Source organism: Lentibacillus kimchii (assembly GCF_042666895.1).
Lineage (GTDB): Bacteria > Bacillota > Bacilli > Bacillales > Amphibacillaceae > Lentibacillus > Lentibacillus kimchii.
Window position 1 is genome coordinate 1 of the sequence record NZ_JBHTGR010000004.1, and the last position, 57,060, is coordinate 57,060.

At 44.2% G+C, this 57,060-nt stretch carries 62 protein-coding genes, 1 riboswitch and 1 other annotated feature; of the genes, 31 read left to right on the forward strand and 31 right to left on the reverse strand.

The window, feature by feature from the left end; all coding sequences use genetic code 11:
• Positions 1-397: 397 nt before the first annotated feature.
• Complete coding sequence (locus ACFQU8_RS02145; protein ID WP_382357519.1) at positions 398-1,141, forward strand: hypothetical protein; 744 nt, start codon at positions 398-400, stop codon at positions 1,139-1,141.
• Between the two features lie 42 nt (positions 1,142-1,183).
• Here the strand turns inward: ACFQU8_RS02145 and leuS are convergent, their stop codons facing one another.
• Positions 1,184-3,598: a leucine--tRNA ligase gene (gene leuS, locus ACFQU8_RS02150; protein ID WP_382357520.1), complete on the reverse strand. Its 2,415-nt coding sequence runs from the start codon at positions 3,596-3,598 to the stop codon at positions 1,184-1,186.
• A 69-nt stretch (positions 3,599-3,667) separates the two neighbouring features.
• Positions 3,668-3,885: a binding site (T-box leader), on the reverse strand.
• A gap of 127 nt (positions 3,886-4,012) precedes the next feature.
• On the opposite strand from leuS, the gene ACFQU8_RS02155 reads away from it, so the two are divergent.
• Positions 4,013-4,582 carry a class I SAM-dependent methyltransferase gene (locus tag ACFQU8_RS02155; protein ID WP_382357521.1) on the forward strand — a complete coding sequence of 190 codons (570 nt, stop codon included), beginning with the start codon at positions 4,013-4,015 and terminating at the stop codon, positions 4,580-4,582.
• Between the two features lie 47 nt (positions 4,583-4,629).
• Here the strand turns inward: ACFQU8_RS02155 and ACFQU8_RS02160 are convergent, their stop codons facing one another.
• A complete protein-coding gene (locus tag ACFQU8_RS02160) occupies positions 4,630-5,718 on the reverse strand; it encodes a tetraprenyl-beta-curcumene synthase family protein (protein ID WP_382357522.1) in 1,089 nt (362 codons plus the stop codon).
• 82 nt (positions 5,719-5,800) lie between these two features.
• Between ACFQU8_RS02160 and ACFQU8_RS02165 the strand changes: the two genes are divergently transcribed.
• A complete protein-coding gene (locus tag ACFQU8_RS02165) occupies positions 5,801-6,328 on the forward strand; it encodes a gamma carbonic anhydrase (protein ID WP_382357523.1) in 528 nt (175 codons plus the stop codon).
• A 75-nt stretch (positions 6,329-6,403) separates the two neighbouring features.
• Here ACFQU8_RS02165 and asnB read toward each other — a convergent pair whose 3' ends face one another.
• Positions 6,404-8,320 (reverse strand): asparagine synthase (glutamine-hydrolyzing), encoded by a 1,917-nt coding sequence (gene asnB, locus ACFQU8_RS02170; RefSeq protein ID WP_382357524.1) that lies wholly within the window; start codon positions 8,318-8,320, stop codon positions 6,404-6,406.
• A gap of 137 nt (positions 8,321-8,457) precedes the next feature.
• On the reverse strand, positions 8,458-9,369 hold the full coding sequence (locus ACFQU8_RS02175) for an urea transporter (RefSeq protein ID WP_382357525.1): 912 nt from the start codon (positions 9,367-9,369) through the stop codon (positions 8,458-8,460).
• 134 nt (positions 9,370-9,503) lie between these two features.
• Here ACFQU8_RS02175 and ACFQU8_RS02180 point away from each other — a divergent pair, with 134 nt between their 5' ends.
• From ACFQU8_RS02180 to ACFQU8_RS02210, 7 genes are all read left to right on the forward strand, one after another.
• A complete protein-coding gene (locus ACFQU8_RS02180; protein WP_382357526.1) occupies positions 9,504-9,806 on the forward strand; it encodes an urease subunit gamma in 303 nt (100 codons plus the stop codon).
• A gap of 23 nt (positions 9,807-9,829) precedes the next feature.
• On the forward strand, positions 9,830-10,159 hold the full coding sequence (locus ACFQU8_RS02185) for an urease subunit beta (RefSeq protein ID WP_382357527.1): 330 nt from the start codon (positions 9,830-9,832) through the stop codon (positions 10,157-10,159).
• Positions 10,156-11,871, forward strand: coding sequence for an urease subunit alpha (ureC, locus tag ACFQU8_RS02190; RefSeq protein WP_382357528.1), 1,716 nt, complete (start codon positions 10,156-10,158; stop codon positions 11,869-11,871). The genes ACFQU8_RS02185 and ureC overlap by 4 nt, the downstream gene beginning before the upstream one ends.
• 10 nt (positions 11,872-11,881) lie before the next feature.
• Positions 11,882-12,337: an urease accessory protein UreE gene (gene ureE, locus ACFQU8_RS02195; protein ID WP_382357638.1), complete on the forward strand. Its 456-nt coding sequence runs from the start codon at positions 11,882-11,884 to the stop codon at positions 12,335-12,337.
• Entirely contained in the window at positions 12,330-13,016 is a 687-nt protein-coding gene (locus ACFQU8_RS02200; RefSeq protein ID WP_382357529.1) for an urease accessory protein UreF, read from the forward strand. Before ureE ends, ACFQU8_RS02200 begins: the two co-directional genes overlap by 8 nt.
• 83 nt (positions 13,017-13,099) lie before the next feature.
• Complete coding sequence (ureG, locus tag ACFQU8_RS02205) at positions 13,100-13,711, forward strand: urease accessory protein UreG (RefSeq protein WP_382357530.1); 612 nt, start codon at positions 13,100-13,102, stop codon at positions 13,709-13,711.
• Positions 13,712-14,536 (forward strand): urease accessory protein UreD, encoded by an 825-nt coding sequence (locus ACFQU8_RS02210; protein ID WP_382357531.1) that lies wholly within the window; start codon positions 13,712-13,714, stop codon positions 14,534-14,536. It begins immediately after the preceding gene.
• 141 nt (positions 14,537-14,677) lie between these two features.
• Here the strand turns inward: ACFQU8_RS02210 and metK are convergent, their stop codons facing one another.
• Positions 14,678-15,877, reverse strand: coding sequence for a methionine adenosyltransferase (gene metK / locus ACFQU8_RS02215; RefSeq protein WP_382357532.1), 1,200 nt, complete (start codon positions 15,875-15,877; stop codon positions 14,678-14,680).
• Between the two features lie 119 nt (positions 15,878-15,996).
• Positions 15,997-16,103: riboswitch (SAM riboswitch) on the reverse strand.
• 202 nt (positions 16,104-16,305) lie between these two features.
• Here metK and pckA point away from each other — a divergent pair.
• From pckA to ACFQU8_RS02235, 4 genes are all read left to right on the forward strand, one after another.
• A complete protein-coding gene (gene pckA, locus ACFQU8_RS02220; protein WP_382357533.1) occupies positions 16,306-17,895 on the forward strand; it encodes a phosphoenolpyruvate carboxykinase (ATP) in 1,590 nt (529 codons plus the stop codon).
• A gap of 418 nt (positions 17,896-18,313) precedes the next feature.
• A complete protein-coding gene (locus ACFQU8_RS02225; RefSeq protein WP_382357534.1) occupies positions 18,314-19,303 on the forward strand; it encodes an ABC transporter substrate-binding protein in 990 nt (329 codons plus the stop codon).
• An 18-nt stretch (positions 19,304-19,321) separates the two neighbouring features.
• Entirely contained in the window at positions 19,322-20,125 is an 804-nt protein-coding gene (locus ACFQU8_RS02230) for an ABC transporter ATP-binding protein (RefSeq protein WP_382357535.1), read from the forward strand.
• The gene (locus ACFQU8_RS02235; RefSeq protein ID WP_382357536.1) at positions 20,115-20,921 is read left to right on the forward strand and encodes an ABC transporter permease; all 807 of its coding nucleotides are present in this window, start codon (positions 20,115-20,117) and stop codon (positions 20,919-20,921) included. The genes ACFQU8_RS02230 and ACFQU8_RS02235 overlap by 11 nt, the downstream gene beginning before the upstream one ends.
• Positions 20,922-20,932: 11 nt before the next feature.
• Here ACFQU8_RS02235 and ytkD read toward each other — a convergent pair whose 3' ends face one another.
• The 6 genes from ytkD to ACFQU8_RS02265 form a co-directional block, all read right to left on the reverse strand.
• On the reverse strand, positions 20,933-21,562 hold the full coding sequence (gene ytkD, locus ACFQU8_RS02240; protein ID WP_382357537.1) for an RNA deprotection pyrophosphohydrolase: 630 nt from the start codon (positions 21,560-21,562) through the stop codon (positions 20,933-20,935).
• Positions 21,563-21,639: 77 nt separating this feature from the next.
• Positions 21,640-21,957: a hydrolase gene (locus tag ACFQU8_RS02245; RefSeq protein ID WP_382357538.1), complete on the reverse strand. Its 318-nt coding sequence runs from the start codon at positions 21,955-21,957 to the stop codon at positions 21,640-21,642.
• A gap of 99 nt (positions 21,958-22,056) precedes the next feature.
• Complete coding sequence (locus ACFQU8_RS02250; protein WP_382357539.1) at positions 22,057-23,499, reverse strand: o-succinylbenzoate--CoA ligase; 1,443 nt, start codon at positions 23,497-23,499, stop codon at positions 22,057-22,059.
• A gap of 103 nt (positions 23,500-23,602) precedes the next feature.
• On the reverse strand, positions 23,603-24,415 hold the full coding sequence (gene menH, locus ACFQU8_RS02255) for a 2-succinyl-6-hydroxy-2,4-cyclohexadiene-1-carboxylate synthase (protein ID WP_382357540.1): 813 nt from the start codon (positions 24,413-24,415) through the stop codon (positions 23,603-23,605).
• Complete coding sequence (gene menD, locus ACFQU8_RS02260) at positions 24,408-26,165, reverse strand: 2-succinyl-5-enolpyruvyl-6-hydroxy-3-cyclohexene-1-carboxylic-acid synthase (RefSeq protein WP_382357541.1); 1,758 nt, start codon at positions 26,163-26,165, stop codon at positions 24,408-24,410. Before menD ends, menH begins: the two co-directional genes overlap by 8 nt.
• Before the next feature lie 3 nt (positions 26,166-26,168).
• Positions 26,169-27,554, reverse strand: coding sequence for an isochorismate synthase (locus ACFQU8_RS02265; protein ID WP_382357542.1), 1,386 nt, complete (start codon positions 27,552-27,554; stop codon positions 26,169-26,171).
• Between the two features lie 165 nt (positions 27,555-27,719).
• On the opposite strand from ACFQU8_RS02265, the gene ACFQU8_RS02270 reads away from it, so the two are divergent.
• The 7 genes from ACFQU8_RS02270 to ACFQU8_RS02300 all read left to right on the forward strand — a co-directional run bounded on the left by ACFQU8_RS02270 (position 27,720) and on the right by ACFQU8_RS02300 (position 34,204).
• Positions 27,720-28,649: a 1,4-dihydroxy-2-naphthoate polyprenyltransferase gene (locus tag ACFQU8_RS02270; protein ID WP_382357543.1), complete on the forward strand. Its 930-nt coding sequence runs from the start codon at positions 27,720-27,722 to the stop codon at positions 28,647-28,649.
• A 22-nt stretch (positions 28,650-28,671) separates the two neighbouring features.
• Positions 28,672-29,055, forward strand: a complete 384-nt coding sequence (locus ACFQU8_RS02275) for a hotdog fold thioesterase (RefSeq protein ID WP_382357544.1) — start codon at positions 28,672-28,674, stop codon at positions 29,053-29,055.
• A gap of 90 nt (positions 29,056-29,145) precedes the next feature.
• On the forward strand, positions 29,146-29,709 hold the full coding sequence (locus ACFQU8_RS02280; protein WP_382357545.1) for a thioredoxin family protein: 564 nt from the start codon (positions 29,146-29,148) through the stop codon (positions 29,707-29,709).
• An 82-nt stretch (positions 29,710-29,791) separates the two neighbouring features.
• A complete protein-coding gene (locus tag ACFQU8_RS02285) occupies positions 29,792-30,796 on the forward strand; it encodes a potassium channel family protein (RefSeq protein WP_382357546.1) in 1,005 nt (334 codons plus the stop codon).
• 124 nt (positions 30,797-30,920) lie between these two features.
• On the forward strand, positions 30,921-31,307 hold the full coding sequence (yugI, locus tag ACFQU8_RS02290) for a S1 domain-containing post-transcriptional regulator GSP13 (RefSeq protein ID WP_382357547.1): 387 nt from the start codon (positions 30,921-30,923) through the stop codon (positions 31,305-31,307).
• Positions 31,308-31,440: 133 nt separating this feature from the next.
• On the forward strand, positions 31,441-32,790 hold the full coding sequence (locus ACFQU8_RS02295; protein WP_382357548.1) for a glucose-6-phosphate isomerase: 1,350 nt from the start codon (positions 31,441-31,443) through the stop codon (positions 32,788-32,790).
• Between the two features lie 244 nt (positions 32,791-33,034).
• On the forward strand, positions 33,035-34,204 hold the full coding sequence (locus ACFQU8_RS02300; protein WP_382357549.1) for a MalY/PatB family protein: 1,170 nt from the start codon (positions 33,035-33,037) through the stop codon (positions 34,202-34,204).
• Between the two features lie 80 nt (positions 34,205-34,284).
• Here ACFQU8_RS02300 and ACFQU8_RS02305 read toward each other — a convergent pair whose 3' ends face one another.
• Together ACFQU8_RS02305 and ACFQU8_RS02310 are read right to left on the reverse strand one after the other, a co-directional pair.
• A complete protein-coding gene (locus ACFQU8_RS02305) occupies positions 34,285-34,866 on the reverse strand; it encodes a superoxide dismutase family protein (RefSeq protein ID WP_382357550.1) in 582 nt (193 codons plus the stop codon).
• 87 nt (positions 34,867-34,953) lie between these two features.
• Positions 34,954-35,133 carry a hypothetical protein gene (locus ACFQU8_RS02310; RefSeq protein ID WP_382357551.1) on the reverse strand — a complete coding sequence of 60 codons (180 nt, stop codon included), beginning with the start codon at positions 35,131-35,133 and terminating at the stop codon, positions 34,954-34,956.
• Positions 35,134-35,266: 133 nt separating this feature from the next.
• On the opposite strand from ACFQU8_RS02310, the gene kapB reads away from it, so the two are divergent.
• Entirely contained in the window at positions 35,267-35,659 is a 393-nt protein-coding gene (gene kapB, locus ACFQU8_RS02315) for a sporulation phosphorelay system protein KapB (RefSeq protein WP_382357552.1), read from the forward strand.
• A gap of 125 nt (positions 35,660-35,784) precedes the next feature.
• Here the strand turns inward: kapB and ACFQU8_RS02320 are convergent, their stop codons facing one another.
• Positions 35,785-36,060, reverse strand: a complete 276-nt coding sequence (locus tag ACFQU8_RS02320) for a phosphocarrier protein HPr (RefSeq protein ID WP_382357553.1) — start codon at positions 36,058-36,060, stop codon at positions 35,785-35,787.
• Between the two features lie 203 nt (positions 36,061-36,263).
• On the opposite strand from ACFQU8_RS02320, the gene deoD reads away from it, so the two are divergent.
• Both deoD and ACFQU8_RS02330 read left to right on the forward strand, forming a co-directional pair.
• Complete coding sequence (gene deoD / locus ACFQU8_RS02325) at positions 36,264-36,971, forward strand: purine-nucleoside phosphorylase (protein WP_382357554.1); 708 nt, start codon at positions 36,264-36,266, stop codon at positions 36,969-36,971.
• A 150-nt stretch (positions 36,972-37,121) separates the two neighbouring features.
• Positions 37,122-37,721 (forward strand): biotin transporter BioY, encoded by a 600-nt coding sequence (locus tag ACFQU8_RS02330; protein WP_382357555.1) that lies wholly within the window; start codon positions 37,122-37,124, stop codon positions 37,719-37,721.
• Positions 37,722-37,764: 43 nt separating this feature from the next.
• On the opposite strand, the gene ACFQU8_RS02335 is transcribed toward ACFQU8_RS02330, so the two are convergent.
• From ACFQU8_RS02335 to ACFQU8_RS02345, 3 genes are all read right to left on the reverse strand, one after another.
• Positions 37,765-38,445: a 3D domain-containing protein gene (locus tag ACFQU8_RS02335; protein WP_382357556.1), complete on the reverse strand. Its 681-nt coding sequence runs from the start codon at positions 38,443-38,445 to the stop codon at positions 37,765-37,767.
• 298 nt (positions 38,446-38,743) lie between these two features.
• A complete protein-coding gene (locus tag ACFQU8_RS02340; RefSeq protein WP_382357557.1) occupies positions 38,744-39,055 on the reverse strand; it encodes a YuiB family protein in 312 nt (103 codons plus the stop codon).
• A gap of 98 nt (positions 39,056-39,153) precedes the next feature.
• Positions 39,154-40,374: an NAD(P)/FAD-dependent oxidoreductase gene (locus tag ACFQU8_RS02345; RefSeq protein ID WP_382357558.1), complete on the reverse strand. Its 1,221-nt coding sequence runs from the start codon at positions 40,372-40,374 to the stop codon at positions 39,154-39,156.
• Positions 40,375-40,614: 240 nt separating this feature from the next.
• Between ACFQU8_RS02345 and ACFQU8_RS02350 the strand changes: the two genes are divergently transcribed.
• Positions 40,615-41,601, forward strand: a complete 987-nt coding sequence (locus ACFQU8_RS02350) for an NAD(P)/FAD-dependent oxidoreductase (protein WP_382357559.1) — start codon at positions 40,615-40,617, stop codon at positions 41,599-41,601.
• 52 nt (positions 41,602-41,653) lie between these two features.
• Here the strand turns inward: ACFQU8_RS02350 and ACFQU8_RS02355 are convergent, their stop codons facing one another.
• The gene (locus tag ACFQU8_RS02355) at positions 41,654-42,010 is read right to left on the reverse strand and encodes a HesB/IscA family protein (RefSeq protein WP_382357560.1); all 357 of its coding nucleotides are present in this window, start codon (positions 42,008-42,010) and stop codon (positions 41,654-41,656) included.
• Between the two features lie 145 nt (positions 42,011-42,155).
• The gene (locus tag ACFQU8_RS02360) at positions 42,156-42,482 is read right to left on the reverse strand and encodes a YuzD family protein (protein ID WP_382357561.1); all 327 of its coding nucleotides are present in this window, start codon (positions 42,480-42,482) and stop codon (positions 42,156-42,158) included.
• Positions 42,483-42,656: 174 nt separating this feature from the next.
• Between ACFQU8_RS02360 and ACFQU8_RS02365 the strand changes: the two genes are divergently transcribed.
• Positions 42,657-42,881, forward strand: coding sequence for a NifU family protein (locus tag ACFQU8_RS02365; RefSeq protein ID WP_382357562.1), 225 nt, complete (start codon positions 42,657-42,659; stop codon positions 42,879-42,881).
• 43 nt (positions 42,882-42,924) lie between these two features.
• On the opposite strand, the gene ACFQU8_RS02370 is transcribed toward ACFQU8_RS02365, so the two are convergent.
• Together ACFQU8_RS02370 and ACFQU8_RS02375 are read right to left on the reverse strand one after the other, a co-directional pair.
• Positions 42,925-43,887, reverse strand: a complete 963-nt coding sequence (locus ACFQU8_RS02370; protein WP_382357563.1) for a 2-hydroxyacid dehydrogenase — start codon at positions 43,885-43,887, stop codon at positions 42,925-42,927.
• Positions 43,888-43,951: 64 nt separating this feature from the next.
• Positions 43,952-44,923 (reverse strand): hypothetical protein, encoded by a 972-nt coding sequence (locus ACFQU8_RS02375; RefSeq protein WP_382357564.1) that lies wholly within the window; start codon positions 44,921-44,923, stop codon positions 43,952-43,954.
• An 85-nt stretch (positions 44,924-45,008) separates the two neighbouring features.
• On the opposite strand from ACFQU8_RS02375, the gene ACFQU8_RS02380 reads away from it, so the two are divergent.
• A complete protein-coding gene (locus ACFQU8_RS02380; protein ID WP_382357565.1) occupies positions 45,009-45,521 on the forward strand; it encodes a phosphatidylglycerophosphatase A family protein in 513 nt (170 codons plus the stop codon).
• Positions 45,522-45,538: 17 nt separating this feature from the next.
• Here ACFQU8_RS02380 and ACFQU8_RS02385 read toward each other — a convergent pair whose 3' ends face one another.
• From ACFQU8_RS02385 to ACFQU8_RS02395, 3 genes are all read right to left on the reverse strand, one after another.
• Positions 45,539-46,324 carry a TIGR01457 family HAD-type hydrolase gene (locus tag ACFQU8_RS02385; protein ID WP_382357566.1) on the reverse strand — a complete coding sequence of 262 codons (786 nt, stop codon included), beginning with the start codon at positions 46,322-46,324 and terminating at the stop codon, positions 45,539-45,541.
• A gap of 80 nt (positions 46,325-46,404) precedes the next feature.
• On the reverse strand, positions 46,405-46,842 hold the full coding sequence (locus tag ACFQU8_RS02390) for a DUF86 domain-containing protein (protein ID WP_382357567.1): 438 nt from the start codon (positions 46,840-46,842) through the stop codon (positions 46,405-46,407).
• A gap of 108 nt (positions 46,843-46,950) precedes the next feature.
• On the reverse strand, positions 46,951-48,597 hold the full coding sequence (locus tag ACFQU8_RS02395; protein ID WP_382357568.1) for an alpha-keto acid decarboxylase family protein: 1,647 nt from the start codon (positions 48,595-48,597) through the stop codon (positions 46,951-46,953).
• A 136-nt stretch (positions 48,598-48,733) separates the two neighbouring features.
• Between ACFQU8_RS02395 and ACFQU8_RS02400 the strand changes: the two genes are divergently transcribed.
• Both ACFQU8_RS02400 and ACFQU8_RS02405 read left to right on the forward strand, forming a co-directional pair.
• The gene (locus ACFQU8_RS02400; RefSeq protein WP_382357569.1) at positions 48,734-49,198 is read left to right on the forward strand and encodes a MarR family winged helix-turn-helix transcriptional regulator; all 465 of its coding nucleotides are present in this window, start codon (positions 48,734-48,736) and stop codon (positions 49,196-49,198) included.
• Between the two features lie 128 nt (positions 49,199-49,326).
• Positions 49,327-49,584 carry a hypothetical protein gene (locus tag ACFQU8_RS02405; protein WP_382357570.1) on the forward strand — a complete coding sequence of 86 codons (258 nt, stop codon included), beginning with the start codon at positions 49,327-49,329 and terminating at the stop codon, positions 49,582-49,584.
• A 50-nt stretch (positions 49,585-49,634) separates the two neighbouring features.
• On the opposite strand, the gene ACFQU8_RS02410 is transcribed toward ACFQU8_RS02405, so the two are convergent.
• Complete coding sequence (locus ACFQU8_RS02410; RefSeq protein WP_382357571.1) at positions 49,635-49,910, reverse strand: YutD family protein; 276 nt, start codon at positions 49,908-49,910, stop codon at positions 49,635-49,637.
• A 143-nt stretch (positions 49,911-50,053) separates the two neighbouring features.
• On the opposite strand from ACFQU8_RS02410, the gene ACFQU8_RS02415 reads away from it, so the two are divergent.
• The gene (locus ACFQU8_RS02415; protein WP_382357572.1) at positions 50,054-50,635 is read left to right on the forward strand and encodes a YhcN/YlaJ family sporulation lipoprotein; all 582 of its coding nucleotides are present in this window, start codon (positions 50,054-50,056) and stop codon (positions 50,633-50,635) included.
• Between the two features lie 84 nt (positions 50,636-50,719).
• The gene (locus tag ACFQU8_RS02420) at positions 50,720-51,643 is read left to right on the forward strand and encodes a M23 family metallopeptidase (RefSeq protein WP_382357639.1); all 924 of its coding nucleotides are present in this window, start codon (positions 50,720-50,722) and stop codon (positions 51,641-51,643) included.
• Positions 51,644-51,734: 91 nt separating this feature from the next.
• On the opposite strand, the gene ACFQU8_RS02425 is transcribed toward ACFQU8_RS02420, so the two are convergent.
• The 6 genes from ACFQU8_RS02425 to ACFQU8_RS02450 all read right to left on the reverse strand — a co-directional run bounded on the left by ACFQU8_RS02425 (position 51,735) and on the right by ACFQU8_RS02450 (position 56,922).
• Entirely contained in the window at positions 51,735-51,842 is a 108-nt protein-coding gene (locus ACFQU8_RS02425; protein WP_382357573.1) for a MetS family NSS transporter small subunit, read from the reverse strand.
• Between the two features lies 1 nt (position 51,843).
• Complete coding sequence (locus tag ACFQU8_RS02430; RefSeq protein ID WP_382357574.1) at positions 51,844-53,382, reverse strand: sodium-dependent transporter; 1,539 nt, start codon at positions 53,380-53,382, stop codon at positions 51,844-51,846.
• A gap of 143 nt (positions 53,383-53,525) precedes the next feature.
• On the reverse strand, positions 53,526-54,323 hold the full coding sequence (gene yunB / locus ACFQU8_RS02435; protein WP_382357575.1) for a sporulation protein YunB: 798 nt from the start codon (positions 54,321-54,323) through the stop codon (positions 53,526-53,528).
• A 54-nt stretch (positions 54,324-54,377) separates the two neighbouring features.
• Entirely contained in the window at positions 54,378-54,680 is a 303-nt protein-coding gene (locus ACFQU8_RS02440; protein ID WP_382357576.1) for a YunC family protein, read from the reverse strand.
• 65 nt (positions 54,681-54,745) lie between these two features.
• Positions 54,746-56,146, reverse strand: coding sequence for a bifunctional metallophosphatase/5'-nucleotidase (locus ACFQU8_RS02445; RefSeq protein WP_382357577.1), 1,401 nt, complete (start codon positions 56,144-56,146; stop codon positions 54,746-54,748).
• 11 nt (positions 56,147-56,157) lie between these two features.
• A complete protein-coding gene (locus ACFQU8_RS02450; RefSeq protein WP_382357578.1) occupies positions 56,158-56,922 on the reverse strand; it encodes a sulfite exporter TauE/SafE family protein in 765 nt (254 codons plus the stop codon).
• Positions 56,923-57,060 lie beyond the last annotated feature (138 nt).

A 57,060-nucleotide genomic window follows, 5' to 3' on the forward strand; every position in this document is an offset into this window, starting at 1 on the left:
TAAATAAGAGAGATGCAAACGACTGACACCGATCAATCGTTTTATCTCAGCGTTCATAATGTCTCAAAAAGCTTCATCCAATCATATGAACACATATGACCGGGTGCCTCTTACCTGACATCTGTTTCAGGCTGGTTGTTTTGTTCAGTTTTCAAGGAGCAAATAATGTCGTTTCTTCAACAACAAAATCATTATATCATCACGATTAGTGGCTGTCAATCAGTCATTTATCTATGATTATTCGCTGTTTTTTGCTGTTCTTCGCTGTCTTTCAGCGACAAACACAATAGTACTACAGTTTAAAATGGAAGTCAATAATCGATTAAAATAAATATCTAAAAGTGCATATATAAACGCCAAATTTCACAAACTAAATCATATTAGAGGTGAAAATGGAATGACTTTAATTATCGCAGCATTACTGCTGACAGGTTTCTTAATGCCCTCACCAGCTACAGCAGAGGAAACTGAGCCACATTCCCAAGAGATTCATATATATCAAAAAGATGTTGCCGGCAATAATGCTCAAGAAACGGTCAAACTGCTCGGAACATCATTGGGATCAGACTCAAATTACAATACCATAATAAAGACCCATATCACAAATACTGAGGGCGATGACTGGGAAATTTCCTATGAAGGCGGCTATAAGCCTTACATTCAGTTTTACGATTTGAATCATAACAATGTTAATGATCTGTTTTATCAAAGTGAAACTGGTAACGGCGATTCACATCATTACCACTTGCATACGTTTGAAAATGGTCAGCTAACAGAAATGAAACTTCCTGAACAACAATCTATAAAAGCTGAATTTAGAGATGATTTTCAGATTGCAGTCCAGATTGATTACAAACAGGAGCCATCACTTATTAATGTAGCAGATAAAGCGTCAGCTTATATTCGAAAGGGTATTTATAAAGAGAATGGCGACGTGAAGTCTGATGCATCACCAATCATTGCTCCCATCGCCCGGTTTGAACCTGTTCAAGTGAGTGATTCTCAAGGCTATGGGCTAAAAAGCCGTCAGCAGATAAGCGGAACCGATCGATCCGATAAATTGGGAACGATCGAGACATTGTGGTATTACGAAAATGGCGAGTGGATCATTCTAGACACTGACTGGAAACCATCTGACTAAACAAAAAGGATCCCATTCGCGGAAGAATGAGATCCTTTTTGTTTAATTTGCAACGATATTCACTAATTTGCCCGGAACCACAATCACCTTGCGCACTGTTTTTCCTTCAAGCTGTTCTTGAATACGTTCATTCGCCAAAGCCTGTTTCTCCAGTTCTTCTTGTGATATATCCTTAGCCACGTTCATTTTAGCCCTAACCTTACCCATAATCTGTATGACAATTTCAACCTCGTCCTCGACTAATTTAGCTGGATCATAGGCCGGCCAGTTCTCATACGTGATTGTTTCCGTATGACCAAGCAGTTCCCATAACTCTTCAGATACATGTGGCGCAACAGGCGAAAGCATTTTAACAAATCCTTCAATATAACCCTTTGGAACTTCATCTGCTTTATAGCTTTCATTAATGAACACCATCAACTGAGAAATGCCTGTATTGAAATGAAGCTGCTCAAAGTCTTCTGTTACTTTTTTGACGGTTTCATGGTACACCTTATCCAGTGGCGTGTCATGACTCACCGGCACAATGTTATCCGTTATGCCTCTGTCTTCTGTTACAATCAGGCGCCATACCCGGTCCAGAAAACGCCGTGCTCCGTCGAGACCATTCGTTGACCAGGCAACTGCAGCGTCGAGCGGTCCCATAAACATTTCATAAAGCCGGAGTGTATCGGCACCGTGTGTTGTGACAATATCATCAGGGTTAATAACATTTCCTTTGGATTTACTCATTTTTTCATGGTTTTCCCCATGAATCATACCCTGGTTGAACAATTTTTGAAATGGCTCTTTTGTTGGAACGACACCAATGTCATAAAGAAATTTATGCCAGAACCGAGCATATAATAAGTGAAGAACCGCATGCTCGGCACCACCAATATAAATGTCTACCGGCAACCATTGTTTAAGGGCTTCTGGATCCGCCAGCTGCTCTGGATTATTCGGGTCAATAAAACGCAGAAAATACCAGCAGCTGCCAGCCCATTGCGGCATGGTATTGGTTTCCCGGCGTCCCTTCATACCCGTTTCCGGATCAACAACATGAACCCAGTCACTATTAGCAAGCGGTGATTCACCATTACCAGGCGGTTTAATCTCGTCGAGCGCTGGCAGCTCCAGCGGCAGTTCGTCTTCCGGCACGGCGCTCATAGACCCGTCTTCCCAATGAATAATTGGTATAGGCTCACCCCAGTAACGCTGTCTGGAAAAAAGCCAGTCACGCAATCGATAAGTAACCGTTCCGTTCCCTTTTCCGTGCTCTTCCAGCCAGTTCGTCATTGTCGTGATGGCTTCATCCTGCATCAGACCATTGAGAAAATCGGAATTAATATGCTCCCCCTCACCGGCATACGCTTCTTTGGTCAAATCGCCACCGGACACAACTTCTTTTATAGGCAGGTTAAATGTTTGTGCAAATTCATAGTCACGCTCATCATGACCCGGAACAGCCATTATCGCTCCTTCACCATAGCTCATTAGCACATAATCAGCTATCCAGATCGGCATTTTTTCATGATTAACGGGGTTGATCGCATAAGCGCCAGTGAATGCGCCCGTTTTTTCTTTCGCAAGGTCTGTCCGTTCCAGATCCGATTTCGTTTCGATTTCTTTTAAATAGGCTTCGACTGCCTCCTTTTGAGCAGGCGTAACGATCTTTTCAACAAGCGGATGTTCTGGTGCAAACACAGCATAAGTTGCTCCAAACAAGGTGTCAGGCCTTGTAGTGAATACTGTGAATTGCTCTTCATAGCCGGCAATATCAAATATGACATCAGCACCTTCCGAACGGCCAATCCAATTGCGCTGCATGTCTTTAATGCTTTCCGGCCAGTCGAGTTCATCCAAATCTTCCAGAAGTCTGTCAGCATAATCAGTAATTCTGAGCATCCACTGTTTCATCGGTTTACGGACAACAGGGTGATCGCCCCGTTCGCTTTTACCGTCAATAACTTCCTCATTGGCCAGCACTGTTCCAAGTGCCGGGCACCAGTTAACCGGGACTTCAGCCATATAGGCCAGTCCATGGTCATAAAGCTTTTTAAATATCCATTGCGTCCATTTATAATACTGCGGATCAGTTGTATTAATTTCACGATCCCAGTCGTAGGAAAAACCAAGGTCCTTAATCTGCCGTTTAAAGGTAGCAATATTATGCTCAGTGAATTCAGCCGGGCTATTGCCTGTATCAATGGCATATTGTTCGGCAGGCAAGCCAAATGCATCCCAGCCCATTGGATGCAGGACGTCATATCCCTGCATACGTTTCATCCGGGAAAAAATGTCGGTTGCTGTATAGCCTTCCGGGTGTCCTACATGCAACCCTGCTCCGGACGGATAAGGAAACATATCAAGGGCATAGATTTTTTCTTTATCTGAATGTGCGGGCGTTTTAAATGTTTCATTTTCTTCCCAATAGTGCTGCCATTTCTTCTCAATTTCCTGATGGTTAAAACTCATATTCATTGCCTCCTGTTATTCATTTTTAAGGGCCAGAATGACTGTCTATACAAAAAACTTCTCATCCTCTAAAAGGACGAGAAGTTTATCTCCCGCGGTACCACCCCGATTAACGTGCTGCAACGTTCACTCGTTTCCTTAACGCGGGATCCACGGCAGAAACTAGGAACGCATCGTCATTTCTGCAACTGAAAGGTGAGTTCACAAAAGGTCGGGAACAGTTCACACCAGCCACTGTCTCGCTTCACCCGAGAGCATTCATTACTAGTCCTTATCATAGTCGTTCTCTCCTGTATATAGTGCAGTCTACCCAATAAGAGGGGGAGTTGTCAAGATCCGACAGCGTCCGTCCTTTCCAATCACCCCTTTTTCGTGCTAAACTATGAGCAGTTAACGTAAAGGAGCACGTGCACTATGCTAAAAGGAATCATTAACTACTCACATTATTTAATGCAGGAAGCTGTCAATCAGGGTGATACGATCATTGATGCTACGTGTGGAAACGGCCACGATACCGTTTTTCTCAGCAAGATTGCTGGTCAGGAAGGCCATGTATTTGGTTTCGATATTCAGGACCAGGCAATTGCTCACACAAATGAGCTTCTCGCGCAAAATGGGTCAACGAACACAACGCTTATTAAAGACAGTCACAGCAATTTGCTGCACCATATACCTGTGGACCGGCTAACCCGTTTGGGCGGAGCCATATTTAATCTCGGATTTCTCCCGGGAAGCGATAAATCAATCATTACCCAGAGTGAGACAACAATCCTGGCCATCGAAAGCATGCTTCTGCACCTGAAGCAGAACGGAATTATTGTACTCGTCGTTTATCATGGTCATGAAGGCGGCGATCAGGAACGCGAAGAGCTTATGCGCTACGTTCGCCAACTGAATCAGTATCACTATCAGGTTTTATTCTATGGTTTTGTTAATCAGAAAAATGATCCGCCTTTTATTCTGGCCATTACAAAACACGAATAAAGAAGCTGGGACAAAACGAAAACGATTTAGTCACGCAAACGTTCATTCTAGTTGTTCGTACGTTTGTCCCAGCCTCGTTGTTTGAAGCGGTAGAAAAATCGCGTATTCCAATGAAAAAAACGTGCCTTATAGCCGCTCATGCGCAGCAATGCATTAGTCATTTCCGGACCGCCTTCAAGCGTTCGCACCTTAGGGTCACCCAGATAAAGCCCGATAAGCCCGTGCCGCACCAGCTCATGAAATCGGCGATCGGGCAGTGATTGCACATGACAATCAGCCTGGGTGACAAAGTACATAAGCCGTTTTTTAAGCTCTGTTCTATCAGCATAAAAACGGCAAAAATTCAAATCCCCTTCTGCCTCATCTTCCTGCTGATCAATATAATAATCCAGTAAAATATGCAATCCCTGCATAAACGGAAAATAACTTGTAATAATGGCATCCGGCAATGAACGCGTTAGCCGCTCCCCCAAAGCATAAGACACAAGGCAAAAAACTCCAAGCGTTGAACCGGCTGCTGCCGCAAATTCATACCAATACAATGATGAATGATCAGTCTTTTCCTCGAACCAGTTCACAAGCCGCGGAACACGCTCCTCTTCTTTCACATGTTTATGGACTTGCAAGTCGCTGTAAAGCTGCTCCAATTGCTGAATGTGCTCGCTGATCTCAGTATAAGCTGTTATTCGTTGCATTGTTTGCTGACACGTGCGGACGAGATCGGCCAAATAGTCGCCATCCCGCTGATCTGTACGCAACGCATAATAAAACTGAAGTGGATTTTTCTGGCTCAGGGCATCGCTCATCGCTTCATGCAGCAGACGAAAATCATTCGGGTCAAGCGATATACTCCGGTCACATAAGTTGTCCAGGTAATCACTGATTGTCTGATAAGCTACAATAAATCGAACAGCTTCCCGCCACTTACTGCCGGCAAGCAGCGCATATACCGCACCCCCCAGACAGTGAAAACGCTTGGTTTCAATACTTGCAAGCGCCTGCTTGCGCAATTCAGCATTCGGAATCGCCTCAGCCCGCGTCTTCCAAAAAGCTAATTCCCTGTGAACAGCAGGAAAAATCCTGCGGTAGACGGTCGTCATTAACGTTAAAGAGGTCTTCGGTATACCGCTTGCCAACACCTATTCCTCCGATCATTCGATATAAGTCAGAAAAATTTGCTACACTGATTATACCATCATATTTTCAAGGGGGATTCAAATGATAGACCCGTTTAAACAAACGAAACCTGATATTCATCCATCCGTTTTCATAGCCCATGATGCCGACGTTATTGGAGATGTAACGATTCTGGAAGACGCCAGCATCTGGTTCAAAACGGTTATACGCGGTGATGTCGCTCCGACAAAAATCGGGCGTCGTGTTAACATTCAGGATTTGTCACTAATCCATCAAAGTCCTGATCTCCCGGTAACTGTTGAAGACGATGTCACAGTCGGACACCAAGTCACTTTGCACGCTTGCACCATTAGAAACAATGCTTTGATTGGCATGGGGTCCCTGATTATGGATAATGCCGAAGTCGGCGAATATGCTTTCATTGGTGCTGGGAGCCTTGTACCGCCAGGCAAAAAGATACCGCCCTATTCACTCGCACTGGGACGCCCGGCCAAAGTTGTGCGCACTTTGACTGATGAAGACTATGCAGAGATGGCGCGCATTCGTAAATCCTACGTTGAAAAGAGTCAATACTATAAACACCACACGAATTTAAGCCAGTCATTTTAATCTGCATGGCTGAACTGAACATTAATATGAAAGCAGACGGCCGCCCTTTTTTCGCAGTCGTCTGCTTTCATAACTCTAGCTGGACTCTGATCTGAGGAAAACTTTGCTGTCAGATCCGGTCTGAGTCAGTGTTTCTCTGTCAAACTGATTTTCCACAAAAATTTGATGCCACAGCATAAACATGAGAACTGTCCAGATTTTCCGGCTATAGTCGCCTTTATCCTGACAATGCGCCTCAAGCAAATTGAGAACATACGATTTATCCAATAAATGATCAGTCGAACTTTCCTGAATCAGCCGTTTGGCCCAATCATACAGCTCGTTCTTCAGCCAGTGCCGGATAGGCACAGGAAACCCGAGTTTTTTCCTGTCCAGTACATGATCCGGTATTAAACCGCGTGATACGTCACGCAAAATGCTTTTAGTTGTTCCATTGCCTGTTTTTAACTTGGGCGGCAGCTGACTTGCGACCCGGAACACCTCTTTATCCAAAAATGGCACACGAAGCTCAAGAGAATGAGCCGCCAGCATCCGGTCGGCATTTAATAGAATATCTCCTGTCAGCCACGTATGGATATCAATATACTGCATTTGATTAATAAACGGATACGCGCTCACCTGATCATATAATGGGCCGGTGACTTCCCGGTAGGACAAGTCTTTCCGGAACGATTTCAGAAACGCTTGCTTCTCGTCCTCCTCAAACATTTTAGCATTGCCGATGTAACGATCCCGGAGCGGTGTGGTGCCCCGTTCAAGAAAACTCTTGCCGCGCACACCCTCTGGCATGACGGCAGCAACGCGCTTCAGCAGTTTTTTAACTGTGAACGGGATGTAGGAAAATAACTTCAAAGACTCCGGCTCGCGGTAAATATTGTAACCGCCAAACAGCTCATCTGCTCCCTCACCTGACAAAGCCACATCGACATGCTTCCTGGCTTCGCGTGCCGCAAAATATAAAGGCACACAGGCCGGATCAGCAAGCGGATCGTCCATATACCACATAATCTTCGGAAGTGCCTTTACATATTCCTCTGGGGTAATACGATAAGCTATATTATCTACCCCTAGTTTAGCCGCTGTTTCTTTAGCCACATCAATTTCAGAATAGCCTTCCCGGTCAAAGCCGACTGAAAATGTTTTAATATCCGGTTTGAACTCTTTGGCAATAGCTGCCATAATCGTCGAATCAATGCCGCCGGAGAGAAACGCTCCAATTGGAGCATCACTGTTCATACGCACTTTAACAGAATCATACAGACTATCGCGAATTCGTCTGATCCAATTCTGTTTATCTGCCAGAACTGGTGTAAATGATGCCTGCCAGTAACGATGCTGCGTCATTTTTTCACCCGGTTTTTTTATAAAGTAATGCCCGGGCGCCACTTTTTTAATATGGTCTGTCATTGTCATTGGTTCAGGTACAAACTGGAAACTTAAGTAATGCTGCAGCGCCTCCGTATCAATGGCTTCATGTTCCGCCATAAACGAAATGCATTTCTTTTCTGATGCGAAAACGGCTTCTTCATCTGTTTCTCTGTAAAATAGTGGTTTAATGCCAAATGGATCACGTGCCCCGTACAAGATCGCCTGTTCCTTATCCCAAATCAAAACGGCAAACGTCCCGCGTAAAAGCGCAAAAGCCTGTTCCTGATATTTTTTAAACAATACCGCCAGCATCTCTGCGTCAGACTCAGTGGCAATCGTATCATCTTCTGTTGTGACATTCTGCCGCAATTCCTCAGTATTATAAATGTCGCCATAAAAAACAAACCACATGGCCTCATCTTCATAGGTTAGCGGCCGGAGTTCACTCTCATAGCCACTGTTTGTGCTCCGCTTAAATCCTAATGACGCATACTTATCGTAATAATAGCCTTCGTCATCCGAATAATGGTGAATCAGCCATTGAATTTGCTCTTTAAAAACCGCTTTTTGTTCTTCATCCGGGATTTCCGGATAATTGCGTATCACGCCAGTAAAACCGCCCATTTTTGCTTCACTTCCTATCTCGATGTCTTAATGCATACTTCGTGGTACATGTCTCTTATTATACCAAAAAGCAGACCGGACATATAGTCTGATCGTGACATTTATTAACTGGAAGCATTTATCGGTGGCGGCTTTGTTCAGATCTTTACCAACACCTGTCTTGCAGCCAGCAGCGTCCATGTCGTTAGCACAAAGGGCAAGGTCAGTACAGGCAGGCCATATGGCAAAAGCAAGGAGTGCACAGCCGCCGTGACAGGCACACTCAGTATCACACCAATCAGTCCTGTCACAGGCGCAAAGTCTGTCTTAACATCAAATACGGCGGCGACCGCTATAATCGTTAAAACAGCATTATACCCGTAGATACCTGAATTTAATGACTCCATGTCAGCTCCCATGATGTAAGCTGTCAGAAAAGCTAAGACTGTACTTGCGACGGCATAAAGGCCAAACGTCCATCCTGCCCAGAAGATGCCTGCTAAAATGATAAAACCGGTCCAGAAAAAGTCCTGCAAAAAAATTTGACCGACCCCCCTCACCATTCCTTCAAACCAGTGCAAATCCCCTGTTGGCGTGATTGTCCAGCTGGCTAGACTTTCGGGAGCTAAACCATTCGACAAATCCAGAATATGGAGCTGATAAGCTGCGATAACAAACAGCCAGGTCACCAAAATAAATGGGAATGTGATGGCCGGCATTTTAAATTGGCCAAGGATATGCATAACGCTGGCATTCAGCAAACCAGCAATGGCTGCGCCAATAATCGCAAACAGCCAGGTATAAGGACCATCCAGATAAATGAAAAGAGCCAGGCCTGTCAGCACCGAATTAAATCCAAACAAGCCGCTTTGCGCACTCTCGCTGTCGCCGCCAGCGATTCCAATTAACGTACCGATACATGAAGAAACAATTGCAAGAACACCAAGCGAGAGCGAAGTGGCCATTAAACCTGCGATAATGAAGATTCCTGTAATTGAATTTTCAATTAATACAACCTGGGAAACGCCCTTTAAGATCATGTTAATCAATTGGACTGGTTTGATCGTCATTCAGATACCTCCTTGAGCGTTATAGTGTCCCCCTAAAAAGAAGATTATTTATCTATGCATAGTTTTTATATGGCAATACATGCTAGGTATAGGACAAACCGTTCTTAAGATTGGTTATTAATGGAGGGATAACGTTGCATTTACTGCCCAGAGAGCAGGAAAAACTCATGATTGTTGTTGCGGCAGATGTGGCTAAGCGGCGGAAACAGCGCGGTCTGAAGCTGAATCATCCTGAAGCCGTTGCACTTATTACAAATGAATTAATAGAAGGTGCGCGGGATGGTAAATCAGTATCCGAATTAATGGAGGACGGAACCAAGATATTATCCGAAGATGATGTCATGGAAGGTGTGCCGCATCTTATCAGCGATGTGCAGGTAGAAACGACTTTTCCAGACGGGGTCAAGCTTGTCACCGTGCACAACCCGATTAATTAAGCAAAGGAAGGTGGTCCTGCCATATGAAACCGGGCGAATATATTCTCAAAGATGAAGATGAAGACATTATTTGCAACAAAGGAAAAGAAACCAAAAAAATAAAGACCGTCAATACAGGTGATCGTCCAATCCAAGTGGGCTCGCATTTTCATTTTTATGAAGTGAACGAAGCACTGGCGTTTGATCGGGATGAATCATTTGGCTATCGCATGAATGTCCCAGCAGGTGCGCCCGTTCGGTTTGAACCAGGAGATGAGAAGGAAATCGAACTTGTAGAACTTGTCGGTGAACGACGCGTTTATGGCTTGAACGAAAAAACAGATGGCCCATTAGACAAGGAGGGTAGATCATGAGTTTAAACATGTCACGAAAACAGTATGCTGAAATGTATGGACCTACGACAGGTGATGCGATTCGCCTTGCAGACACGGATCTGCTCGTAGAAATTGAGGACGATCTGACTTCTTTCGGTGACGAAGTGGTATTTGGCGGCGGTAAAGTTGCCCGTGAAGGGATGGGAATGGATCCCTTAGAATCAAGAGATAATCCGGATGTCGCAGATCTCGTAATTACGAATGCTGTCATCGTTGACTATACCGGGATCTATAAAGCGGATATCGGCATTCGTGATGGTAATATTTCCGGAATTGGCAATGCCGGAAACCCGAAAATCATGGACAACATTGACATCATCATTGGCGCAGCAACAGAAGTTATGAGTGGTGAGGGCAAAATTTTGACAGCCGGCGGCATTGATTCCCACGTTCATCTGATTAATCCCGATCAAATCGAAACAGCCCTGACAGCAGGACTTACCACCCTTTTTGGAGGCGGAACCGGTCCAGCTGAAGGATCCAAAGCCACAACGGTTACGCCGGGGTCATGGCATATTCACCGCATGCTTGAGGCTGCCGAGGCGTTACCGATTAACATCGGGGTTTTGGGTAAGGGTCAAGCCAGTGATACCGGCCCGCTAGCTGAACAGGTCGAAGCAGGTGCTATTGGCTTAAAGGTACATGAGGACTGGGGCGCAACCTATTCGGCTATTGATCACTCACTGGAGGTTGCCGACAACTATGATGTTCAGATTGCCCTTCACACAGATACACTGAACGAAGGTGGTTTTGTGGAAAATACAGTAGATGCCTTTAAAGACCGCGTTATCCATACGTATCATACAGAAGGGGCTGGCGGCGGCCACGCACCAGACATTATTAAAACAGCCAGCTATGCCAACGTCCTCCCTTCATCAACAAACCCGACGCTTCCCTATACCGTTAACACGGTTGATGAGCACATGGATATGTTAATGGTTTGTCATAATTTAAGTCCAGATATTCCAGAGGATGTGGCATTTGCAGATTCCCGAATTCGTGAAGAAACAATTGCTGCCGAAGATATTCTCCAGGACATGGGTATTTTTAGTATGACCAGTTCCGACGCCCAAGCAATGGGACGAATTGGTGAAGTGATTCTCCGGACATGGCAAGTGGCTCATAAAATGAAACAGCAGCGGGGCAAGATGAAGGAAGATCCTGAAGTCGGCGACAATCAACGTGTGAAACGTTTTGTTTCCAAATACACCATTAACCCAGCTATAACACATGGGGTATCAGATTATATTGGATCTGTTGAGGTCGGAAAAACAGCAGACCTCGCCCTCTGGGACAGCAAATTCTTTGGTATGAAACCGGATAAAGTTATTAAGAACGGTTTTGTCGTGCAAAGTGTCATGGGTGACTCCAACGCATCAATTCCAACACCGCAGCCAATTAAGTATCGTCCCATGTTCGCTTCTTATGGCAAGGCACTTAAACAAAGTTCATTCACGTTTGTATCACAAACGGCCTATGATAACGGCATTGCAGAACAATTAGGTCTGGAAAAGATAACCAAACCAGTTCATGGTATCCGTAATCTGTCTAAAAAAGATATGAAATGGAACTCCGAAACCCCTGAACTGACAGTTGACCCGCAGGAGTATACCGTACGTGTTGATGGCGAGAAAATTACCTGCGAAGCTGCTGATGAACTGCCGATGACGCAACAATATTTCTTGTTCTGAGGTGAATCAAATGGTCATTGAAGAGGTTGTTAACCATGTTAGAGATATCGATGAACAGGCGCTGAACAATTACCAGATTGAGAAAGTTTATTTGGAGAACAGTGATTTACTCAAGCGGATTCAGCGTGTAACGACAGATCACAATAAGGAAATTGGCATTAAATTAAAAGACGGCAAGAACTTACAGGTCGGCGATGTTTTATACCAGGATGACGCTAATCTAATAATGGTTGATGTATTACCAGAAGATCTTCTGGTAATATATCCCCGCAATTTGAATGAGATGGGTGATATTGCGCATCAGCTTGGCAACCGCCATTTGCCTGCACAGTTCCGAGACGGTACCATGGTAATCCAATACGATTATCTGGTTGAGGAATTGCTGCAAAATATAGGTATTCCCTTTTCCCGCGAAACAGAAAAAGTGGAGCAAGCATTCCGTCATGTGGGGCATAGTCATGGATAATTATGTACTTGACCTCATGCAGCTGTGTGATTCTAACTTTCCGACAGGTGCCTTTAACCATTCCTTTGGTCTGGAAACCTATATTCAAGGTGATCACATCAGTAATCAACATACATTTTCGTCCTGGATTAAAGCTTACTTACAAGAGCAGCTGGTTTACACAGATGGTCTGGCCTGCGCGCTCAGTTATGAAGCACTTAAGAACAAGCGTATGGAAGATATCTGGCAGTTGGACTCATTAATAACTGTTCAGAACCTTCCAGCTGAAACACGGGATGCGAACATGAAAATGGGCGAACGTCTCTTGAAAATGACAATTCCATTATACGAATTCCAAAGCCTTATAATCTACAGCCACAAGATCGAAACAAAGCAGGCATTTGGCCATCCGGCAATCGTATTTGCGATGATTGGCTACGGTTTGAATATTCCTAAACAATCCATTGTACTGGCCTATTTGTATTCAACTGTTGCTGGACTTGTCCAAAATGCTGTGCGCGGAATCCCCATCGGTCAAACAGCAGGACAGACACTATTGCATGACTTGCAGACAGATCTGGCGTCCGCTGTCAGGCAGATTGACAGATTATCAATCGATGATTTCGGCATAACGGCTCCGGGTCTGGAACTGTCGCAAATGAACCACGAACAGCTCAACATACGTATATTTATGTCCTGAAAAGCATTGGTCAGAAACTCTGCTCTAACGTCTTCGTTTTAAAGCGGGACTCCCCAAATTACTTAAAGAAAGAAGTGATAGCAATGGATCCTATTACAATCGGTGTTGGCGGTCCTGTTGGCGCGGGAAAAACCGCTCTGATTGAAAAAATGGTGGAACAATTGCGTGATGAATACAGCATGGCCGTTGTAACCAATGATATTTATACAAAAGAAGACCAGAAGATATTGCTTAATAAAAACGTCTTGCCGCAGGATCGCATCATTGGTGTTGAAACCGGCGGCTGCCCGCATACGGCTATACGAGAAGATACATCCATGAATGACACAGCTCTGAACGATTTAAAAGAAAAACATCCCGATACAGATTTATTCTTTGTTGAAAGCGGCGGCGATAATTTAGCTGCAACGTTCAGCCCTGAACTCGTCGACTTCTCAATTTACATTATTGACGTGGCACAAGGCGAAAAGATTCCGCGTAAAGGCGGTCAGGGCATGATTAAATCCGATTTGTTCATTATCAATAAAACAGATTTAGCACCATTTGTCGAAGCTGATCTTGATGTTATGGAAGCTGACGCCCAAACGTTTCGCGGCAATAAAGCGTTTGTATTCACAAACTTAAAAGATAACACCGGCGTGGACCAAGTGGTTGACTGGATCAAACAACATGCTTTATTAGTAGGGTTGAATTAAATGGCTGCATGGACGGGTGATTTGCAGCTGAGTATGAAAAATAAGCGAGGAACGTCTGTGCCTGAGACTATTTATTTTCAGGGTGCTTTTAAATTAATGCGCCCAAAATATTACGATGATTCTGGTCAGCCCTGTTATTTTATACTCAATCCTGGTGGCGGTTATGTCGACGGTGATCGCTACCGGATGTCATTTACATTGGAAAAAAATGCCGAGCTTCTTCTGACAACACAGGCTGCAACCAAAATATACAGAACACCAAATAAGCCAGTTACACAGGAAACGACCATTGTCTTAAACGAGGGAAGTCTTTTAGAATATATCCCTGATCCAATCATTGCTTACAATAAAGCGAATTATAAGCAGACCAATATCATCCATATGAAAACTGGATCCACGCTTATTTATTCGGACATCATTACGCCTGGCTGGTCGCCAGACGGGTCACTGTTCAGCTATGAAAATATCCAGGTCAAAAATACAGTATACCTGAATGATCAGCTTGCTGTCTTTGATCATTTAAAATTAAATCCCGCAACAGATCATATTCAGGACATCGGTATGATGGAGGGATTCTCGCATTTGGGCTCCATGCTGGTGGTAAATGAGGATTTGCAGCGCGAACATATAGAAGCGTTGACAGAACAATTCAGGTCTGACGCGGCTGACTGCAAGCTGGGCTTTTCAGAACTAATGGCGCCTGGTTTTTCCGTTCGGATCTTAGCAAACCAAACCCAGGTCATCGAGCGGATTCTCTCAGAGATTCACAGCTACATCCGGGAACACCTGTTTTCAAAGAAGCGCGTATTTTTGCGAAAGTATTAAGTTATTAACTTTGACGAGAAACACGTCAAGTATATGTACTGCTCCCCAAAAATTAAAGTCTAACTTTTGGGGTGCACCTCTGCCCTTATAATACGTTTTCTCTCTGCAGGAAGAAAGCTCATAATGATGTTTATTAGAGGGCTATTTTACCGTTAGTGCCTGAAGTTTTTCCACTTTATCCGTTTTTTCCCACGGAAATAGTCTATCCGTTCGCCCGAAGTGGCCATAGGCAGCTGTATCTTTAAAAATCGGCTGACGCAGATCAAGCATACGAACAATTCCTGCTGGACGAAGATCAAATACGTGGCGTATAGCATCTGCAAGCGACTCCTCAGCCATGATACCTGTGCCAAATGTATTAACTGCTATCGATACCGGCTCACTGACACCGATCGCATAAGCCAGTTGCACCTCGCATGTTTCAGCCAAACCTGCCGCAACTATATTTTTAGCAACGTACCTCGCTGCGTAAGCGGCAGACCGGTCAACCTTTGTGCAGTCTTTCCCGCTGAAAGCACCGCCGCCATGCCGGGCATATCCGCCATACGTATCAACAATAATTTTCCGGCCTGTCATCCCTGCATCACTGCGGGGACCGCCGATCACAAACCGGCCGGTTGGATTTATAATATAATTTGTTTCGTCATCAAGCCATTTTGCCGGCACAACCGGACGAATAACTGACTCAATCAAATCCTGTTTAATTTGATCTATCGAAATATCCTGATGATGCTGGGCAGAAATGACGATCGTGTCAATTCGCACTGGCGTCCCCTGTTCATCATATTCCACCGTCACCTGCGTTTTACCGTCAGGGCGCAAGTAATTCAGAACATTATGTTTACGCACATCGGCGAGACGTTTTGCGAGTTTATGAGCCAGCGATATCGGCAAAGGCATCAGTTCGTCTGTCTCATTACAGGCAAAACCAAACATCAGACCCTGATCGCCTGCTCCGATGGATTCAATTTCGTCATCGTTCATCTCGCCTTGACGCTCCTCAAGCGCCGCATCCACCCCGCCGGCAATATCGGGGGACTGTTCATCAATTGCTGTAAGCACAGCACATGTTTCCGCATCAAAGCCATATTTAGCCCTGGTATAACCAATATCTTTAATCGTTTGCCGAACGATTGCCTGGATATCGACATATGTCGTTGTCGTGATCTCACCTGATACCAGAATCAAGCCTGTTGTCACAGTCGTCTCACAAGCAACACGGGCATTTGGATCTTTTGTTAGAATTTCATCTAATATGGCATCGGAAATCTGATCAGATATTTTGTCCGGATGGCCTTCCGTAACGGACTCCGATGTAAATAAACGCCTTTTAACAGCCATGTGGCCGTGTCCTCCTTAAGTGTTTGCTGCGGAACTCTTTTCAGCATAAATTGCAATCAAGTGACGTCTTCACAACAAAAATCCTTTCCCGCACAATGAGGAAAGGATTAGGCCTTTCACTCTTATTGTTCAAGGTTTCAGCCTTGCACCAGATTAGCACCTCGTCACAGACGTGATGGTTGCCGGGCTTCATTGGGACTGTCCCTCCACCAGCTCCGAATAAGAGAATATCCGCTCGAAACTTTATCATAACGAAATAACCCTCGGCTGTCAACTTGTCCACTGTCGACTGGTATCACACATTTATAAAAAATTCATACGATTAACCATAAAATAGTATGGACTAATGTGTTTAATGTGTTATACTAATAAGCGAATTAATATAACAGAATCATTTGGCCGAACTTAAAAAAAGGCAGGTTTTGAAAATGAAAACAAAAGAAGACACCTTACTGATGCAAGATTTGCTTGCTCACGACAATATACAGAAGAACCTGGCTGTGCCGCAGTTAGCAGAAAAAATCCTGAACCGGGGTGAAGGTGTTCTGAGCGCGACCGGGGCTGTATGTGCAACAACTGGTGCGTATACCGGCCGTTCTCCTGAAGATAAATTTATCGTCCGTGATAATATGTCTGATGAACACGTTGATTGGGGTGAAATCAACCAACCGATTGATGAAACCGTCTTTGACAATTTGCTGCAAAAAGTAACAGCTCATCTGCATAATCGAGATGCTCTTTTTCAATTCAGAGGGTTTGCTGGGGCTGATCCTAACTACCGGCTGCCAATTGACGTTATAACAGAGTATGCCTGGCACAGTCTATTTGCCCGGCAGCTGTTCATACCTCCGACAAAGGGTGAATTAGAAACACATGAATCTGATTTCACTGTTATATCCGCCCCAACATTCAAAGCTGATCCGGATACCGACGGAACCAATTCCGAGACTTTCATTTTGATTTCCTTTGAGAAGCGGATTGTGTTGATCGGCGGAACAGAATATGCTGGTGAAATTAAAAAATCGATCTTTTCTGTCATGAACTATCTCTTGCCGCAGAACAATGTCTTATCCATGCACTGTTCGGCAAACGTTGGGCAGGAAGGCGATGTTGCCCTATTTTTCGGCCTGTCCGGAACGGGGAAAACCACGCTCTCGGCAGATCCTTACCGGCGCTTAATTGGTGATGATGAACATGGCTGGAGTCCGAACGGCATTTTCAATATTGAAGGCGGCTGCTATGCCAAATGTATTAACCTGTCAGCGCAAAAAGAACCGCAAATTTACAATGCCATTCGTTTTGGCTCCGTACTGGAGAATGTTGTACTCGACCCATCATCGCGTGAACCGGACTATGATGACACGTCACTGACCGAAAATACGCGTGCAGCCTACCCACTGGAGAATATCGACAGAATCGTCACACCCAGTGTTGCAGGTCATCCGAACACGATTATTTTCCTGACAGCAGATGCATCTGGAACGCTGCCGCCGATCAGCAAACTGACAAAAGAGCAGGCCATGTACCATTTTCTAAGCGGCTATACCAGCAAACTTGCAGGAACTGAGCGGGGAATCACTCAGCCGGAAGCAACCTTTTCCGCTTGTTTTGGCTCCCCATTTTTGCCGCTGGCACCATCCAGATATGCTGAGATGCTTGGAGACAAAATCGATCAATTTAATTCAAGTGTTTTTCTCATTAATACCGGCTGGACTGGTGGCTCATATGGGACCGGTAAGCGAATCAAGCTTTCCTATACAAGAGCTATGGTCCACGCTGCACTGGAAGGTGAACTGGCAACTATCGAAACCGTTACCGATGAGATTTTCGGACTGGACATTCCGCTTCATGTTCCAGGTGTGCCTGATGACGTTCTTGTTCCTAAGAATGCATGGGCTGATAAACAAGCATACGTTAACGAAGCACAAGCACTTGCCGTAAAGTTTCACGATAACTTCAGCAAATTCACAGAGGCAAGCGATGACATCCGTAAGGCTGGACCCGTCTACAAAGGGTAACTAAATTTCTATATCCTCATCCCAAAAGGATTTATATATGATAGCCATAGCCAGTATAAACTGGCAAGGGCTGGGACATAACGAAAGCGAACAACGCAAGCGTCGAACAATGCTCCGATTCAGCGGAGGCTCACCAGCCGCCCGCGGAAAGTGACGTCTTTTTCCGGAGCGGTTCAGTCACGCAAGTGGTTCGCACTGTTGTCCCAGCCCCTTTTTGATATTGCCACCCTTCTCCCCTGTGTCCTCTAAATTCATCAGCGACAATCTGGGCATTCACACATTTTCCTCACCCGAATAAAATGACGATATATCATAAAACGCTTGGCATGTGACTGTCTGTATCATCCGCTCTGACAGATGGCTTTACAGACAGCTGCGCGGACAGCCATAACGTTTACAGGAAAGGAGCCCTTCCGGTATGAAACGTTTAGGTATAACGCTTTTAGGCTTTCTTCTGCTCATTATCACAGCAGCCTGTGGCACTAACCAGGATAAAACAACCATTCAATTAGCTGAAGTAACGCGTTCCGTCTTCTACGCCCCTCAATATGTCGCCATTGAAAAAGGTTTTTTTGCAGATGAAGGCATCGATATTGAGCTAAAGACAGCTTGGGGTGGTGATAAAACCATGACAGCCCTGCTATCCGATGGAGCAGATGTGGCTCTTGTCGGATCAGAAACGTCGATTTACGTTCATGCACAGGATTCCAATGATCAAGCCGTTAACTTTGCTCAATTGACTCAAACAGATGGAACATTTCTGGTTGCTAAAGAGCCAAAACCGGATTTCACTTGGGATGATATCAAAGGAAGCACATTTCTGGGCCAGCGTGTAGGCGGTATGCCGCAAATGGTCGGTGAATACGTCTTGAAACAGCATGATTTAGACCCACAAACCGATTTAAATTTGTTGCAGAATATTGATTTCGGCAACATACCAGGTGCGTTCTCCTCTGGTGATGCGGAATACGTCCAATTATTTGAGCCAACAGCAAGCACCTTTGAAAAAGAAAACAAAGGCCATATTATCGCCTCATTCGGTGAAGAATCCGGTAATGTCCCCTATACCTCATTTATGACCAAGGAAACGTTCCTGGATGACAATGAGCAAACCGTTAAGCAATTTACGAGAGCCGTCTATAATGCACAGGAATGGGTACAGAATCATAGTGCTGAGGAAATAGCGGATGTCATTCAGCCCTACTTTGAAGATACAGAAAAGAAAATGATCGCCTCGTCCATCGAGCGTTACAAGGACCAGGACTCTTTCGCTTCCAATCCGAAACTTGATAAAGAAGGCTGGAGCAACTTAAAGGCTATTATGGATGAAGCCGGCGAACTTCCAGAAGATGCGCGGTATGAAGATCTTGTCAATACAACGATTGCTGAGGAAGTCATTGGCAAGTAGCAAATAAGGAGGAAAACCATGTCATTTCTCACCCTTGATCAGGTGTCACATCTTTATTTTTCTAAAAAAACCTATACAAAAGCACTTGATAATATCTCATTCTCAGTAAAAAAAGGTGAATTTATTGCCCTGCTCGGCCCCAGTGGCTGTGGCAAATCAACGATCCTGTCGATTATGGCCGGTATATTCAATCACACATCCGGCAGGGTTTACGTTAATAATCAACCATTGCAGCAGGCCCAGCCGAATATTGGCTATATGCTCCAGCAGGATTATTTATTCCCATGGAAACGCATTATTGAAAACATTTTACTGGGCCCTAAACTCCATCATGACCACTCAAGTGAAACACAGAACAGAGCCGCTGAACTTCTTGGGCAGGTTGGCTTATCCGGCATAGCTGGTGACTATCCTGAATCACTTTCAGGCGGTATGCGGCAAAGGGTGGCACTTGTGCGCACCTTGATTACCAATCCCGATATTCTGCTTTTGGATGAACCTTTTTCGGCCCTCGACTATCAAACCAAATTAAGATTAGAGGATTTAGTCTGGGATTTGCTGCAGCTGTATAACAAGACGTCTCTTCTGGTAACGCATGACATCGGAGAAGCCATAGCCATGAGTGACCGGATCATCGTGATGGACAGTAATCCAGGTACGATTGCCAAAACATTTGAAGTGCCGCTTGAACTGCGTAATGAAAGACCATTCATGGCCAGACGTCATTCAAAGTATCAGCTTCTTTTTGACAAAGTATGGGACGAATTAACCAAAAATGAAAATGGATCACAACAGGGGGTAGCATCCTCATATGACACATGAAACCGATAATCAGTTATTTCAAAACTATTTGCGAAACGTGAAACGGGAAAAACGATTTATTTCCGTCTGGCAGATTATTTTGCTGATTGCACTGTTCGGCTTTTGGGAGCTAGCCAGCCAAATGCGATGGATTGATCCGCTGATATTCAGTTCACCATCTGAAGTTTTCACCGTTCTGGTGGAAAAGTTCGCGGACGGGTCAATGTTCACGCATCTTAAAATCACCTTGTTTGAGACAGTTCTGGGCTTTTTAATCGGAACAATTTCCGGCATTATGATGGCTGCGATTTTATGGTCATCCGAACGATTTTCCAATATAATGGATCCTTATCTGGTCGTTATGAACGCCATGCCTAAAGTCGCTCTCGGACCCATTCTTATCGTCGCCATTGGACCCGGATACACAGCGATCATTATGATGGGTGCTATTATTTCTGTGGTCATCACCACGTTAGTCGTCTATTCCGCTTTCAAAGAGGTTGATCCAAACTACATCAAAGTTTTAACAAGCTTCAAAGCAACACGCGGGCAGATTTTCAGAGAGGCGGTTTTTCCAGCTGCTATTCCAACAATGGTTTCAGCTCTGAAAGTTAACGTTGGTTTAGCCTGGGTGGGCGTGGTTGTCGGCGAATTCCTTGTTTCCAGCGAGGGGTTGGGCTATTTAATTGTCTATGGATTCCAGGTCTTTAACTTTTCACTTGTGATGGCCAGTTTACTTCTTATTTCAGTAGCTGCGGCGATCATGTACAAAATCATCGAACGTATTGAAGTTGTTCTAATGAAACACACACATTAAAAAGAATCGGCTTATGGCCGATTCCGCAACCCTTTTCGTTTGATGAAAGCTATTGCATGTGTTAATACATCATCCTTCATAATAAAACTGTATCGTTTATCAGATTTCACATTACGGGGGAGGTGAGCCAGCACAAACGGACCTTCTGTCTCATAATAGGTCTCTTGCTCAGCCAGCTCCCCAATATCAGCAAAGTAAATGTTTTTAACAATGGTCTCCGTTTTCCCAGCAACAATGTATTGACCGATATAACGAATAGAAGCCACTGTGCCGCCGGTTTCCTCTTTCACTTCCCGGATTGCTGCATCCCGTGCCGCTTCATCTTTCTCAACCTTGCCTCCCGGAAATTCCAGGCCGCGTTCTTTATGCCGGGTCAACAGCCATTTATGGTGATAGTGACAAATAACCCATACATGTTTCGGGCTTTGAGAAAACGGGTGATCGGCAAACGACAAGGTTACCTCATTACGATAATAATCCTTGAATGTATGCTGCATAGTTTCAACTGCTTTCATTTTTGCTGATTTCCAATAGCATATGTATTGGTTTTCATGAGCACCGCTCGCACATCGTGTTTGAATATCATACAAATGGTTAAATTTGCCTGAATAACTGCTTTTAGCTTTTGGTAATTGTATCATAAATATGGGACCGGCGAAACCATCTGGATTCTTTTATTAAAAGAGGAATAAGGCGCATTGCTTATTCCCACTTTATATCACATGCGATAATCAGATAGAATACCCATGTTCTCAATATGCTGTTTTGTTTCGTTATCACCCAGATCATAAATCATTTGAAAAGCATCTGTTATACCGGCATCATAGTCATCATTAGGTTTATCATGGTGATAAGACTTGATGGGCACATGCGAACGATAAAACGCGTTCATGTCTGCTGTATTCATGCCGTCCAGCTGCTGTCGCAATTGATTTGCTTCATCCTCTGTAGCATAAATAACATAGGTGTCATTATTAGCATAGCGAACCTGCGAAATTTCCTGACTTCCCATATTAAAGTAAAATTTCTTTTTCACAAGTCACCACCTCCTGTTATTAAGATGTGTTAATACAGGGATGATTATAAGTAACTTGTGAATATAATCGTCTGTCTCATACCAGCAACAATCAGAATATCAACCACCGGAATTTAAATACCCTGCCAGCTGATACCGCTCCAGCTTGCCGGAAGCGTTTCGCGGCAATTCATGAAGAAACCTGATCGCCTGCGGAACTTTATAACCTGCGAGATGCTGGCGGAGGAAAGCTTCTATAGCCTCAGCTGTCACAGATGAATCACGAAGCACAACGAATGCAACGGGTACTTGACCCCATTTTTCGTCAGGCCTCCCGATCACACCCGCTTCTTGAATACCTGTCAATAAGGCCAGCACACTTTCAATTTCCGTTGGGTAAATATTCTCCCCTCCGGAAATGATCAGGTCTTTCCGGCGGTCCACAACATATAAAAAGCCGTCTTCATCCATATAGCCGAGATCACCTGTTGCCAGCCAGCCGTTTTGGATTGCCTTTTGGGAAGCCTGTTCACGATTAAAATAGCCTTTTGTCACCATTGGGCCTTTGACAAAAATCTCACCAACATTTTGCGGCGGAGCATCAATTTGCAGCTGGGCTGGAAACAATGGCTTTCCGGAAGACCCTAGCTTTTCCAGGGCATCAGCAGGGCTTAGCGTGACAATTTGTGAAGCCGTTTCCGTCATGCCATATGACTGAAATATAGGCATATGTTTGGTCTTTGCCGTTTCAAGCAATGCCTTAGGTGCTGGACCGCCGCCAAGCAGCATACACCGGAGTGTATCCGGATAACGGCTCTCACCCAGCAGTGTAAGCAAATCCCGTACCATATTGGTGACGACCGAAACAATCGTGATATTTTTTGTCATAATAGCATCATGAACATGCTGTTTATCATAGTGTTCCATTAAATAAACTGGGATGCCGTAAATAACGCTTCGCAACAGAATGGACAGTCCGCTGACATGAAAAAATGGCAGCACAGCCAGCCACTTATCTTGAGGCTGCAAACCCAGATTCAGCATCGAGCCAATCGCGCTCCACCAATGGTTGCCGTATGTATGAACAACCCCTTTTGGCGTCCCTGTTGTTCCGGATGTATAAATGATTGTGAATGCATCATCCAGATCCAGTTCATGCTGCAGGTCTGTCTGTTTCTCCGGAAGCTCCCAAATGGCTGCAAAAGTATAAGTCTCTGCGGTCAAACCGCTTTGACGCTCCTGCCCCAATATTAGACTGACACCAGCATCATGCAGCTGTTCGTTCAATTCACGATCAGTCAGCCGGGTATTTAAAAGAACGCCTACAGCCCCCAGATAAGTTAAGGCATGGATCGCTGCGACCATATCGAGTTGATTAGCGGAAAGTATCCCGACTTTTGTATGCTTTTGAATACCCAGGCTGCGTAATTTTCGGGCGAATGACTGACTTGTCTCCATCAAATCCTGAAACGTATACACAACGCCATCCGCAAGTTCAATAGCTGTCTGATCAGGCGCCAGTTCAGCCCGTTTCGACAGCCAGTGGGGAATCACTTCGGCCATAAGCCTTACCCTCTTTCATCTCAAAATCTGTGGAACGCATGTCACGGCGTTCGAATAGGAACTGTAAGCCTTTGCTCGTTTTTAGCAAAGGCTTAGTTACGATTCATAATGACTTTGGACGCGACTGCAAAAAGTCACTTGCCAGTTTAGCAAAAATAACTGGCTGTTCCACGTGAATGGCATGTCCTGCCTTATAAACTATTTTGTGCTGAACGGCTGGCAGCTTAGTTGCCATTTTCTGGTTGAGCTCAACAAATTTTTGATCCCATTCGCCTGACAACAGCAAGACTGGCCGTCTCAGCTGCGGCAGAGCCTCCCACCAGGATGGCTGCACGCCCGTCCCCATATACCTTAAAGATTGGCTAAGTCCTTCTGGCACATGTGAGAGGCGCTCCGCTCTTATTTTATCACGAACAGGTTCCGAAAGCTGTTTTTGTGAAGCAAACAGCGGAAGCGATTCCCAATAGGCGACGAACGCCTCAAGCCCTTCCTGTTCAATATAATTGGCCAGGCGATCATCCTGCTGCCGGCGGGCGGCACGCTCCGTTTCCTGAGCCAAACCGGGTGAGCCGCTTTCCAAAATTAACGACGCGACACGGTCAGGGTATAAGATCGCAAAAGACAACGCCGTGCGCCCGCCCATAGAATAGCCTATTAAGTGCACTTGAGACAATCCCAGCTGATCGAGCAGGCCGGTCAGATCGTGACAAAAAGCCTCAATCGTTTTCACAGACCCCTGTTTCATGTACCTATGACCAGGCAGATCAAGTGTGATAAGCTGATACAGATTCTGTAAATCATGAACCAGATTGTCCCATGTGTCAGCTGAACCGGTGAATCCATGCAGGAGGACGATTGGTTCGCCTTCACCGTACGATTCATACCAATAAGGTGTTCCATTAATGGTCTTATACATGACGTGACGCCTCATCTTTTAACAGTGATGCCTCGATCGCCTGCCACTTTCTGCGATGCCATGCTTCGTTGGCAGCCCGTTCGGTTTTGACTTCTACGACAGACAATCCCTGATACTGATAGCTTTCCTGCAGTGAGTCTTTTAGTTCTGAAGTGCTTTCCGGCTGCCGGTACGTACCGCCATACATCTTAACAGCATATCTGAGATCAATATCAAGCGGTGTGCCAAATAGTGTCTCGAAATGGGTGTTTGGCTGGCTGGCATGCGGCAAAAAGGAAAAGATGCCGCCGCCATTATTATTAAGGACGAGAATGGTTATGTTGAGCTCGTAATGTTTGGCTGTCAGCAGCCCATTCATATCATGGAAAAACGATAAATCACCCAGAACAAGTGTAACGGGATCCCCTGTCGCTGCAGCTCCCATGCCGCTTGATACCATGCCGTCGATGCCATTGGCCCCGCGGTTAGCCAGCACATCTACAGACTTGTCCGTAGCCATAAAAAAGGTATCCAGATCCCTTACAGCCATACTGTTGCCAATGTAAATACTGCTTGCATCCGGAAGAACTGCCAGCAAACTGCGAATGGCCTCCCCTTCCGTCAGCGCATCTGTGTCATCAGAGGCCGTTAAATGATTTTTGGATGTTTGATTCATCGTTTGCCATCTGCTCAGCCACTGCGCATCTCCAGCTACTGAACCGGCACTGTTTGTCAGGTCCTGGCATAATAGAGCCGCATCGGCGTAAATCCACTCTGTTCGATTGCCCGCAGGTTCACGGTAACCTGCCACATTTTCCACGACATACTGCGGGACATCTGAGTGTTCTTTTGCGTAAAACAGATAAGCCTTCGAAACTGGCATGGCACCAAAACGGATAATAAAGTCCGGTTTCAGCTGCTGTCTTAAGGTTTCACTTCGCAAAAAAGCGTCATAACTTTCAACAATCAGATGTTTCGTATGCTTGCCCGCCCGCACCTGGGATAAAGGATCAGCAAGAATCGGCAGCTGCCAGGTTTCAGCAAGATTGGTGATCGCTAAAGCTAAGTTTGGATCGGTTTGCGGTCCGCAGACAATCAGACCTTTTGATAGAGATTGCAGCTGCTTGTTTAATTGATTCAGCTGTTCTGGTTCCAGACGGCGCTTGCCCGCAGCCATTGTATAAAACGGCTCGTCAGGCTTGTTTCCCCAAACATTATCGAGTCCCATATCCGGAATTAATGGCTCACGGAACGGAAAATTTAAGTGTACCGGGCCTGGATTGCCTTCATTGGCTGTATGGACGGCACGCGACGCTTTATTCCGCACATAGTCAAGCATCGCAGCATCTGCTTCAGGAAGAGCCATTTCCTGAAACCATTTGACATAATCACCATATAATTTAATTTGCCCAATTGCCTGGGGTGCACCCGTATCACGCAGTTCATGCGGCCGGTCTGAGGTCAGAACAACAAGGGGCACCCGGCTGTAATACGCCTCAACAATCGCTGGAAAATAATTCGCAGCAGCTGTGCCGGACGTACAGACAAGCGCAACCGGGACCTGGCGTTTTTTGGCCATTCCAAGGGCGAAATACGCCGCTGACCTTTCATCAAGTACAATCCACTGTCTTAAATCGGCGTGCTCGGTGATGGTTATTGCCAAGGGTGTCGATCGGGACCCTGGCGAGATGACAACATCGGTCAATCCGCCTTGAGCCAGTTCATCAACAAAATTGGCTGTAAAACGTGTCAATGTCTCTGTGTGATTCATGATTCAGCCTCCTAAAACAGCCAGCATCGGTGCAAATTTCATATTGGTTTCTTCATATTCCGTTTCCGGGTCCGAATCCTTCATAATACCACAACCGGCAAATAACGTGGCCTGGTCTTCCCGGATTAGCCCTGAACGAATACCAACGGCAAACTCACCATTCCGATTACTGTCAAGCCAGCCGACAGGTGCCCCGTACCAGCCTCTGTCAAGATGTTCGCAGTCACGTATGAACGTCAGTGCTTCCTGACGCGGGACACCACCTAGAGCAGGCGTTGGATGCAATTGTTCAACAATATTAAACAGACTATAACCATCTTTCAAGGTCGCCGTAACCGGCGTGTACAAATGCTGCAGATTCTTAAGCGGATAAATGACCGGCTTGTCCGGAATATTAAGATTCGTACAGAAATGAGTCAGTGATTGTCTGATCATGCTGACGACAGCATCATGTTCGCGCCGGTTTTTTGTATCATGATACAGTGCATCAGCTATGGCAGCGTCAGCTTCTTGTGTATGACCTCTTGATGCCGTTCCTGCAAGACAAGTAGACAGTATCTGATCCTGCTCTTGTTTCACCAGCCGCTCCGGAGAGGCACCAACGAAGCAGTCTTCCCCGCGTTCAAAAGCGAACACATAACTATTCGGCTGCGTTTCAAGCAGTCTCTTTAATAGAGAAGCTATGGCAGCGTCATCGGTCAGATCGACTTGCAATGCTCGTGCAAGAACAATTTTATCAGCATAATGCTGCTGCAGATACTCAGTCGTAAACCTGACCGTTTCTTTCCAGATTTCAGGGTCAATTTCCTGCTTCATTTGAATAGTCGGCCCTTCTGCTAAATGGGCTGGCGGATCCCGCAAAACCTTCTCTGTTTGCTGAAGTGTCTGTTCCAAAGATGCCGGATCATCGTTTGCCTGTACCCTGACATTCACCGTGAAATAGCAGGCATCATCCCGGCTGGTAAGCATGAATGAGGGAATCGTCAGTGCTAAATCAGGAAAATGACGCCACACGTCTGACTGCTGTTTGACCGGATCAAATGACATGCCGCCCAGCGCAAGCAGACCAGTGCCAGAGACTTCATAAGGATTATGAATAACAGCTTCACGCAGCAGTTGATTCCAGATTGTTTCCGCGTGCTCAACCCGGTTTGTCCCGGCTGTTATATCAAATGCGCTCCCGGCTCCGGCAATACAGATGTCTTCCGCTGTGCTTGACCAAAACGTCCGGTTCATTGCTTGTATGCCCGCTGCTTCAAAAAAAGCGAGCGGATTAATTGATTGTATCTTTTTAGTCATGCTCATCAACAACGGCGTTCCCCGTTTCTTTGCCTTATGAATAGCCTGATCAAGCATGTTATAAAGTGATGTTTCCTTAACATCTATCATAATCCTAACCTCCGTGATAGTCTCTATGACAAAGTACCATATCTATTGTATGCTTTTTTTGCATCCTCCTCAAGGAAGGCGCCCGACATGTCCATTGTTTGGCAATTGACACGCCTCAAGGAATTGCCTAAACTTGTAGTGATATATGTAAAGGAGATAGGTACTGTGGATTCGATAACCTCAATTAAAACCGAACTTAATGAAAAGAGCGGTCTGCAGATATGGTGGCGTCTGTTGCGGCCGCATACATTGACAGCCTCCATCATTCCAGTATTTGTCGGGACGATGTTTGCCTTAGGCGGTTACGACATTAACATTTTGTTATTCCTGGCAATGCTTCTGGCTTCTGTCCTGATCCAGGCAGCCACCAATATGTTTAATGAATATTATGATTTTGTTCGCGGCCTGGATAATGAAAAATCAGTTGGCATTGGCGGGACGATTGTCCGGGATGGCATTGCACCCAAAACAGTCCTGGGGATGGCCCTTATCTTTTTCGGCATTGCCATTTTGCTTGGTGTCTATATATGTCTTGAATCAAGCTGGTGGGTTGCTGCTATCGGGTTAGTCTGTATGTTATTTGGCTATTTGTATACCGGCGGACCATTCCCAATTGCTTATACACCATTTGGTGAACTTTTTTCGGGTTTCTTTATGGGCACAGTTATCATCGGAATCAGTTATTATATTCAGACAGGCCTTTTGACGGGTTCTGCCGTCTTAATGTCATTCCCTGTCGCTATTTTCATCGGTGCCATCATGATGTCCAATAATATCCGTGATTTGGATGGTGATAAAGAAAATGGCCGAAAAACGATCGCTATCCTGCTGGGCCGGCCAAAAGCTGTCCGCTTTCTCGCTGCAATGTTCGCGGTCGCTTATGTATTAACAGCCATCTATATTATGATGGGCATTTTACCAATATGGTCAATTCTTGCGTTTCTCAGTATCATTAAAGCCACAGACGTGATCAAAAAATTTCGCGGAAAAACCAAACCGCTGGAGATGATGCCCGCTATGGCAGCAACGGGCAAAACAAATACGCTGTATGGCCTTTTGCTTGGCATCTCACTTCTGGCCGGTCACCTATTCTGATCTCATAAGGAGAGGGTTATAAATGGATGGCAAACAGACATTGATGGAAACACTGGGTATGGAAACACTGATTACGGAGGCGAACCAGGTTGTTGTGACGATGCCGGTTGATGAGCGAACACATCAGCCCTTTGGATTCTTGCATGGCGGGGCTAATGTTGCCCTGGCTGAATCAGCTGCCAGTATCGGCGCATTTTTAAATGTTGATCCGGAACAATTTAACGTCTTTGGTATTGATATAAACGCTAATCATATAAAAAGTAAACGTGACGGTGTTGTAACCGCAACAGCCGAGCCAGCTCATAGAGGCAAAACAACAATGGTCTGGGAAATCCGCATAACCGATGAGCACGAGCAGCTGATCTGCACATCACGCTGCACCATTGGGGTTGTACCCAAAAGGTGACATATGCTATGCAGCAAATTTAACTGCTCACTTCAGAAAAATGAAAAACGGGACGAAACAAAAGCAAACCCAAAAAGGAGTGCGAGCATCATGAATTTGAATCAATGGTTTGACGAAGGGATGGACCCGAATACGTATGTTGAATCAATGACGGAACATCAGGATGGTCTGCTTCATATCTACGAATCGTTCACACCGCCTGAAGACAGCGAATTTAACAAAAACCTGTACAGCCAGAATTTGCGCGTCATCATTTTGACCGAAGACTGGTGCGGGGATGCTATGCTCAACGTGCCGATCTTGTTCCGTATGGCAGAACAGGTGAATATGCCGGTCAAGCTTCTTTTGCGTGATGAAAATCTCGAATTGATGGATCATTACTTAACGAACGGCCGGTCCCGCTCAATTCCCATTTTTATATTTATTGATGAGGCCGGCAATGAAGTGGCCAGCTGGGGACCAAGGGCGGACGAAATCCAGCAGTTTGCAGCTGAATCCCAGGCTAATCTCCCGCCCAAAGACGCGGATGGCTATCAGGAAAAAGCCCGGGAAATGCATCTGTTTATGTCTAAAACATTTCGGGACGATACAGATTTCTGGCAAATTGTCTATACCAGCATCCGGCAAACGCTTAAAAATGCTCTGAGTCGTTAGACACGTTCATTCGTGGCGTATAGAGATTGGCACCCTTTGCCTATACTAGAAATGATGACAAACCATAGACAAAGGTGAAAACATGAATCTTGAAACGTTTAAACATATTTTTTATCGCTTGCCGGTTGTTGTAAGACTGTTAATCGCCATAAGCGTGCTCATGCTGTTTTTTGGAGGTGCCATTCATCTCCTGGAACCGCGGCAATTTTCCTCCCTGTTTGACGGTATCTGGTGGGCATTCGTAACCGGAGCTACCGTTGGCTACGGTGATTTCGCCCCAATAACAGTCCCGGGAAGACTTGTAGGCATTTTGCTGATTCTTTCCGGTGGTGGCATGCTCACCTTTTACATTACAACACTTGCCGCCAAAACAATTAACCATGAAAGTGAATTGTCAGAAGGCAAAGTAGCGTTTAAAGGCAAAAATCATATCGTAGTTATCGGGTGGAATGAACGAACAAAACAACTCGCCGACATGATTGCAGACAAACGTGACGATCAGGAGGTTGTGCTGATTGACCGGACATTAGACGAATTGAACTTTCAGAACTATCCCGTCCATTTCATTCATGGTGATCCGAGTGAGGACGCTGTCTTAGTGCAGGCAAATATTCAGGAAGCTGCATCCGTCCTTATCAGTGCTGATACAACAGCCCAGAAGGAGCGGCAAGCTGATAATAATACGATTCTGGCAACTGTAGCCGTGCGCGGCAATAATCAGGTTGTGCCCATAAACGCCGAAATTCTGACGATTAGTCAAACTGAAAATGCTGTACGTGCCGGTGCTGACACGGTTATTAGTTCCAATGATTTTATGAGTACATTACTGTATCATGAGCTCTTTCACAAGAAACAGACACGTCCATTCGAAACCGTTTTGAACTTGTTAAACAAACAGCAATTTGCCCACATTGAACTGCCGCATGAATTGAATGGGCGTTCTTTTAAACAAGCTGTCCCCTTCTTTTTGAAAAATCATGAACTGCTGCTTGGGTTTATCCGCGACAGCGAGTGGATCATAAACCCTTCAGAAGAAACTGCCCTGCAAGATAACGACATGCTTATTATCCTGACAGACTGGGCGTAGGCAGACTCATTATCTTAAGACCACCTCTAATAATTTCCTTAAAGGAAGTTTTGCTCGATTTTGTTATGTGTGCTAAAATATTCTATTGTGTTAAAAGATATTGAAAACTCTAGGAGTGGTCAACATGATAGATAATTACGAAACAGGGCAGGTTCTAAACGGGAAAGTGAGAGGCATTCAATCATATGGTGCTTTTGTTGCGCTCGATGATGAAACACAGGGATTAGTGCACATTTCGGAAATAACACATAGCTACGTACAGGACATTCATGCTTTTCTGACAGTCGGTGATGATGTGAATGTGAAAGTGCTCAGTGTTGATACAGAAAAAAACCGTATTTCCCTCTCGATACGGGCAACAGAGGAACCATCCCAGGAACACGCTAATCCGAGCAAAAGCGCTGCACCAAAGCAGGCTGATAATACGAATTCTGGCTTCAATATACTGGAAAGCAAACTTGACGAATGGATCCAGCAGTCAGAGGATCGGAAGAAAACGTTTAAAAACTAGTTGTATAAACAAAAAGAAGCTTGTCTTTCACAGATAAATAGGCTTCTTTTTTTATCTCAGCTTGAATAGAAACGCTGGCATAGGATAAAGTGGTATAAGGCAACGTGACTGACTTTGATAAAGGAGACTGAACATGACCCACATTGACTTTTCTTATCAGCAAGCGCTGACGTTTTTTAACCAGCATGAACTTGATTATCTCGAAGATGACGTGCAGACCGCTCACCACAAGCTGCATAACCGAACGGGCCAGGGCAATGATTTTCTTGGCTGGATGGATTGGCCGGAAGACTACGATCGGGAAGAGTTCTCCCGAATCCAGTCCGCAGCAGACAAAATCCAGCAAGACTCTGACGTCCTGCTTGTTATCGGCATCGGCGGATCCTACCTGGGTGCGCGTGCAGCGATTCAGGCTCTGAACCATTCCTTCCATAATCTGCTTGACAGCGATAAGCGGCATGCACCGCAAGTGCTTTTCGCCGGTCATCATTTAAGTTCCACCTATATCCAGGATCTATTTGATGTGCTTGAGAACAAAGATGTTTCGATTAATGTGATTTCGAAAAGCGGAACAACTACCGAACCAGCGATTGCCTTTCGTATTTTCCGGCGTTTCCTTGAAGACAAGTATGGTGAACAAGAAGCCAGGAAGCGTATATATGCTACCACGGATAAAGCAAAAGGAGCACTGAAAACGATGGCTGATCAGGAAGGCTACGAATCGTTCGTCATACCTGATAATATTGGCGGACGCTTTTCCGTTCTGACTTCAGTTGGTCTGCTTCCGATTGCTGCAAGCGGCATCGCTGTCAGCGACATGATGCAGGGGGCCGAAGCAGCGATGCATGACCTTAGTGAACCGTCCCTTGCTGACAATCCCGCCTATCAATATGCAGCAGTGCGTAATATCTTATACCGTAAGGGCAAAACAACAGAGATGCTGATCGATTATGAACCACACTTGCACTATTTTAATGAATGGTGGAAGCAGCTTTTCGGCGAGAGTGAAGGAAAGGATCATAAAGGTCTCTTTCCGGCAACTGCTAACTTTACGACTGACCTGCACTCGATGGGCCAATACATACAGGATGGGCGTCGTGATCTATTTGAGACCGTTCTGCATATCCGTCAGCCTCAAAAGAATAGGACACTTGCCTCTGACAGTGATAATGCTGATGGCCTTAATTACCTTGCTGGCAGCACCTTACAGGCTATCAATGACAAAGCGTATCAGGGAACATTGCTCGCCCATACCGACGGCGGTGTGCCGAACCTGGTAATTGATCTGCCGGAACTTAATGCTTATATGTTTGGCTTTCTCGTGTACTTTTTCGAAAAGGCCTGTGCTATGAGCGGTTATCTTCTCGGTGTCAATCCGTTTGATCAGCCAGGTGTTGAATCCTATAAGCAAAACATGTTTGCTTTATTAGACAAGCCCGGATATGAAGACGCGAAAGAGCAATTGACAAAACGGCTGACATGATCATTGCTGGCGCCGTTTTTTACAGCAAAAAATGTTTGTATGTCATGTTTAGATTTTAGCAAAACGGTAAGACTATAAAATGTAAGACTTTCTCGTATTCCCCCTGTAAGCAAGACGTTTTATAAGCGTCTTGCTTTTTTTACTATTTAATTCAAATCCAAATGCCCTAATCTTTAACGGTATCGTATTTTCGATTATAATAAGTATACAGCTTTATAAAGATCACATTCACAGGAGGTTTACGATGGGTTTTTTTGATAAAGTACATGATCGCGAAAATACACGCTCCGTTAAATGGGATATGCGTCAGGAAGTATTTCAGTCAGATAACGTTTTGCCTATGTGGGTGGCAGACATGGATTTTAAAGCACCCGATGCGGTTAACGATGCCCTGATAGAGCGGGCTAAGCACGGCATTTACGGCTACACAACCATTAATGATGATGTCATAACACCCATCATGGACTGGATTTCTAAGCGACATAACTGGCAGATTGAAAAAGAATGGCTTTCCTTCAGTCCAGGTGTTGTAACAAGTATGCATATGGCCGTTCAGGCATTAACCAATCCCGGTGACAGCATTCTGATGCAGACACCCGTCTATACACCTTTTTATAGCATTATTGAGTCTCATGACCGGCAGCTAGTTAAAAATCCGCTACTGTATCAGGACCATTATTACAAAATTGATTTTGATGATTTTGAAGCGAAATTAAAACAGGGAGTTAAGGCTTTTCTGCTCTGTTCACCGCATAATCCGGTGGGACGCGTCTGGACAAAAGACGAACTGCAGGAAATGGCTCGCCTGTGTGTGAAACATAATGTCCTGATTTTCGCTGATGAAATTCATGCTGACCTGCTTTACCCTGGTATGACACATACACCTATAGCTTCATTGTCTGAGGAAGCTGCCAACCAGACAGTCACATGCATGTCCCCGTCAAAAACGTTTAATCTCGCGGGACTTCAAGCATCCTATATCATTACACCTGATCAATCCAAGCGAGAAGCCCTGGATGCTCAGTTAAAGAAACAGGGACTGGGAATGATTAACACCATGGGCAATACAGCAATGGAGATGGCTTATCGCCACGGGGAGGAATGGCTCGAAGAACTCCGCGGTGTCCTGCAGGCGCATAAAGATTATGTCATTGACCAGCTTGAAAATAACACCGATGTTCTGAATGTTGTCCGCTCAGAGGGTACTTATCTATTGTGGATTGACTGCAGCAAAATGCAAATGGATGCTCAAGCCTTAAAAACATTTATGAGTGAGCAAGCCAAAGTCGGCCTTAACCCTGGAGCAGATTACGGCAGTGAAGGGGAATTATTTATGCGGATGAATATTGCCTGTCCGCGTGCAACTCTGGAAGAGGGGGTCCGCCGGATCGTTACGGCTGTCAACAACTTATAAAACTTAGAGGGTGTGCTGTTCAAACCGGCTCACCCTCTTTTTACTTTCACCATTCCCAATACCAGACATGCCGCGTCAGGCTAACCTTCCGACATGTCTTCATTATGTTCAGTGGGATCTGTTGGCGTTTTGTCCGGTTTCTTTTTTTCTTTAACTATAAGTCCGCATGCCACGCGTTCACCGGCATTGCCGCCAGGCTGGCTGACACCATCATCCTGACTTTTATGAATGATGATTGACGTCCCTCCGTCTTTGAGCAATGAACCCTTGCCATCCAGTAATGTTGCTCCCTGAGCTGCTAATTCCGCATCCTGGACAAGACCACTGTTATCAGCTTTAATATTCGGCAAATCACCCACATGCGAACCATCCGGATTCATGAGACCGTGTTTGAGCCCCTTTGGATTAAAATGATTGCCCGCTGTTTTGAAATCCGGCGGGTCACATTTCGCATATTCATGCACTTGTATACCGTGAAATCCTTGCTCCAGACCCTCAAGATTCATCTTTAAATTAACCGCATTATCACCTTCTGATAGCTGAACCGTACCAATCATATCACCAGATAAGTTATACATTCCGACAGACTTCGATGTTTCATCATTATTACCTTGGCATCCCGTTATTAACAATAAGATAACAATGAGCCCTATTTTTTTCATCCAAACGTTCTCCTTTAGCCAATACGTTAAGATTAGTATTTGCCATTAAACCAAAAAATAAACAGACCTGAAATAAACAGGTCTGTTTCAATCTTCATCCCGGTTCATATCCTGCTGATACCTAGCGTCAGCTCTGGCCGCCTCTTTTTTGGAGTATCTAATAAAGAAATACAACGTCAGCACAGCACCGATGACAAAAATAGCCAATATAATGACAGCAGGGATATATTCCGATTTATCATCCGGAAAATACAAAAAATCCATCATGGCTGATCCCTTCCTCCACTTTGATTGTAGCATGTCAGCTCGATGAAACCAAAATAAGAAACCTGTTCAATTGCGGAAGGCACCGGACATCTGTCACAATAGCAGTAATATATGGAAAGGAGGAGGGAATTCTATGGCCATTTCAGTTGGTGACATGGTTGAAGTAAAATATAATTCTGGAAGATACATAGGTGAAGTGCTCGAAGACCGTGGTGAGCGTTATCTGGTCAAAGTCCGTGCCGTCAGCAAACATCCTGTGCAAGGTGATCTGCATAATCCTGGCGAAACCGAAGGCGTCGTATTTCAGGTGCGTCAAGCCCTGGCTCACCATGAAAAGATGAACGTCGTTAAATCTGCCGTTAAAAAGTTCACTGGCGATATTCCTGACTATGCGGTATCACTTGAGCAATCCATCGCTGACATTAAACAGCATCTTTCCGAACAGGATACCGCGTTTAATCAGCAGTCACTCAAACAAATTAATGAGCTTGAGCAAAATGTCTATACGAAAAGCTACTACAAATAGGAAAACGCCACGCCTGGTTCAGATAGCCTGAATTCTCGTTCAATTAAATTTAAAGCAGAAAGTGGCGCCTGACGGCATTATGAACCGCCCTCCACTTTTCTGCTTATTTCATATATGCTTTATAATCAGGATCCGGCTTCCTCGCCAAGATGCTCATTCATAACGCCTGTGATACCCTGCATTGCATCTGCTTCGTCGCCGCCAGAAGCCGTAATTTTCACTTCTGCTTCTTTAGGAATTCCCAGTGACATAACACCCATAATCGACTTAAGATTAACATCTTTTCCATTATAGGAAATTTCGATTTCCGATTCGAACTGTCCCGCTTTATTGACGAGTAATGTGGCTGGACGGGCATGCACACCAGTATCTGCTGTAATGGTAAACGTTTGTTCCTGCATTGTTCTTCATCCTTTTCAAAAATAATTCCTGCCGTATGTATTTCGTACAATTGAAATACGATACATTCGTATTATATACAATTATTCCGGTTTTTGAAATATATATGCAGTAAATTCTGCAGGCTTCACCTAAAATTTGTTTTTTATCCTGCTGCTATGATAACGTTATAGTCAATTCATTATTTTAAGGAGGCATATGTGGCATGAGTGTCCATATAGGTGCTGAGAAAAGTGACATTGCTGACAAAGTTCTATTGCCGGGCGATCCGTTGCGCGCAAAATTTATAGCTGAAAATTTTTTAAGCGACGTTACGCAATATAATCACGTACGGGGAATGTATGGTTTCACAGGTACATATAAGGGTGAACGTATTTCTGTTCAGGGGACCGGTATGGGTGTTCCATCCATTTCGATTTACGTCAATGAACTGATTCAGGAGTACGATGTGCAGACATTAATTCGTGTCGGCTCATGCGGTGCCATTCAGGAGGATGTTAAAGTGCGCGACATCATTCTGGCCCAGGGAGCAACAACTGATTCACAAACGAACCGCATGATCTTCGGCGGCATTGATTATGCGCCCCTCGCCGATTTCCAGATGCTGAAAAATGCCTACGATACCTGCATAGAACAGGGACTGGATCCAAAAGTTGGCAATGTCTTTACAAATGATACATTTTATCGGGACAATGCTAAAGAAGTTAACGAACTGCTCGCCAAATATAATGTATTGGCTATTGAAATGGAATCAACGGCACTCTATACACTTGCGGCCAAATTCAACCGCCAGGCACTCACAGTTCTGACGGTATCAGACCATGTGCTTACTGGTGAGGAGACGACGGCTGAAGAACGTCAGACAACCTTTCATGACATGATGACTATTGCACTTGAAACAGCCATCAAATAACACATTAGCAAATTAGCGCATCAAGCTGAAAAACAGTCTTGTTGATGAGGCTGTTTTTTAGTTTAATTGTAAACCTTTATATTTAAAGGTTGACAATTGGCTTAACTAGGCTTAATATCGAACCATCATCAACTTAGGAGGCTCTAGCTATTGAAAACGCTACGAACAGTCGATTTAACATTTGGATCTGTGTTTGTCTGTCTCATGGCTGTTGGTGCTAATATAACAGTCTGGCTTCCCTTTCTGGCACTGCCTATTGGCGGTACAGCTGTCCCCTTATCCCTGCAAACATTTTTCGCCATTATCGCGGGACTAATGCTTGGCAAAAAACGGGGGAGCATCGCTATGGTTACCTACATCCTGGTCGGCTTAGCAGGCGTTCCAGTTTTCGCTCAAATGAAAGCAGGTCCTATGCAGCTCATTTCACCCACCGGCGGATTTATTATTTCCTTTATTGGTGTGGCATTTGTTGCCGGATGGATCGCTGAACAATCGAGAAAGCCCTCCACACCGGTTTATTCAATTGCAGCACTGGCTGGGCTGGCCATCAATTATGGCGCCGGTGTTACATATATGTATATGGCGATGAATACATGGCTTGAACTGGATATCTCTTACTTAGCTGCATGGACAAGCATGCTGCCGTTTTTGATCAAGGACGCGGGACTAACCTGTTTGGCAGCCCTATTTACAGTTAATCTGATAAAACGCCTGCCGTCGACAAACCATTCGGCTGCTCGCACTCTCTGAATCATATAGCACCCGAAATGGTTCATATCGCGGGACGTCTTGATTAGCTTTTGGTTATTTGCTCGCGGAAGACTTGTAAAGCTTCATTTTCATTCAAGTTGTTAAGAACCTCTTCTGTTAACGTGCCATCGCCTTTTTTAATAATCGAGACGTCAACTTCCTGTTTACCCCATTTGGCATAGACGTCCTCAACCGTCTCGAAATATAAATCAATGTCGTTGCCGTTAATGGCACTGCCTTTATCAGCCACAACGCCATAACCATACTCGGGAATGAACATGACAGTGCCAATCGGGTAAACGTCCAGATCGGCTGCAATCGTCGAATACAGATCACGCTTTACCGGAACACCGGAAAACGTAATACCATACTGCGGGTGCTCAGATGTTTTGCCAGTCGATTCAACACCTGCCGTATAGCCAGTTGCCATAACAGTAGCACTTGGGTAATTTTCAGCGTTAACATACTCTTCCAGTGTTTCAGGGCCTTCAATTCGTTCGCTGGAAATATATGATTTCTGCTGTCTTTTTGTCTTCAATGTCTTATCTTCCAGTGTCGTCTCTCGGTATTCGGCTTCTCTGGAGGCCGCAAACGAAACCGGCTCATCGTCACTCAGCCCTTCTGCCTCATCTGCAAAAGATAGTGGAGACACCTTTGACCATGCACCCAAAAAGATTCCGAAAAACAAGAGTATCATGACTGATCGCTTGAGCAATGTCGGCATACTAAATGATAACACCTTCCCGGCAGTGTGTTATTGGGTGTCACCATCAGGAAATTTCCTGATGCACCGGAAATAACTGCCTACTTGGTCAGTGTTGCCAAATAGTTCATTTATATACATCACAAGCAGCCATCAAATCAGCTTAAATTAGCGAAGGAAATAGACGGAGGGAAAAGAGACATAGGTGAGAGCCTGGAGTGCGCCAGTTGCAAGGTGACTCACCATCCGCCCGCGTATTTCTGGAGCTATTTAGCCACACACATGCTCATTCTGGCTTCGCACGTTTGTCCCAGCCACCCTAAAACATTTGATAACCGTTCTTACGCAATAATTTAATAATAATACCAGAAATAATGGTACCCGCAAAACCTGCCCCAAGAATTGTAATATCCGCCGCTGTAACCTCTGTCAGTCTGGTGAACGCAGTCGTAAACGATTCTTGTGGAGCCGTGAAATAATCGGTTGTCGGCATGCCATCTACGATCATCACAATAATAATCGGATAAATAATTGCCATAAGCCACGTTGTACGCAGCAGCATATTTAATATAAAAGCCAGTCCAAAGAATATAACTAAAAACAATAAAATGGAAACAACAAACTGAATCAACGCCTGTTCCTCCTTCAGTTATCCACACAAGCCTTACCCTTATTCTATAACAAAACAGCAAAAAAACAAAGATTCAATCATATCACAATATAACCAAATCAATAAAAGAGGTTGAATTTACCTTTGCGCAGCCACAGATTGAAGCCACCCAATTTAAATAAATTCCGATTATCAAACATTTTTTTCAGGATAATAGCGCGCCAGCCAAACCATTGACGGTGATTAAACACATTCCCTAAGGCATCTGTGCTGCCAAGGGAGGCCATGATTCCAGGCTTATATGGTCTAAATGCTGCCAGCTCACCGTGGCCCTGAATTAAATTTGTGACATTGCGAGCGACCGTATCTGATTCCTGAATCGCCATGTGAGCCGTCATGGGATAGGGCTCATCTGTTCCATCAATTTGAACAGCCGCACAATCCCCCACTGCAAACACTGCACTATCATCTATGGCTCTCATATCCTGTCCTGTATCAAGTTTTCCGTTTGTTTGCGTGAATCCTGCTTCTGCAGCAATGGCATGACCGCGTACCCCACCAGTCCAAACAGTTGTAAAGGTGGGAATCATCATTCTTTCACCATTTTTCTCATAAATCACCCTGTCCGAATCACATGCCTGTACTTCTGCATCCATAATGAATTCAACACCCCGGGATTCAAGCGAATTCAAGGCGTATTCAGCCATCTGTGAATCAAATTCCGGAAGCACTGTTGATGCTTTTTCAATATTAATAAGACGAACCAGTGTCTTTGGGATATCGTACTCTTCACAAAGTTCTGGAATTCGATTAGCCAGTTCACCTAAATAGCTAATGCCTGATAGTCCGCCGCCAGCAACAACGATATTCAGTCTTCCCCGATTTTTTTCATCTTCATAATGATACCTCGCAAAATTATAATTAAGCTGTTCTTTGAGAAGGCGCGCTTCATGAATATTCGCAATCGTAAAGGCATGGTCATCCACGCCTGGTCTACCGCCTGTGTCCGGTTCCGATCCCAATGCAACGATCAGGATATCGTATGTAAGGTCCGCATTTTTCATTTTAATCTTCTTCTTGCTGGGCTTCACCGATAGGACGGTATCCATGATGAAGCTGGTTTTGTTCGTATTAATCACATCCTTAATCGGAAACCATGCCCGATCAGCAGGAAGTGTGCCGGCTGCGTTTTCATGCAGCCATGTTTTTTGATAATGATAATCATATTTGTTCACAAGCGTTACTTCAGCTTCATGTGCGGACAGCAGCTTTTCCAGCTTAATAGCAGTCATGAGACCGCCATACCCCGCACCCAGTATTACAATATTTGGCTTCCCCATCTTTGTCACTTCCATCTTATCAAGTCTGCTTATTTTGACACATTATGTAATATAATTGTAATTCATTACTAATCCTATGACTTTTCGAGCAAAGTTTCAAGACCTTGCAAACGATTGATAAGTATCTCAACCGGACATAACCAGCAGCCATACCGGCATAAGGTGCAACAATACACTCGGTAATTGATTTATGATACGATGGATATGTATATGATAACTATTGTCAATGGAGGGACATCCATGTCAGATCAAGTATATGACGTAACCATTATTGGAGCTGGTCCCACTGGCTTGTTCACAGCTTTTTATGGCGGGATGCGCCAGGCAAGCGTTAAAATAATGGAAAGTTTACCACATACCGGCGGGCAATTAACAGCCCTGTATCCAGAAAAAGATATATACGATGTCGCTGGTTTCCCTGGCATCCGCGCACAGGAACTGGTGGACAACCTGGAGAAGCAGGCCAGAATGTTCGATCCGTCAATTGTATTGGGACAGTCCGTAGAAAATGTGGAACGTCTTGAAGATGATACTTTTAAATTAACGTCCAATTCAGGCGAGGAACACTATAGCAGGACCATTATCATTACTGCAGGCAATGGCGCATTTCAGCCGCGCCGTTTGAAAGTTGAGGGCAGTGACACGTACGAGGGCATCAACCTGCATTATCATGTCAGAGATATGAATGCTTATAAAGGCCAGAATGTTATGCTTCTCGGCGGTGGTGATTCAGCAGTAGACTGGGCACTCATGCTGGAGCAGGTGGCCAATAAAGTTACCTTGGTTCATCGGCGTGATAAATTCCGGGCTCACGAACATAGTGTCGACAAGTTGAGAAATTCAAGTGTGGCGATTACAACACCTTTTGTTCCAGAAGCAATAAATGGAAATGACAAAATCGAAAGTGTGACGCTTAATGAAGTTAAAGGAGACAAAACAATCAATGTCGAAGTAGATGCGGTGCTTTGTAATTATGGCTTCATTTCATCACTTGGGCCTATAAAAGACTGGGGACTTGATATCGATAAGACCAGCATCGTTGTCAATTCACGAATGGAAACGACTATTCCGGGGATTTACGCGGCCGGTGACATCACCTCTTATCCCGGCAAAATCGACTTGATTGCTACTGGGTTTGGAGAAGGCCCAACAGCCATTAACAACGCTAAGCAGTACATCGATCCAGATGCACGCGTTCAGCCACAGCATTCTACATCAATGTTTTAACATAAACAAGAGCCAGACGTTACAGCAAACGCTCTGACTCTTGTTAATCAGTTTAACATTTTTCCGGTGCTCCCTCGCGTTTTTTAGCTTTGAACGATGAGCCGCAGCCGCATGACACAATGGCGTTTGGATTATCAATACTGAATCCCCCGCCCATCATGTTTTGTTTAAAGTCAATGGTTGTTCCTTCAATAATCGGCACATCCTGTTTGTTCATCACAACCGGTATATCGCTATCCTCTTCAACCATGTCAAGTTCGTCATTCATCTCATGATCAAATCCCAATGAGTAGGAAAGACCGCTGCAACCGCCGCCTTTGACACCAAAACGCAGCCGGGCACCTGCTTCTTCGTCCTGCATCATCTCTTTAACCCGTGCTGCTGCATCTTCTGTGATTGAAATCACCATATATGAAACCTCCTGTTTTTGAGATAAGTCAACTTAAGTTAGTATCCTCAAGTATACAAATTATTAGATAATAATTCAAACCTAAAGCTTATTCAAGCCCTGCCATTTTGCTATAAAACAGCACATGATACTTAATGCTTTATATCTAAGTTTGAACAACCGCCCCATTTCGATCCAATTCCCGGTAGATGGGTTTGAGTCTCGGAATACCTTCAGCAGCAATTTCACCATTTATGAGCACGAGCGGATAGAAAAACTCATCTTGCAAGATACGCTCACTCAAGTTTTGATCGCTGTCATCATCTGGCGGCTGCTCGACATCAACATATTTATAAACAAAGTTAGCGTCATGATATTTCCGTCCAATAGCCGCCTGCAGCCACTCATAAGTTTCTCGGGAACCCGGTGCGCCAACACAGCTTGCACAAATTTGCTCTGCCCCATAGACTGTGACCGAAATATTGTCTGCCACTTCAATTCCCCCTCATCATAACGTTAGTTTTATTTTACAAAATAGCTGAACAAAGGTACAATAAAAGTAATTAAAGAAAATAAACTGGATAAGTGAATTTCTATCCTGATCACTTTATAATAATAAGAAGACATGCGTGTTCAAATGAACAACTTTCGAAAGGAGAGATCGGTCATGCAAGAGCAGGTACAGGAAGTCCTGACCAAACTCCGGCCTTTTTTACTTCGTGATGGCGGCGATGTGGAACTGGTTGATGTTGATGATGAAGGGATTGTCCTTATTCGTCTTATGGGGGCTTGTGGCAATTGTCCAAGTTCTACCATCACATTAAAAGCTGGCATCGAACGTGCCTTGAGATCTGAAGTTCCCGGCGTATCAGAGATTGAGCAGGTTTTTTAATACATGGCTGATTAAGGCAGACATTTTGTTGTCTGCCTTATTATTATGGTACAGGTGTTAAAGGTTCCTGCCCATGCAATACAGCGTTTAAATTGGTCAGACAAAGTTCGAGCATCTTTGTCCGAGCCGTTTCACTTGCTGATCCGATATGCGGCAGACAGACAACATTCTGAAGTCCCAACAGCGGGTGTTCCGGTGAGATAGGCTCCTCAGCGAACACATCAAGTCCGGCAGCTCGAATTCTTTGTGTTGTAAGCGCCTGGAGAAGTGCCTCTTCATCCATCGTGCCGCCACGGGAGACATTGATAAAAATAGCCGATGATTTCATATTCTGAAAAGCCGTTTCATCAAACATGGCTGCTGTTTCATCTGTTAAAGGGACTAATGAAACAACAAAGTCCGACTCCTGCAGCATTTCCGTAAAACCTTTGTAAACAGCTCCCAATTCCTGCTCCGCTTTTTCCTTCCGTGAACGATTATGGTATAGAATGGACATGCCGAAGCCTTTCGCACGTCTGGCTACCGCCTCACCAATTTTGCCAAGACCTGCAATACCAATTGTTTTTCCATGAATATCAGATCCAGCCAGTAAATAAGGTGACCAATTCGTCCAGTTGCCATTACGGATATAATCCGACGCTTCAACTATCCGGCGTGCCGTGGCCGAAAGAAGCGCAAATGTCAGGTCGGCTGTCGTCTCTGTCAGCACATCAGGTGTGTTCGTCACCACAATCCCGCGCTCATGGGCTGCTTCGACGTTAACATTATCATAACCGACAGCCATATTGGCAACGACTTTCAGGTTTTTGGCAGCAGCAAGGCATTCCTGATCAATAGATTCAGTGAGCATACATAAGAGCCCATCAGCCTGACTGATTTCCCGAAGCAGCACACTCCGCGGAACGGGCTGTTCGGTTTCCTCCCACATGCGAATATTAAACAGCGCCCGGTATGACTGCAAGACATCTTCTGGCACTTTTCTGGTTACATAAATAACGGGTTTCATGCATCTTCTCCTCTTTCGTTTGCGGCATTTTTAAGATCGGGTTATCTGAGTGCCGAAATAGCGTTTACAGCCAGTGTAACACAGGTATTTGCAAGGCTTCAGGGTTAATACCAGCGTTTTCAAAAAAGAACCCCAGTCTTTCCTCATACATAGGCTGCTTCTGCAACAATTCGGCCAGTTCTGCATGAACTCCTTCATATTGGTCTGCCGAAAATCCTCGTCCGATGACATCAAAAAAATGGACTGGATATAACAGACGTGCCAACAACACACGCCAGCTAAAAATAGATAGCGGCCGGATACGCTGATAATCATTCAGAAATAAGGAAATATCACGTAACGGATCTTCCGCATACAACAGCTGATAGCGAATATATTCCGCCAAATCACGTGCTGGATGATCAACAGCGAATTCCGTTCCCCATACGAGAGAGCTTTCCAGCTGATTTTTATAGCGTCCGAAGACAACAGTTGCCTGATCAGTATCATGGAATCGTTGTTCAGATTCAGTTTCCTGCATATATTGAATCGCATTTTCGCTTAATCCAATCAAATAAGGCATCGAATCCATCAGCAGACGATAATAGTCATTTGGATGATTATGGGCTTCCCAATTTATTTTATTTTCAAATGCTGTTAACTTCTCGATCCATAATTCTTTCCATTGACCATAATTGAAAATGGTTTCCGGCTCATATGGATAAGCCGCTCCCGTCATATGAAATACCGCTAACCGTTCACCATGCGGGCCTTTTGGCAGTACTGGCCTATGATTCGCACGCCATACCATGCAAGGCGTATCATCATAAACACTAAACCACTTACCATCCAGAGTTGGTACCGGTACCGCTACGTTTCTGTAATCATTCTCGTAGTAATAATAAGCTAATGCAGCCTGTTCCATATGTATGGCTTCCGTCTGGTCGGCGTATATGATAAAATAAGTATAATTAGCATCCTGAAATACTTCCGTTCCATCCCACACGGTCCTGTCCCCTGCCTGAATGCTATAATACGTTTCGAGAAATGTCTCCATCTCAGTCACTCCTTTCATCAGCTCCTCTTATAATATATGTCAGCAAGCACATTAGTTTAACAATTTTTTTGAAAAGGTGATCATAATGGAAAATCAAACAAATCGATCAGAATTAGAAAAAAAAGCACGCGATTGGCTGTCAGAACGCGGCGTAACAATTGATGATATAGCAGACCTTGTATATTATTTACAGGCAAACTATCATGATGGTCTGGATATGGACACGTGCCGGGATAATGTGAACCGGGTATTTGGCAAACGAGAAGTGCAGAATGCCATTTTAACCGGGATTCAGCTCGACTGCCTGGCTGAGCAGAAAAAACTGGATCAGCCGCTGCAGCAGACAATCGAAACGGATGAAAGTTTATATGGCATTGATGAAATTATAGCTTTTTCAATTGTTAATGTGTACGGTTCTATCGGCTTTACCAATTATGGCTATATTGATAAACAAAAACCAGGGATTCTTGGCCCTTTAAATGATAAGTCAACGGGCGAGTGTCATACATTTCTGGATGATATTGTCGGGGCTATTGCTGCGGCGGCTTCAAGTCGGCTGGCCCATTCCGCGGCTGATGATGCATTATTGGACGAATAATGTAAAAAACTGCTCGATTAAAGAGCAGTTTTTTTAATATGGGGGAGCCATTCACTTAGATTCTGTACGTAATATGATGGCTTGACAGGTAACGAAGGGTAACAGCTGAATGGTGTCACGCCTGTGAAAACCATTAACGTATCGATGCCTGCATTGATACCTGCTCCTATGTCCGTGTCGTAATTATCCCCTACCATCAGGGTGTTGGGCTTTTCAGCATCTAGGCGCTTCAAAGCCTGGTCGATGATGATGGTTTCCGGTTTACCGATAAACGTGGGCTGCTTTCCCGTACTGACAGATACGACAGATGTCAGGGCACCATTTCCCGGCTCCATCCCCCTGTCAGTCGGGATGGTTGTGTCTGCATTTGTGGAAATAAGCTGAGCACCATGACGAACCTCACGACAAGCTTTGGACAGGGAATCGTACGTTATGCTGTGATCCATGCCTATAATGACAAAATCACTGTTTTCCTCTACAACAGCAAGTCCTTCCTGCTTCAAAGCTTCATGAAGCCCTTCTTCTCCTATAACATAGCAACGCGCCTGAGGATGCTCTCGTTTAATATAGTCAGCCGTCGCCATGCTTGATGTTAAAACATGCTCAGCCGTCGAAGGGATCCCCATTTGCTGTAATTTATGAGAGACTTGAGCAGGTGTTTTGGATGAATTATTGGTCAGGAACAGATAGGGAATCTGCTCAGAAACCAACGTGTCAACAAATGCTGCTGCATACGCAATTGGCTCATTTCCCCGGTACATGGTGCCATCCAGATCAATTATATACGCGTTATACGTTGTCATGTTGTAAATTCACTCTTTCCAGTCTTAATTTGCAGCAGTGTGACTGCGAGTTATTGCGGTTTAAATACTGTTTCCTCAGCTCACTCGTTGGAAAAGGCATTCGCCACACCTAATTCGGTATCCAGATAATGTCTGACATGTGAACTAAATTGTGCAAGGGTATCTTGATGCTGCTGAAGTGTATCAATCAGCTGCTGATAGTCCACATGCAGATAGTCTTTGACCACCATTTTCCGCAAACGGATAACGGTCTTATAAGCTTCTTCTTCGTTCTCTGGCAGAACCTCTTCATCGATCAATATATCGATAATATCCTCAAAGCCACCCGGATCACGCATAATGAAGCCATCTATCATCATATTTCCGACATCAAGCATTGACTCAATCGTCAGATGCACCGTACGTTCAAGGTATAGTTTCTCGGCAAACGTCGTAAACGAATGCTTACCAACCTCCTCTAGAAGCTGATCCATATAATTTAATATCGCCTCAATTTGCCCTCTATCAACGAAATACATGTTAATCACTCCTGACTCATAATCAATCCTATCATATCACACAAAGGAATCATCATACTGTACAAAACATGCACCCTTTTAAACAACAAGGGTGCATGAATCATTTCGTTATTCATTTTGTGCGGCGAACGCCTTGCTCACTTCTTTTAGATTGTCCGGAGCATCCAGCACACGCATCATGACTTCAATAAAATGCATCTTATCCGGCTGATTGGTTATTTGGGAAAATGCATCAACAAGCTGTTGTTCTGTTTCCACGAAGTGTGTCACCACTTCATCTTCAGCTCCAAATACACGCGGCAAGTCACGATAATGCCACATCTTGATAGTATTGTAGGAGGCATCTTCCCCATGAATCATACGTTCTACCGTATAGCCATCATTATTAATACAGAATATAATCGGCTTGATGTTTTCCCGGATCATCGTTGACAGGCTCTGAACAGTCAACTGTACGGATCCATCACCAATCAGCAAAATGTTACGCCGGTTTTTATCAGCTAATTGCGTTCCCAAAAGCGCGCCAAGTGTATAACCAATCGAACCCCATAGCGGCTGGCCAATAAATTGGCTATTGGCTGGCAGTTTCATGGTATAGCCCCCGAAAAAGGACGTCCCCTGCTCTGCCAGAATCACGTCGCCAGGACGCAAGAATTGATTCATTAAATTAAAGTAATTGTTTTGTGTCAGCTCCTTATCACTAGCTTCAATACGCCCAGCAGGCCGATAAGTTTCAAACGATGCTTCATTTCGAAAATCAATTTGTTGATTCAAAGCATTGAGACTTTCGAGAAGCGGAATACCTTCCATCGCATTTTCATGATCATCAAATAAACGATGGTTGATAACGATCATATCAGCTTCATTAAAACCATAACTAAACCCAGATGTCGCTGAATCCGTTAATTTAGCACCAATATTCAGCACAAGGTCGCTTCCATCCACATAGTTTTTGACACGCTCCTCAGAAACGGCACCGGCATACATGCCAATATAGTTTTCATGCGTTTCCGCAAAAGCGCTTTTTCCAAGTGACAGCTGCACTGCCGGAATATGTTTTTCTTCACTGAATGTCTGAAGTGCTTCATGAGCACGAAAGCTGTTGATTTCATGACCGGCAATAATAACAGGCTGTTTTGCCTGGTTCAGGCGTTCCTGCACCGATTGCACCATCTTATCGAGTGCATCTGAATGGTCAGCTTCTATAAGAGAGACTTGATGATTGGCTGGTGTCAATGGCATAGCAGCCACATCAATAGGCAAATGAATATGAACTGGACGTTTTTCACGCATGGCCAGCTGGATGACCCTTGGAATCTCCTCTTGTGCATTCACTTGCGTAATATAGGCTTGTGCACACGTTATCGGTTTAAACATTTTCCGAAAATCATCATAGCGGCCTTCACCCAAGGTATGATGCACATATTTTTTCTGGTTTTCTACATTCGTTGTTGGCGCTCCTGTAATAGCAACCACAGGAACACGTTCAGCGTAGGCACCAGCTATGCCGTTCATAGTGCTTAGTTCGCCGACACCAAATGTGGTTACAAGCGCTCCAATGCCATTAACACGTGCATAGCCATCAGCCGCATAACTGGCATTTAATTCATTCGTGTTTCCAATCCATTCCATATCCGGATGCTCTGTAATGGTGTCAAGAAATGTTAAGTTAAAATCTCCAGGAACACCAAAAGTCTTATCAACACCAGCTTTACTCAATTCATCTATTAAAAAATGCCCTACTGTATAAGTCATGAGAATACCTCCTTGAGCTCTTCGCCTATATTATAAGCGCTGAAGGCAATAAAGGTCAACATACTTGACTTTTATTGTCATTTTGGAGTACCTCATATATAATTTGAAACAAAGAGTTTACAAAAAAGGTGATAGCATGACGGAAAAAGATGATTATAATCTAATGTTATTTCATTTCGCTTATCAGACATTTATTAAAACAGCAGATGAAATCATTGAAAAATATGGTATGAGCAGGCAGCACCACCGCTTTTTATTTTACATATCAAAAATGCCTGGCATTTCGGTTAAAGAACTCCTCGACTTTCTGGAAATAACAAAACAAGGATCACACCGGACATTCAGCAAATTAAAAACGGAACAGCTGATTGAGGAATATCAAGCAAATGATGATAAGCGCATCAAGAGACTTTATCCAACTCAAAAAGGAAAAAACCTTGTACAAATATTAAACGAGGAACAAAACAAATTGCTGACAAATGTATTTGAAGACGCCGGATACGAATGGTTTAATGTGATGGAAAGATTAGCCCACAAGCGGGAAGGATTCAGAACGATCCAAGCAAAATATCAGCTTGGCGAGGAAAAAGATGAGTTTTAACCATCGATGCTAAATTAAGGATGTCACTGGCCAATCATATTGGAAAATATAGTCTTTAATTGTTGATATAGGAAAAATTACTTTGTTTAAATGCGGCACAATAGTGATTAAGAAAGGATGTGAAACAAATGGGAAAAAATGATAAAAAACAATACAGTAATTTTAAAAATGTAGAAGATCAGCAAGAATTAATTCCTGAAGAATTTCCGGAGGGACCATTCGGCTCAGAATTTAATGATCATGTGTCAAAAGGGAGTAAATCCACTCCATGGAAAGAAGGTCAGAAACGTAAGAGTGCATTTATTTATCCGGATAAAGAGCAGCACGATGATCTGCCCAGACAGGCTCCTGGATCACATCCGCTGCATGATGAACCGGACGATTAAACACCAGGGTGAACCGAGGAGGGCAAGCGGCTGCTAGTCGCCGGTTGCCCTTATTTGTTAACTTTTTTCAAAATAAAATAAGCACAGCCAAAATTGCAATGTTCATATAAGTAATCATCCAGAGTGCTTATTTTAGTATCAAAATCGGCGCTTGGGTTTTGGTCATCATAAAATCCTTTTAGACGCAGCTGATCATAACCCCAGTCACCTACAACAAAATCATATTTGGACAAAATCTCAGAAAAACGTTTGTTTAAACGTTCTTCATCAAAACCATCCTTTTCATTTTCAATAATCTCATACGTTTTCCCCTGTATCTCAATCAATACCATCACCTCATGACACATCAAGTTTATCACACGTCGAAAATCTCACCAATATTTTCGCCAGCATGCTGTATGTTTTCATGCTGATTCAAACAAACTAAGTCAACAGAACATGTTGCATCCACAGCATAAGGAGGATTGTCATGACAAAACGATTGCTTATTCCAATGTCTCTGCTTATAGCTATCCTGGTAGCAGGCTGCGCCAATACCGACAAGGCATCTGATAATGATCGCCCTCAAGCCGACGAACACCAACAAATTACTGATGAACTGGATCCAGATCAAAAGACAACACCATCCAACCCATCTGGTGAGGACAAGCTGGGATATGTCCATTATACAAAAGAAGATGTTGATAACGCTGCTGATAAGGGGCAGCAATCCATTGACATTGACCGAACCAGTCTGGCGAATATGATTACACGGATTGTATTAGAGAATGAGGATTTCGACGAAGCTGCAACTCTTGTAACGGAAGATAAAACGCTTATTGCTTATGGCAAGCAAGATAATTTAGATAACAACGAGGCGGCAGATATAGTCAACAAAACAGCTGTATCTATTCTGCCAGGATATTTTGACGTTTATATTTCTGACAACGAAGCTCTGATCCCCGACATTCAGAGCCTGCACAATTCACGAATACAGGACAATGATTATGATAATACGATCAATCAAATCATTGATCGCATGCAGGAATCCCCACAAGGAACGGATACCTAGTGCTTGCTTAAATTTTCTAAGGATCACAAGGAGGTGTGAACCGGTGTGCGTAAGAGACTATCCCTTCTCATGACTGCTGTTTTCATGTTCGGTATTCTTACTCATCCTGTTCTGGCAGATAATGCACAGAATATACAAGAGAAACGTATGGTGCTCTATAAAAAGACAGCTGCACTGACCCAAATCCCCTGGTATTATTTGGCCGCAATTGATCAGTATGAACGAAACAGCTCTGACGACGTTAAGGATGAACAGCTTATATCAATTGCATTCCCAGATGAATTGTGGTATGGAATCGGCAACAGTGCTATGATCAATGATCGCAGCATTATTCAATTTTTTCATGGAAAAGGCAAGGACGGAAACGGCAATGGTAAGGCCGATCCCGATAATCCAGAAGATGCTTTGTACACAATGGCCAATCTTTTGCTGGAGTATGGCCGATCCCGGGATCAAATCAAAATGGCCATCTGGCGTTATTATAAGCGGGACTTAACGGTCCAGACCATTATGAATACGGCCGCAATTTTCAAGCAATTTAATCGGCTCAAATTGACAGAACGCGCTTTCCCGCTTGATATGTCCTATAATTATACAACGAAAAATAATTGGGGCGACACCCGGGGATTTGGCGGGCTGCGGATGCATGAAGGATCCGACATCTTCGCAGATCATGGAACGCCTGTCAAAGCAACAACGTACGGAGTTATTGAAATGAAAGGCTGGAACTTATATGGAGGCTGGCGGCTGGGCATTCGGGATATTAATAACGTTTATCACTATTACGCTCATATGAGCAGTTATAAAGATAACATTCATACAGGGCAGATTGTTGAACCCGGCGACACCCTGGGTAAAGTCGGTTCAACCGGCTATGGCCCACCAGGAACATCCGGTAAATTTCCGCCACATCTTCACTATGGCTTGTATCAGGATAATGGATACGATGAATGGTCCTTTAATCCCTATCCCTATTTACAAAAGTGGGAACGGCAAGAATCAGACTAGATGCCAATCCATAAATATGCCTTGTTCACAACATAAAAGGGAGCCATTACCGCAGCCGGTAAAGACTCCCTTTTTTGGATACTAAGTGATACTACTTTCGTTTGCCAGCTTTTTTAACTGCGTTCGTAATACTGGCAGTCAAGCCTCCCCAAATAATCAGCATTGATACAATCATCAATGTAATTGCTCCCCCGGTCATATTACTTCGCCTCCCTTGTATCTTGTGTTTTATGTTCGTCTGCATTCTTCGACGCACGCCATTTCAGCAAGGAAATAATAATGCCAACGATTAGGGCCCCAGCAGCAACTAACCAGCCACTGGACAATACAAATAGATCCGAATAGCCTCCATAATTGCCACTTGGTTTATCAAATAACTGCAGCAAATTCTTTCTGAACAGATCAAACATGGTGAAGCCCAAGACAATCGGGGTAATGACACTAAGGCTAAAGGTCCACCAGCCACCAAGTCTGATATCAGAAACACTATTGGCATGTTCTTTGAATTCGCCCAGCTTACGCAGAACCCAAGCGATCAGGACGACCTCGACCAATCCAATAAAGGCTATACCGAACTGATTAATAAAGTAATCGACAGCATCAAGGAAGTTTATGCCTCCCCGTGTTGCAAATACAAGGGAAACGAGTGCGGCAGTACCTCCGCCTATCAGGACAGCCTTTTTCCGGGAAATATTCAGCTTATCTGACAAGCCTGCTACATAGGTTTCAATAATTGATATCAGCGATGACATACCTGCCAGTACGAGCGATGCAAAGAATAAAAACCCAAATAATTCATTAAGTGCTGGAAACTCGTTAATAATTTGCGGAAAGGCAACAAATGCCAGACCGATGCCACCATCAACAACTTCATTAATAGGAACATTCTGCTGGACAGACATAAAGCCCAGGACTGAAAACACGCCAATACCGCATAAAAGTTCGAAACTCGAGTTTCCAAAACCGACAATAAAGGCGTTGTTCGTTATGTCCGATTTTTTCGGTAGATAACTGGAGTACGTAATCATAATAGCAAAGGCAATTGACATACTAAAAAATATTTGACCATACGCTGCTATCCAGACTTGCCCATCCAATATGGCATCGAAATCAGGTGTAAAAAATGCATTTAACCCTTCAATTGCTCCGGGCAATGTAAGAGCACGAATAACAATTAACAGAAAAACCACAACCAGTGTCGGGATAAAAATCCGATTAGCCATTTCGATACCTTTTCGCACGCCCCGGTAAAGCACACCAAGGACAACCAGCCAAACGATAACTAATGGAATGAGAACACCAGGCACAAAACCGCCAAATTGGCCAGCTTCAACCATTTCCAAATGGTTATTGTACAAAAAGTTTTCTGTATCAGAACCCCAGTTCAAATTGAATGAAAAAATTGAATAAGATATTGCCCAGGCAATAATAACCGAGTAATAAGTCGAAACAACAAAGGCTATTAGGACACCCCACCAGCCTACCCATTCTGTCTTTTTGTTCATGTTCTTAAACGTTAATGGTGACGAGCCACGGTATTTGTGACCCATGGTGAATTCCATGATCAGAATCGGGATGCCGGCAGTCAGCAATGCGACCAGGTACGGGATCATAAAGGCACCGCCGCCATTTTCGAAGGCTGTCGTCGGAAAGCGCCAAATGTTACCAAGTCCCACTGCTGAACCGATTGCAGCCAAAATAAAACCTGCTCTTGTCCCCCACTGAGAACGTGTTGACATAGTTAAAACCTCCCAAACGCTAAATTGTTTAGTTTTTTCTGATATTTGTTTCCTTATTATACTGTCAGGTCTTCACTATGTCAACATAATATTTAGAATTTTTATAAACTTAAAAAAAGATCTGTTATCCAGACTCTAACAGATCAGTTCTTTTCGTCTCCAGTGATGGAATTTTTAGGCACAGAGATAGAAGGATTATCACCATCACCTTCGCCATAAAAGTCAGGAATATCACCCATTACCGCTCCGCCATCGATATAAATTTCCGTTTCAACAGTTGTGACATCGGTCATAAACGGGATAATAATTTGGACATCTGCTTCAACCTTGACATATAATGATAACCATGAACCGTTTATTCCCAGCGGCTCCTCTTCCCGAATAATATTTGTACGCACATTACCGACAAATTCCAGATTAATTGGGATCTTCGGGCCGAGATTGGCGAGAATCGTATTCCCAGTAGCTTCACCAATCGGGATTTCCACAACAGTTGGATCTTTAGAAGGCAAATTATCGGTCGTATCCTCAAATTCCTCCGGTTCAAACAGCGAATTTTCGTAGTCCGGGGGCTCGCCAGTGTTCATATAACGAAAATATTCTTCAACCCGATCCGTTGCGACCCGATTAATTTCACTGATAGCAGCTTGATCCCAGTTATAAGTAGCGACTTTTCCTTCATCATCATATGTAATATTAACGACATCATCATAATTGTAATTTTGTGCAAACCTCACGGCTGAGTTAATACCACGTGTTGCAAATTCCTCTGTCTTTCGGTCAGCAATACTCTTTAATGCCGGCGTAATTCCCCTATCAATAATCACGATCGTCAGAAAAACGATTAAAACAAATATGATCACTGTTAATACAAAAACAACGGGCAGCGGAAGCGGTGTTCCAGATCGTTTTGGTTTATGGAATGTAAGACGCTTTCGCAACGTAATCCCCCTCTCAAAACAGCATATGCTTGTTTTAAGAGGGGTAGAATCTCATCAGGCTATTTTGAGCAGTGCATCTTTGCCGGTCATACCTGGTTCCCAGCCGTATACTTTCGAAGCATTCGTTATTTTTTCCAGAGGTGCCTCCAACAGCTCATCAATTGTTTTGACACCTGCGGCACGACCGGAAATCACCTTCCTGTCAGCAAGCCGATCATTTAAAAGATCAACATCCAACGCGCCGCACATAATGTAGCCGACCTCGTTTGAAATAACCAGCAGTGTTGTCCGGGGCAATTCCACTGTTACGGCCGTATACTGCATTCCTTCAATTTCCAGCGGATTAACAGTCATCATGATGTTTATGCCTCCCTTATCCAATACAGGATATGGTATGCATGAACAAATCATCATGTCACTCATTAATCAGCCGGCACTTTGTGACGCAATGTGTACGTAAGCAAATCACGCAAAAATTCCGGAAGAACATAGTGCTTATCTTCCGCATTAGCAATTTCCGGCAGAAGCCGCCCGAATGTAAAGGTATCAGCTGTTGCAATGCGGTATTGTTTTGCCGGGTCAAGCGGCATACCCTGATAATAAACCGATTCAAGATATTCACTGCCATCGTCCCGCACGACCGTCTGAACATCAAGATCTGAATAAATCATTTGACCAAGGATTTCACCGCGAAATCCAAAACCTTTCAGCTTTAATTCCGTAAAATCTTTGCTTAAGGATGCCCGAATAACTTCTGTCAATTCCGCACCGTTAAGTTCCACCATACAAGGATTAATTGGGTGTGGACAGATACGGTGGATGTCTTTGTGCGTCACAAAACCAGCTGGTATTTGATCCAGCAACACACCAGCATTCAGCATTGCTGCATCTGCATGTGTCCATTCTTTAAGGGTATCCGTTAATTTCTGCATGATTTCCGTATGCTGAAACCATTTAACTTCTATCGGTTCCGCCAGTTCAATCACTGGTTTTCCAAGGAGGTCGTCGGCTTTTTCAGTCAATGTATTTAATGTTTCCTCTGCTGCCAAATCCCGAGGCTGTTCTGTCATATCATAAACGGCAGCCGTTTTATCAATGAGCTCCTGCCTCGCATGATCCCACGTCAGCTCCACTTCACCAGCGAATCCGCAATGCTTGCCAGCAGCTGTGATGAGTGTATTTTCCACTGTTTCGCCATTTCTCAGCAAGTGATGCGTATGGCCGCCAATAATGACATCTATAGCTTTAAAGCGGTGAGCAATTTTCTGATCCTGGCTAATGCCCAAGTGTGACATTAATACAATAATATCTGCTGATTCTTTCATATGATTCAAGTGCTTTTCCAGCGTTTCAAATGGTGCCGAAATATGCCAGTCAAGCAATTCATAAAAGGCATTAAATGGTGCAGTCAAGCCAATAACGCCAATTCTTATACCGCTATCGGATTGCAGATAAACAGTCGATTGCAGCCACTCCGGTTCAGTTTCAGTCATACTCTGCAAATTCGCACAAACAACCTGGAACGCTGCATCATCATATAAATGATAAAGTTCATCATGTGACATCGTAATCCCTTCATTATTGCCAAGCGTTGCCAGATCATAGCCGACATCATTCATTAATTGCACATTCGCTTTCCCCATAAACGCTTCGGCGACCGGATGCACCCGGTCCACATGGTCACCAATATCCATTATCCAGGAGGCTTGATTCTCACTTGCTCTCCGGGCTTTCGCTTCCTTTAAAAAGCCTGCAACCTGTGGCCAATTGTTAAAATTACTGTGTAAATCATTTGTATAGTAAAAATAAAGCTTTTCCTGCATTGATAAACTCCTTACATCAATCCTTCAAAAATTAGCCTGATACCAACAACAATCAACATTATACGCAGAATCCACTCCAGAACATTGCTTTTAATGTGTTGATTAACTTTAGCACCTATTGTGCCGCCAATCCAGGCTCCGACAATAAAGAAGATAACATACTCCCACTCAATATGACCTAAAGCGATATGTGTTCCGGCACTCATAATGCTGATAAAGACAATGACAAACATGGACGTCGCTGCAGACGTGTGAACAGATAAACCAAACAAGAAGATCATTGCTGGAACAATGATAGCACCGCCGCCAATACCGAATAAACCGGAGAGAACACCTACAATGAGTGAAATGATGACGACAGAAACGATTGGTGTTTTCGACCGCTCTTCACGCTGTCTATCCCGTTTCAGTAAAAACAGGAACGATAGTGCAATCATTAAAATGCCAAAATACAATGTGAAGTGGTCCGTATTTATAAATTGATTCAGCCATGAGCCAAGAATGCCGCCTGGAATGCTGCCAATTAAAAATAACAGGCCAATACGACTATTAATCTGCCCATTTCGATAGTAGGAAATGGATGATGAAATAGCTGTAAACACAATTGAAATCAGTGATAATCCAACGATCACCTGTGGCGTTGCCCAAGCAAAAGCATCTGAGTATGAATGCAAAAACAGCATGACCGGGATTACAATAACACCACCGCCTAAACCAACAAGGCTTCCGATAAACGCAGCAATTAACGCCACGACAATACAAATGACATAAAGCATTAAAATCCCTCGCATCTTATAACTTCATCCATATTAGCATGAATCAGACTGAATTGATATAATTTGAACTGTTCTGGCTTTCCTCAGCACCGCAATCTAAGCTTGTGCTGACAGCCTTCCTCACTAGTCCTTCGTAAA

Bases quoted from the DNA above. Each gene is read 5' to 3' on its own strand.
- ACFQU8_RS02280 (WP_382357545.1), top strand. From the start codon at position 29,146: ATGAATTTGAATCAATGGTTTGACGAAGGGATGGACCCGAATACGTAT.
- ACFQU8_RS02345 (WP_382357558.1), bottom strand. From the start codon at position 40,374: ATGGGGAAGCCAAATATTGTAATACTGGGTGCGGGGTATGGCGGTCTC.
- yugI (WP_382357547.1), top strand. From the start codon at position 30,921: ATGATAGATAATTACGAAACAGGGCAGGTTCTAAACGGGAAAGTGAGA.
- ACFQU8_RS02155 (WP_382357521.1), top strand. From the start codon at position 4,013: ATGCTAAAAGGAATCATTAACTACTCACATTATTTAATGCAGGAAGCT.
- ACFQU8_RS02350 (WP_382357559.1), top strand. From the start codon at position 40,615: ATGTCAGATCAAGTATATGACGTAACCATTATTGGAGCTGGTCCCACT.
- asnB (WP_382357524.1), bottom strand. From the start codon at position 8,320: ATGGGCGGTTTTACTGGCGTGATACGCAATTATCCGGAAATCCCGGAT.
- ACFQU8_RS02420 (WP_382357639.1), top strand. From the start codon at position 50,720: ATGTTCGGTATTCTTACTCATCCTGTTCTGGCAGATAATGCACAGAAT.
- ACFQU8_RS02320 (WP_382357553.1), bottom strand. From the start codon at position 36,060: ATGCAGGAACAAACGTTTACCATTACAGCAGATACTGGTGTGCATGCC.
- ACFQU8_RS02365 (WP_382357562.1), top strand. From the start codon at position 42,657: ATGCAAGAGCAGGTACAGGAAGTCCTGACCAAACTCCGGCCTTTTTTA.
- kapB (WP_382357552.1), top strand. From the start codon at position 35,267: ATGGCCATTTCAGTTGGTGACATGGTTGAAGTAAAATATAATTCTGGA.
- ACFQU8_RS02165 (WP_382357523.1), top strand. From the start codon at position 5,801: ATGATAGACCCGTTTAAACAAACGAAACCTGATATTCATCCATCCGTT.
- ACFQU8_RS02145 (WP_382357519.1), top strand. From the start codon at position 398: ATGACTTTAATTATCGCAGCATTACTGCTGACAGGTTTCTTAATGCCC.
- ACFQU8_RS02405 (WP_382357570.1), top strand. From the start codon at position 49,327: ATGGGAAAAAATGATAAAAAACAATACAGTAATTTTAAAAATGTAGAA.
- ACFQU8_RS02235 (WP_382357536.1), top strand. From the start codon at position 20,115: ATGACACATGAAACCGATAATCAGTTATTTCAAAACTATTTGCGAAAC.
- ACFQU8_RS02310 (WP_382357551.1), bottom strand. From the start codon at position 35,133: ATGATGGATTTTTTGTATTTTCCGGATGATAAATCGGAATATATCCCT.
- menD (WP_382357541.1), bottom strand. From the start codon at position 26,165: ATGAATCACACAGAGACATTGACACGTTTTACAGCCAATTTTGTTGAT.
- ACFQU8_RS02275 (WP_382357544.1), top strand. From the start codon at position 28,672: ATGGATGGCAAACAGACATTGATGGAAACACTGGGTATGGAAACACTG.
- ACFQU8_RS02430 (WP_382357574.1), bottom strand. From the start codon at position 53,382: ATGTCAACACGTTCTCAGTGGGGGACAAGAGCAGGTTTTATTTTGGCT.
- ACFQU8_RS02445 (WP_382357577.1), bottom strand. From the start codon at position 56,146: ATGCAGGAAAAGCTTTATTTTTACTATACAAATGATTTACACAGTAAT.
- ACFQU8_RS02355 (WP_382357560.1), bottom strand. From the start codon at position 42,010: ATGGTGATTTCAATCACAGAAGATGCAGCAGCACGGGTTAAAGAGATG.
- ACFQU8_RS02395 (WP_382357568.1), bottom strand. From the start codon at position 48,597: ATGACTTATACAGTAGGGCATTTTTTAATAGATGAATTGAGTAAAGCT.
- ACFQU8_RS02295 (WP_382357548.1), top strand. From the start codon at position 31,441: ATGACCCACATTGACTTTTCTTATCAGCAAGCGCTGACGTTTTTTAAC.
- ACFQU8_RS02400 (WP_382357569.1), top strand. From the start codon at position 48,734: ATGACGGAAAAAGATGATTATAATCTAATGTTATTTCATTTCGCTTAT.
- ACFQU8_RS02265 (WP_382357542.1), bottom strand. From the start codon at position 27,554: ATGATAGATGTTAAGGAAACATCACTTTATAACATGCTTGATCAGGCT.
- ACFQU8_RS02335 (WP_382357556.1), bottom strand. From the start codon at position 38,445: ATGCCGACATTGCTCAAGCGATCAGTCATGATACTCTTGTTTTTCGGA.
- ACFQU8_RS02370 (WP_382357563.1), bottom strand. From the start codon at position 43,887: ATGAAACCCGTTATTTATGTAACCAGAAAAGTGCCAGAAGATGTCTTG.
- ACFQU8_RS02200 (WP_382357529.1), top strand. From the start codon at position 12,330: ATGGATAATTATGTACTTGACCTCATGCAGCTGTGTGATTCTAACTTT.
- ACFQU8_RS02440 (WP_382357576.1), bottom strand. From the start codon at position 54,680: ATGATGACTGTTAATCCGCTGGAAATTGAAGGAATGCAGTATACGGCC.
- ACFQU8_RS02390 (WP_382357567.1), bottom strand. From the start codon at position 46,842: ATGTATTTCGTTGATAGAGGGCAAATTGAGGCGATATTAAATTATATG.
- ACFQU8_RS02285 (WP_382357546.1), top strand. From the start codon at position 29,792: ATGAATCTTGAAACGTTTAAACATATTTTTTATCGCTTGCCGGTTGTT.
- deoD (WP_382357554.1), top strand. From the start codon at position 36,264: ATGAGTGTCCATATAGGTGCTGAGAAAAGTGACATTGCTGACAAAGTT.
- ACFQU8_RS02375 (WP_382357564.1), bottom strand. From the start codon at position 44,923: ATGGAGACATTTCTCGAAACGTATTATAGCATTCAGGCAGGGGACAGG.
- ACFQU8_RS02450 (WP_382357578.1), bottom strand. From the start codon at position 56,922: ATGCTTTATGTCATTTGTATTGTCGTGGCGTTAATTGCTGCGTTTATC.
- ACFQU8_RS02425 (WP_382357573.1), bottom strand. From the start codon at position 51,842: ATGACCGGGGGAGCAATTACATTGATGATTGTATCAATGCTGATTATT.
- ACFQU8_RS02385 (WP_382357566.1), bottom strand. From the start codon at position 46,324: ATGACAACGTATAACGCGTATATAATTGATCTGGATGGCACCATGTAC.
- ACFQU8_RS02415 (WP_382357572.1), top strand. From the start codon at position 50,054: ATGACAAAACGATTGCTTATTCCAATGTCTCTGCTTATAGCTATCCTG.
- leuS (WP_382357520.1), bottom strand. From the start codon at position 3,598: ATGAGTTTTAACCATCAGGAAATTGAGAAGAAATGGCAGCACTATTGG.
- ACFQU8_RS02380 (WP_382357565.1), top strand. From the start codon at position 45,009: ATGGAAAATCAAACAAATCGATCAGAATTAGAAAAAAAAGCACGCGAT.
- ureG (WP_382357530.1), top strand. From the start codon at position 13,100: ATGGATCCTATTACAATCGGTGTTGGCGGTCCTGTTGGCGCGGGAAAA.
- ACFQU8_RS02300 (WP_382357549.1), top strand. From the start codon at position 33,035: ATGGGTTTTTTTGATAAAGTACATGATCGCGAAAATACACGCTCCGTT.
- metK (WP_382357532.1), bottom strand. From the start codon at position 15,877: ATGGCTGTTAAAAGGCGTTTATTTACATCGGAGTCCGTTACGGAAGGC.
- ACFQU8_RS02225 (WP_382357534.1), top strand. From the start codon at position 18,314: ATGAAACGTTTAGGTATAACGCTTTTAGGCTTTCTTCTGCTCATTATC.
- ytkD (WP_382357537.1), bottom strand. From the start codon at position 21,562: ATGATACAATTACCAAAAGCTAAAAGCAGTTATTCAGGCAAATTTAAC.
- ACFQU8_RS02230 (WP_382357535.1), top strand. From the start codon at position 19,322: ATGTCATTTCTCACCCTTGATCAGGTGTCACATCTTTATTTTTCTAAA.
- ACFQU8_RS02175 (WP_382357525.1), bottom strand. From the start codon at position 9,369: ATGACGATCAAACCAGTCCAATTGATTAACATGATCTTAAAGGGCGTT.
- ACFQU8_RS02305 (WP_382357550.1), bottom strand. From the start codon at position 34,866: ATGAAAAAAATAGGGCTCATTGTTATCTTATTGTTAATAACGGGATGC.
- ureC (WP_382357528.1), top strand. From the start codon at position 10,156: ATGAGTTTAAACATGTCACGAAAACAGTATGCTGAAATGTATGGACCT.
- ACFQU8_RS02185 (WP_382357527.1), top strand. From the start codon at position 9,830: ATGAAACCGGGCGAATATATTCTCAAAGATGAAGATGAAGACATTATT.
- ACFQU8_RS02210 (WP_382357531.1), top strand. From the start codon at position 13,712: ATGGCTGCATGGACGGGTGATTTGCAGCTGAGTATGAAAAATAAGCGA.
- ACFQU8_RS02250 (WP_382357539.1), bottom strand. From the start codon at position 23,499: ATGGCCGAAGTGATTCCCCACTGGCTGTCGAAACGGGCTGAACTGGCG.
- ureE (WP_382357638.1), top strand. From the start codon at position 11,882: ATGGTCATTGAAGAGGTTGTTAACCATGTTAGAGATATCGATGAACAG.
- menH (WP_382357540.1), bottom strand. From the start codon at position 24,415: ATGTATAAGACCATTAATGGAACACCTTATTGGTATGAATCGTACGGT.
- pckA (WP_382357533.1), top strand. From the start codon at position 16,306: ATGAAAACAAAAGAAGACACCTTACTGATGCAAGATTTGCTTGCTCAC.